53 protein-coding genes, 7 pseudogenes and 1 riboswitch are annotated in these 55,978 nt (G+C 70.6%); of the genes and pseudogenes, 21 read left to right on the top strand and 39 right to left on the bottom strand.

Translation table 11 applies throughout. From position 1 onward, the window contains the following. Window positions 1-308 (top strand): integrase core domain-containing protein (locus ACFP3V_RS01155; protein WP_380578653.1); only part of this gene is annotated, 308 nt, incomplete at its 5' end. 86 nt (window positions 309-394) lie between these two features. On the opposite strand, the gene ACFP3V_RS01160 is transcribed toward ACFP3V_RS01155, so the two are convergent. Further along, window positions 395-2,740 (bottom strand): ATP-binding protein, encoded by a 2,346-nt coding sequence (locus ACFP3V_RS01160; protein WP_380578655.1) that lies wholly within the window; start codon window positions 2,738-2,740, stop codon window positions 395-397. Window positions 2,741-3,560: 820 nt separating this feature from the next. On the opposite strand from ACFP3V_RS01160, the gene ACFP3V_RS01165 reads away from it, so the two are divergent. The 6 genes from ACFP3V_RS01165 to ACFP3V_RS01190 all read left to right on the top strand — a co-directional run bounded on the left by ACFP3V_RS01165 (window position 3,561) and on the right by ACFP3V_RS01190 (window position 8,390). Beyond that, complete coding sequence (locus tag ACFP3V_RS01165) at window positions 3,561-4,043, top strand: hypothetical protein (protein ID WP_380578657.1); 483 nt, start codon at window positions 3,561-3,563, stop codon at window positions 4,041-4,043. Window positions 4,044-4,129: 86 nt separating this feature from the next. Next, window positions 4,130-5,452, top strand: a complete 1,323-nt coding sequence (locus ACFP3V_RS01170) for a ligand-binding sensor domain-containing protein (protein WP_380578659.1) — start codon at window positions 4,130-4,132, stop codon at window positions 5,450-5,452. A gap of 380 nt (window positions 5,453-5,832) precedes the next feature. Beyond that, complete coding sequence (locus tag ACFP3V_RS01175) at window positions 5,833-6,180, top strand: hypothetical protein (protein ID WP_380578661.1); 348 nt, start codon at window positions 5,833-5,835, stop codon at window positions 6,178-6,180. Between the two features lie 56 nt (window positions 6,181-6,236). Beyond that, complete coding sequence (locus ACFP3V_RS01180) at window positions 6,237-6,683, top strand: hypothetical protein (protein ID WP_380578663.1); 447 nt, start codon at window positions 6,237-6,239, stop codon at window positions 6,681-6,683. A gap of 537 nt (window positions 6,684-7,220) precedes the next feature. Beyond that, a complete protein-coding gene (locus ACFP3V_RS01185; RefSeq protein WP_380578665.1) occupies window positions 7,221-7,910 on the top strand; it encodes a GPR1/FUN34/YaaH family transporter in 690 nt (229 codons plus the stop codon). An 81-nt stretch (window positions 7,911-7,991) separates the two neighbouring features. After that, window positions 7,992-8,390: a hypothetical protein gene (locus tag ACFP3V_RS01190; RefSeq protein WP_380578667.1), complete on the top strand. Its 399-nt coding sequence runs from the start codon at window positions 7,992-7,994 to the stop codon at window positions 8,388-8,390. 9 nt (window positions 8,391-8,399) lie between these two features. Here ACFP3V_RS01190 and ACFP3V_RS01195 read toward each other — a convergent pair. Continuing rightward, a protein-coding gene (locus ACFP3V_RS01195) for an IS5 family transposase (protein WP_380578669.1) occupies window positions 8,400-9,274 on the bottom strand; the annotation gives its coding sequence in 2 pieces (ribosomal slippage) (window positions 8,400-8,893 and window positions 8,893-9,274; 876 coding nt in all). A gap of 187 nt (window positions 9,275-9,461) precedes the next feature. Here ACFP3V_RS01195 and ACFP3V_RS01200 point away from each other — a divergent pair. Next, a pseudogene (locus tag ACFP3V_RS01200) lies at window positions 9,462-10,926 on the top strand (NF041680 family putative transposase). 102 nt (window positions 10,927-11,028) lie between these two features. On the opposite strand, the gene ACFP3V_RS01205 reads toward ACFP3V_RS01200, so the two are convergent. The 5 genes and pseudogenes from ACFP3V_RS01205 to ACFP3V_RS01225 all read right to left on the bottom strand — a co-directional run bounded on the left by ACFP3V_RS01205 (window position 11,029) and on the right by ACFP3V_RS01225 (window position 15,154). Then, entirely contained in the window at window positions 11,029-11,916 is an 888-nt protein-coding gene (locus ACFP3V_RS01205) for a heavy metal-binding domain-containing protein (RefSeq protein ID WP_380578671.1), read from the bottom strand. 492 nt (window positions 11,917-12,408) lie between these two features. Further along, a pseudogene (locus tag ACFP3V_RS01210) lies at window positions 12,409-13,032 on the bottom strand (transposase); the annotation flags it as partial. An 83-nt stretch (window positions 13,033-13,115) separates the two neighbouring features. Continuing rightward, window positions 13,116-14,653, bottom strand: a pseudogene (locus ACFP3V_RS01215) (ISL3 family transposase). 29 nt (window positions 14,654-14,682) lie between these two features. Then, window positions 14,683-14,814 (bottom strand): hypothetical protein, encoded by a 132-nt coding sequence (locus ACFP3V_RS01220; protein ID WP_380578673.1) that lies wholly within the window; start codon window positions 14,812-14,814, stop codon window positions 14,683-14,685. 124 nt (window positions 14,815-14,938) lie between these two features. After that, the gene (locus ACFP3V_RS01225) at window positions 14,939-15,154 is read right to left on the bottom strand and encodes a hypothetical protein (protein ID WP_380578675.1); all 216 of its coding nucleotides are present in this window, start codon (window positions 15,152-15,154) and stop codon (window positions 14,939-14,941) included. Window positions 15,155-15,268: 114 nt separating this feature from the next. Here ACFP3V_RS01225 and ACFP3V_RS01230 point away from each other — a divergent pair. Continuing rightward, a pseudogene (locus ACFP3V_RS01230) lies at window positions 15,269-15,997 on the top strand (GlxA family transcriptional regulator); the annotation flags it as partial. Window positions 15,998-16,108: 111 nt separating this feature from the next. On the opposite strand, the gene ACFP3V_RS01235 reads toward ACFP3V_RS01230, so the two are convergent. The 5 genes from ACFP3V_RS01235 to ACFP3V_RS01255 form a co-directional block, all read right to left on the bottom strand. Further along, complete coding sequence (locus tag ACFP3V_RS01235; RefSeq protein WP_380578677.1) at window positions 16,109-16,744, bottom strand: DUF2867 domain-containing protein; 636 nt, start codon at window positions 16,742-16,744, stop codon at window positions 16,109-16,111. Between the two features lie 111 nt (window positions 16,745-16,855). After that, window positions 16,856-17,509 carry a response regulator transcription factor gene (locus ACFP3V_RS01240; protein WP_380578679.1) on the bottom strand — a complete coding sequence of 218 codons (654 nt, stop codon included), beginning with the start codon at window positions 17,507-17,509 and terminating at the stop codon, window positions 16,856-16,858. Beyond that, window positions 17,506-18,756, bottom strand: coding sequence for a sensor histidine kinase (locus ACFP3V_RS01245; RefSeq protein WP_380578681.1), 1,251 nt, complete (start codon window positions 18,754-18,756; stop codon window positions 17,506-17,508). The genes ACFP3V_RS01240 and ACFP3V_RS01245 overlap by 4 nt, the downstream gene beginning before the upstream one ends. After that, complete coding sequence (locus ACFP3V_RS01250) at window positions 18,753-19,772, bottom strand: hypothetical protein (protein ID WP_380578683.1); 1,020 nt, start codon at window positions 19,770-19,772, stop codon at window positions 18,753-18,755. The genes ACFP3V_RS01245 and ACFP3V_RS01250 overlap by 4 nt, the downstream gene beginning before the upstream one ends. Window positions 19,773-19,867: 95 nt before the next feature. After that, entirely contained in the window at window positions 19,868-20,287 is a 420-nt protein-coding gene (locus ACFP3V_RS01255; protein ID WP_380578685.1) for a PaaI family thioesterase, read from the bottom strand. 136 nt (window positions 20,288-20,423) lie between these two features. On the opposite strand from ACFP3V_RS01255, the gene ACFP3V_RS01260 reads away from it, so the two are divergent. Further along, window positions 20,424-21,005: a TetR/AcrR family transcriptional regulator gene (locus ACFP3V_RS01260; RefSeq protein ID WP_380578687.1), complete on the top strand. Its 582-nt coding sequence runs from the start codon at window positions 20,424-20,426 to the stop codon at window positions 21,003-21,005. On the opposite strand, the gene ACFP3V_RS01265 is transcribed toward ACFP3V_RS01260, so the two are convergent. From ACFP3V_RS01265 to ACFP3V_RS01315, 11 genes and pseudogenes are all read right to left on the bottom strand, one after another. Then, the gene (locus ACFP3V_RS01265) at window positions 21,002-21,529 is read right to left on the bottom strand and encodes an SRPBCC family protein (RefSeq protein ID WP_380578689.1); all 528 of its coding nucleotides are present in this window, start codon (window positions 21,527-21,529) and stop codon (window positions 21,002-21,004) included. The genes ACFP3V_RS01260 and ACFP3V_RS01265 overlap by 4 nt on opposite strands. Continuing rightward, complete coding sequence (locus tag ACFP3V_RS01270) at window positions 21,517-22,539, bottom strand: hypothetical protein (RefSeq protein WP_380578691.1); 1,023 nt, start codon at window positions 22,537-22,539, stop codon at window positions 21,517-21,519. Before ACFP3V_RS01270 ends, ACFP3V_RS01265 begins: the two co-directional genes overlap by 13 nt. A gap of 119 nt (window positions 22,540-22,658) precedes the next feature. Then, the gene (locus tag ACFP3V_RS01275; RefSeq protein ID WP_380578693.1) at window positions 22,659-23,351 is read right to left on the bottom strand and encodes a ubiquinone/menaquinone biosynthesis methyltransferase; all 693 of its coding nucleotides are present in this window, start codon (window positions 23,349-23,351) and stop codon (window positions 22,659-22,661) included. Between the two features lie 137 nt (window positions 23,352-23,488). After that, window positions 23,489-24,232: a class I SAM-dependent methyltransferase gene (locus ACFP3V_RS01280; protein WP_380578695.1), complete on the bottom strand. Its 744-nt coding sequence runs from the start codon at window positions 24,230-24,232 to the stop codon at window positions 23,489-23,491. Between the two features lie 92 nt (window positions 24,233-24,324). Then, window positions 24,325-24,966, bottom strand: a complete 642-nt coding sequence (gene ribB / locus ACFP3V_RS01285) for a 3,4-dihydroxy-2-butanone-4-phosphate synthase (protein ID WP_380578697.1) — start codon at window positions 24,964-24,966, stop codon at window positions 24,325-24,327. A 255-nt stretch (window positions 24,967-25,221) separates the two neighbouring features. After that, window positions 25,222-25,352, bottom strand: a riboswitch (FMN riboswitch). Between the two features lie 154 nt (window positions 25,353-25,506). Then, window positions 25,507-26,016, bottom strand: coding sequence for a hypothetical protein (locus tag ACFP3V_RS01290; RefSeq protein WP_380578699.1), 510 nt, complete (start codon window positions 26,014-26,016; stop codon window positions 25,507-25,509). A gap of 409 nt (window positions 26,017-26,425) precedes the next feature. Next, window positions 26,426-26,569 (bottom strand): hypothetical protein, encoded by a 144-nt coding sequence (locus tag ACFP3V_RS01295; RefSeq protein ID WP_380578701.1) that lies wholly within the window; start codon window positions 26,567-26,569, stop codon window positions 26,426-26,428. Then, window positions 26,506-26,727 carry a putative quinol monooxygenase gene (locus ACFP3V_RS01300; protein ID WP_380578771.1) on the bottom strand — a complete coding sequence of 74 codons (222 nt, stop codon included), beginning with the start codon at window positions 26,725-26,727 and terminating at the stop codon, window positions 26,506-26,508. Before ACFP3V_RS01300 ends, ACFP3V_RS01295 begins: the two co-directional genes overlap by 64 nt. Window positions 26,728-26,963: 236 nt before the next feature. Beyond that, window positions 26,964-27,131 (bottom strand): zinc-binding dehydrogenase, encoded by a 168-nt coding sequence (locus tag ACFP3V_RS01305; RefSeq protein ID WP_380578703.1) that lies wholly within the window; start codon window positions 27,129-27,131, stop codon window positions 26,964-26,966. A 349-nt stretch (window positions 27,132-27,480) separates the two neighbouring features. Continuing rightward, window positions 27,481-27,816, bottom strand: a pseudogene (locus ACFP3V_RS01310) (alcohol dehydrogenase catalytic domain-containing protein); the annotation flags it as partial. Between the two features lie 40 nt (window positions 27,817-27,856). Further along, on the bottom strand, window positions 27,857-28,495 hold the full coding sequence (locus ACFP3V_RS01315) for a Crp/Fnr family transcriptional regulator (protein ID WP_380578705.1): 639 nt from the start codon (window positions 28,493-28,495) through the stop codon (window positions 27,857-27,859). Between the two features lie 155 nt (window positions 28,496-28,650). Here ACFP3V_RS01315 and ACFP3V_RS01320 point away from each other — a divergent pair. Both ACFP3V_RS01320 and ACFP3V_RS01325 read left to right on the top strand, forming a co-directional pair. Next, window positions 28,651-28,815: pseudogene (locus tag ACFP3V_RS01320) on the top strand (putative PEP-binding protein); the annotation flags it as partial. Between the two features lie 287 nt (window positions 28,816-29,102). Continuing rightward, entirely contained in the window at window positions 29,103-30,410 is a 1,308-nt protein-coding gene (locus ACFP3V_RS01325; protein WP_380578707.1) for a DUF1254 domain-containing protein, read from the top strand. 773 nt (window positions 30,411-31,183) lie between these two features. Here the strand turns inward: ACFP3V_RS01325 and ACFP3V_RS01330 are convergent. The 5 genes from ACFP3V_RS01330 to ACFP3V_RS01350 form a co-directional block, all read right to left on the bottom strand. After that, window positions 31,184-31,348: a DUF6126 family protein gene (locus tag ACFP3V_RS01330; protein WP_380578709.1), complete on the bottom strand. Its 165-nt coding sequence runs from the start codon at window positions 31,346-31,348 to the stop codon at window positions 31,184-31,186. 83 nt (window positions 31,349-31,431) lie between these two features. After that, entirely contained in the window at window positions 31,432-33,081 is a 1,650-nt protein-coding gene (locus ACFP3V_RS01335; protein ID WP_380578711.1) for a SulP family inorganic anion transporter, read from the bottom strand. An 86-nt stretch (window positions 33,082-33,167) separates the two neighbouring features. Then, a complete protein-coding gene (locus tag ACFP3V_RS01340; protein ID WP_380578713.1) occupies window positions 33,168-33,518 on the bottom strand; it encodes an ArsR/SmtB family transcription factor in 351 nt (116 codons plus the stop codon). Between the two features lie 5 nt (window positions 33,519-33,523). Continuing rightward, window positions 33,524-33,727 carry a hypothetical protein gene (locus tag ACFP3V_RS01345; protein ID WP_380578715.1) on the bottom strand — a complete coding sequence of 68 codons (204 nt, stop codon included), beginning with the start codon at window positions 33,725-33,727 and terminating at the stop codon, window positions 33,524-33,526. Between the two features lie 223 nt (window positions 33,728-33,950). Next, complete coding sequence (locus ACFP3V_RS01350) at window positions 33,951-34,616, bottom strand: CBS domain-containing protein (protein ID WP_380578717.1); 666 nt, start codon at window positions 34,614-34,616, stop codon at window positions 33,951-33,953. A gap of 242 nt (window positions 34,617-34,858) precedes the next feature. On the opposite strand from ACFP3V_RS01350, the gene ACFP3V_RS01355 reads away from it, so the two are divergent. The 3 genes from ACFP3V_RS01355 (at window position 34,859) to ACFP3V_RS01365 (ending at window position 36,616) form a co-directional block, all read left to right on the top strand. Beyond that, the gene (locus ACFP3V_RS01355; protein WP_380578719.1) at window positions 34,859-35,209 is read left to right on the top strand and encodes a hypothetical protein; all 351 of its coding nucleotides are present in this window, start codon (window positions 34,859-34,861) and stop codon (window positions 35,207-35,209) included. 217 nt (window positions 35,210-35,426) lie between these two features. Further along, entirely contained in the window at window positions 35,427-35,879 is a 453-nt protein-coding gene (locus tag ACFP3V_RS01360; protein WP_380578721.1) for a universal stress protein, read from the top strand. Between the two features lie 53 nt (window positions 35,880-35,932). Then, window positions 35,933-36,616 carry a CBS domain-containing protein gene (locus ACFP3V_RS01365; protein ID WP_380578773.1) on the top strand — a complete coding sequence of 228 codons (684 nt, stop codon included), beginning with the start codon at window positions 35,933-35,935 and terminating at the stop codon, window positions 36,614-36,616. 107 nt (window positions 36,617-36,723) lie between these two features. On the opposite strand, the pseudogene ACFP3V_RS01370 reads toward ACFP3V_RS01365, so the two are convergent. From ACFP3V_RS01370 to argF, 9 genes and pseudogenes are all read right to left on the bottom strand, one after another. Next, window positions 36,724-37,260: pseudogene (locus ACFP3V_RS01370) on the bottom strand (LuxR C-terminal-related transcriptional regulator); the annotation flags it as partial. After that, window positions 37,146-37,598 (bottom strand): response regulator, encoded by a 453-nt coding sequence (locus tag ACFP3V_RS01375; RefSeq protein WP_380578723.1) that lies wholly within the window; start codon window positions 37,596-37,598, stop codon window positions 37,146-37,148. The pseudogene ACFP3V_RS01370 and the gene ACFP3V_RS01375, both read right to left, overlap by 115 nt. A gap of 124 nt (window positions 37,599-37,722) precedes the next feature. Next, complete coding sequence (locus tag ACFP3V_RS01380; RefSeq protein ID WP_380578725.1) at window positions 37,723-38,544, bottom strand: ABC transporter permease subunit; 822 nt, start codon at window positions 38,542-38,544, stop codon at window positions 37,723-37,725. Then, on the bottom strand, window positions 38,541-39,509 hold the full coding sequence (locus tag ACFP3V_RS01385; RefSeq protein WP_380578727.1) for an ABC transporter ATP-binding protein: 969 nt from the start codon (window positions 39,507-39,509) through the stop codon (window positions 38,541-38,543). The genes ACFP3V_RS01380 and ACFP3V_RS01385 overlap by 4 nt, the downstream gene beginning before the upstream one ends. Beyond that, complete coding sequence (locus ACFP3V_RS01390) at window positions 39,509-40,423, bottom strand: universal stress protein (protein WP_380578729.1); 915 nt, start codon at window positions 40,421-40,423, stop codon at window positions 39,509-39,511. The genes ACFP3V_RS01385 and ACFP3V_RS01390 overlap by 1 nt, the downstream gene beginning before the upstream one ends. A gap of 102 nt (window positions 40,424-40,525) precedes the next feature. Continuing rightward, a complete protein-coding gene (locus ACFP3V_RS01395; RefSeq protein WP_380578731.1) occupies window positions 40,526-40,915 on the bottom strand; it encodes a pyridoxamine 5'-phosphate oxidase family protein in 390 nt (129 codons plus the stop codon). A gap of 385 nt (window positions 40,916-41,300) precedes the next feature. After that, window positions 41,301-43,265, bottom strand: coding sequence for an NHL repeat-containing protein (locus ACFP3V_RS01400; RefSeq protein WP_380578733.1), 1,965 nt, complete (start codon window positions 43,263-43,265; stop codon window positions 41,301-41,303). 281 nt (window positions 43,266-43,546) lie between these two features. Next, on the bottom strand, window positions 43,547-44,530 hold the full coding sequence (locus ACFP3V_RS01405; RefSeq protein WP_380578735.1) for a carbamate kinase: 984 nt from the start codon (window positions 44,528-44,530) through the stop codon (window positions 43,547-43,549). Window positions 44,531-44,541: 11 nt separating this feature from the next. Beyond that, window positions 44,542-45,543 carry an ornithine carbamoyltransferase gene (argF, locus tag ACFP3V_RS01410; RefSeq protein ID WP_380578737.1) on the bottom strand — a complete coding sequence of 334 codons (1,002 nt, stop codon included), beginning with the start codon at window positions 45,541-45,543 and terminating at the stop codon, window positions 44,542-44,544. A gap of 336 nt (window positions 45,544-45,879) precedes the next feature. Between argF and ACFP3V_RS01415 the strand changes: the two genes are divergently transcribed. The 3 genes from ACFP3V_RS01415 (at window position 45,880) to ACFP3V_RS01425 (ending at window position 50,359) form a co-directional block, all read left to right on the top strand. Then, window positions 45,880-47,238: an amino acid permease gene (locus ACFP3V_RS01415; RefSeq protein WP_380578739.1), complete on the top strand. Its 1,359-nt coding sequence runs from the start codon at window positions 45,880-45,882 to the stop codon at window positions 47,236-47,238. 29 nt (window positions 47,239-47,267) lie between these two features. Then, the gene (locus ACFP3V_RS01420; RefSeq protein ID WP_380578741.1) at window positions 47,268-48,485 is read left to right on the top strand and encodes an arginine deiminase; all 1,218 of its coding nucleotides are present in this window, start codon (window positions 47,268-47,270) and stop codon (window positions 48,483-48,485) included. Window positions 48,486-48,616: 131 nt separating this feature from the next. Next, window positions 48,617-50,359: a sensor histidine kinase gene (locus ACFP3V_RS01425; RefSeq protein ID WP_380578743.1), complete on the top strand. Its 1,743-nt coding sequence runs from the start codon at window positions 48,617-48,619 to the stop codon at window positions 50,357-50,359. Between the two features lie 104 nt (window positions 50,360-50,463). Here the strand turns inward: ACFP3V_RS01425 and ACFP3V_RS01430 are convergent, their stop codons facing one another. Further along, window positions 50,464-50,940, bottom strand: coding sequence for a pyridoxamine 5'-phosphate oxidase family protein (locus tag ACFP3V_RS01430; RefSeq protein WP_380578775.1), 477 nt, complete (start codon window positions 50,938-50,940; stop codon window positions 50,464-50,466). A gap of 341 nt (window positions 50,941-51,281) precedes the next feature. On the opposite strand from ACFP3V_RS01430, the gene ACFP3V_RS01435 reads away from it, so the two are divergent. Beyond that, a complete protein-coding gene (locus tag ACFP3V_RS01435; protein ID WP_380578745.1) occupies window positions 51,282-52,490 on the top strand; it encodes a globin domain-containing protein in 1,209 nt (402 codons plus the stop codon). A 970-nt stretch (window positions 52,491-53,460) separates the two neighbouring features. Here the strand turns inward: ACFP3V_RS01435 and adhP are convergent. After that, on the bottom strand, window positions 53,461-54,474 hold the full coding sequence (gene adhP / locus ACFP3V_RS01440) for an alcohol dehydrogenase AdhP (protein ID WP_380578747.1): 1,014 nt from the start codon (window positions 54,472-54,474) through the stop codon (window positions 53,461-53,463). Between the two features lie 208 nt (window positions 54,475-54,682). On the opposite strand from adhP, the gene ACFP3V_RS01445 reads away from it, so the two are divergent. Together ACFP3V_RS01445 and ACFP3V_RS01450 are read left to right on the top strand one after the other, a co-directional pair. Beyond that, window positions 54,683-54,970, top strand: coding sequence for a DUF5808 domain-containing protein (locus tag ACFP3V_RS01445; protein ID WP_380578749.1), 288 nt, complete (start codon window positions 54,683-54,685; stop codon window positions 54,968-54,970). 88 nt (window positions 54,971-55,058) lie between these two features. Continuing rightward, window positions 55,059-55,499, top strand: a complete 441-nt coding sequence (locus ACFP3V_RS01450; protein WP_380578751.1) for a hypothetical protein — start codon at window positions 55,059-55,061, stop codon at window positions 55,497-55,499. Window positions 55,500-55,978: the final 479 nt, after the last annotated feature.

The raw sequence follows: 55,978 nt of genomic DNA on the forward strand, positions 1-55,978 counted from the left end.
GATCAGGGGTGTTGCAACGACTCCTTGAACCCAAGCAGTACACGAGCCGTGAATTCGCTGATCTGGCAAGGCAGTTCAGTGTCTGCTTGTCGGTCGGCCGGACCGGGCAGTGCTGGGACAACGCGCTCGCCGAGTCGTTCTTCGCCACCCTCAAGCGCGAGCTGATCGGCGAACGGCCGTGGCCCAGCCGCGCGGCCGCCCGATCGGCAATCTTCGAGTGGATCGAGGGCTGGTACAACATACGCAGGCTGCACAGCAGTCTCGGCTACCGCAGCCCGGCCGCCTACGAGGCCGCGCTCGCCGCTTGACCAACACACCAACGGTGTCCGTCAAAGCGGAGCAAGCTCGGCCTCACCGGAACCGGGCTCGCCCTGACGACACCACGCCCATAAATTCAGTAGATCCCTGGAGTTCGACAACTCGCCGAGAGGCGTTGCCGTGCCTCGCTGCTGCGAGGGTCGCCGAGCTGTTCGTAGAGGGTGGCTGACTCGGCCCAGAACTTTCGCGCCGCAGGGGTGTCCCCGAGGCAGGACTGGATATCGCCGGTGGCGAGCAGGCTTTCGGCTTCCTGCATGGTGTACCCATACGCACGCGCCAGGGCGAGTCGGCGCGACTCGTAGCTCAGGGCTTTGTCGTACGTCCCTGTGAGGCGGTAAACCTCAGCGATGTTGCCTATCAGCATGGTGATCCCATAGCTGTCAAAATCGAGGGCGTCGAGGATCTCCAGGGAGCGGAGGTAGCTGGCGAGGGCCAGGTCGTAGTCGTTTCGCACGAAGTGGAGGGTGCCGATATTGCAGTGCGAAGTGCCGATGGCTTTGAGATCTCGTCTCTCTTGGGAGATCGCCAACGCCTCCTCGTAGCAGTGGAGCGCCTCGGCGTGCTGATTGCGGTAGCCGAGGATCCTGGCCAGTCCGTTCAGCGCTTGTACCTTGCCATGCACGTCGCCCGCTCCATCGCATAGGTCGACTGCCTGACGCGCGTGGGTCTCGGCCTCGCCCAGATTGGGATTGGGCCGGCGGCGCTCCAGTTCCCCGTAAGCCCATGCCAGATCGAACAGCGCCCTTCCCTCGGCAAGCCGGTTCCCTGCTTTCCTGGCCGCTTCCACGGTCACCTGGCTGACCTTGGCGCTGTCGGCGATTCTGCCGCGCTCGGAGTAGATGCGTCTTAGGGTGCGCCCCAGTTGCCACGTTGTGTTGTGCTGTCCGGCTTCGGCGGCAGCCTGGAGAACGTGCTCCAGGTTGGTCTCCTCGGCCGTGAGCCATGCCAGCGCCGCGTCATGGGATGCGAATGTCGCCGGATTGCTTTCGCTCGGCACTGCAGGGGGTTCCACGACTTTTTGAAGCGTAGTCATGGCGTTGAAGACGCTGTGTGCGTACCACACTATGACTCGCACCAGCGCCGTAGCCACTTCCTCCTGTGCGGCGAGTTCGATGGCGTGGGCGCGGAGCAAGTCATGGAGTTCGTAGCGCCCCGGAAGCCGCTGCTGCAGCATGTTCTCGTCGACAAGCAGTTCCAGCGTTTCACGCGCCTGGGTGACCGTGCGGCCAGTCAAAGCAGCGGCTGCTTCGGCACTGAGATCCGGGCCCGGGTGGACCCCCAAGAGTCGGAACATGTGCTGCACCGGGTCAGGGAGCGCGCGGTAGGAGAGGTCAAGGACGGGCCGGATCGCTCGCCCGCCCGCGCGGATCGCGTCCAGCCGGCCCGCCTCCAGCTGGTCGGCCAGTGCAACGAGGGACCAGGCGGGGCGCGAGCGCAGCCGTGCGGCCGTGAGTGCCACTGCGAGCGGGAGGTGGTCGCAGCACTCGACGATGCGGGCCGCCGCCTCGCGTTCGGCTGCCACGCGATCGCGGCCCGTGATCCGTATGAGCAGGTCCAGCGACTCGGTTTCCGAGAAAGTATCGAGGAGATACGGGGTGGCCCCGTCCAATCCGGCCAGGCTACGCCGACTGGTGATCAGGACCAGACAGTCCGGACCGGCCGGAATCAGGTCGCGGACCTGGTCCTCACTGGCGGCGTTGTCCAGCAGGACGATAGCGCTGCGGCCCCGGAGGCGGTCGCGGTACATCGCCGCCCGCTCCTCCTGGTTCTCGGGGATCTGCTGCGCTGCTACCCCCAGCTGTCGCAGGAACGCCCCCAACACCGCGGACGGGTCTGCTGGCGGGTGTTCGGGGTCGAAGCCACGCAGGTTCACGTTCAGCTGGGTGTCGGTGAAGCGGCCAGCGCGGAGGAGTTCGTGCGCGGCGTGGATCGCGAGCTGGGTCTTGCCGACCCCGGCCATGCCCTCGATCGCGGAGATCACGACCGTGTTCGCATGGTCACCTTTGGGATGCCTCGTAGCGTCCGCGATCAGACCCGCGAGTTCCTTACGGCGTCCGGTGAACGTTGCCAGATCCGAGGGCAGTTGACCGAAAACCCCGACCGGGCCGCCGCTCTTGGCCAGTCTGTGCACCTTCAGGAACGCCTCGCGCCAGCGAGCAGTGGCGGGCTCGTCCATTCCGCATGCCCGGACGATCGCCACCACCAAGTCGAGATCCAGGCGCCGCCGGCCCGGCCTGAAGGCGTCCACGAGGGTGGACGGCGATACCGTCCTCGGCGGCCGCATCAGGGGACCCACCCGTTTGGCCAGGACCCGGTAAGACGGCATCCCCGCCCAGGCACGCAGCTCAGCAAGAAGGCGGACATAGTCCGCCAGATCCACAGCCTGAGCCGGTTCGGGCGCGGCTCCATACAGCTCGCTCACTGTTCCCCCCAGCGAAGTCGTGGCCCTGACAGGGAGTTTAGGGGCTGGGTGTGCGGATTCGTGCGGGATACACGACGCCACCAAGGCTCGCACAGCAGCCTGTTCCTGCCGCTTCGGACCACACCAGATCCAAGCCGGAGGCGGCGCCGTAACACCGGCCCATGAAAGGAGCCCTGTGCGAGTCAACGCGTTCCCGCGGCTTTGAGCGCCCTGGCAAGAGCTGCCCTGACGGCGGCACTCGCTTTCCCCGTCGTCCTGGCCGCCCCGGCCCTCGGCTTGGCATCCAACCCCGCGCGCTCCACTGCCTTCGGGCAGGTGCTCGCCTCGTCCCATGCCGTCACTGTCACCAGGGGTATGGCCGCAGTCCAAGGGGCTGCACCTCCTGTCCGAGCACCTCACCGATTGGGCGCGGCGAAAGCGCCGTTGCGGACGGACAACCGGTCGCGGCACCGCAGCACCGCGCCCCACCGCTACCCCTAGCCCCTGAAAGGGACCACGCGTCATGCCCACCCTTCGCCGACGCACGCTCGTCAGCGCCGCAGCTCCTGTCCTCGCGGCAGCCTGTGTCGCCACCGCGCACTGGGCGCTCGCGCTGACGGCGAGTGGCACAAGCCCCGGACCAGCGGCGTATGCCACCTCACACTCCAGCTCATCTACGCCGTCCGCGCCCGCAGCAGGCCCGGCAGCAGCTGGCGATCGCCCTGCCAATCCAGCCGCTCCGCCCGCCCAGCCGGCCCGTTCCCTCCCGCCAGGGGCCTCTCTCGCGGCGCGCGAGCTGCCCAACAACGCCAAGGCGTCCTGGAAGTCGCTCGGCGCCCCGATGTCGCGCCCCGTCGGCCACCGCAGCGGCCTCAACGAGTGCGCCGACATCACCGGCGCCACCGGATGGGTGCAGCAAGGATGGGCCAGCGCCGCGAACACCCCCGCGATCCAGGACACCTTCACCTTCCCCAGCCCTGCCGACGCGGCCCGCGCCCTGGCCCAGGCCGACGCCGGCATGCAGTCCTGCCAGGCCCCACTGCGCGCCCTGCAAATCCAGCATGGTCTGCCTGCCGACGCGACGGTCGCCCGCACCGCCACCACCACCGGCGCCAGCGCCTGGCAGTACCAGTGGAACGCGGTCTCAGGGATGTCTGCGCCCGGTCCGCAGTCCCACCACGTCTACCTCGTCCAGCACGCCAACCAGTTGACGGTCCTGCAGTACGCCGACCTCGCGACCGCAGGCCAGACCGACTCGGCCACCCTGGCCGGCGACCAACAAGTCCTGACCGCCCTGGCTACCCGCCTGCACGCCCTCCAGTGACCCGGGACCGGCCCCACTTCTTCGGCGCCGTCCCACACCTGACCACCAACCACCCACCACACCCGACTTCCTTCAAGGAGAAGCCCATGGCCGCAACCACGCGCAAGGCACTCGCCTGCCTCGCCGCCTTCACCGCCCTGACCGCCGCCACGTCCGTGGCCAGCCTCGCCGCCGGGACCACCGCCCACGCCGCCAGCTCCATCGGCGGCTCGATCACCCCCACCGAGATGATGACCCGGGCCCAGTCCTGGGTGGACAACCACGTCCCCTACAACCAGAACGCCTACGCCCCGGACCCGCAGGGCACCACCTACCGCGAGGACTGCTCCGGCTTCGTGTCCATGGCCTGGCACCTGGGCACGAGCCTCGTCGTCACCGACGGGGGCCCGTCCTTCACCAACACCGACGGCACCCCCAACACCACCTACGACACCGGCGTCGGCGCCTTCACCAACCTGCAGACCGGCGACGCGATGGCCTACCCCCACCAGCACATATTTCTGTTCGACAGCTGGACCAACAAGGCCAACGGCGATTTCACCTACTACGCGAACAGCAAGCCGACCGACCCCACCCACGGCCCCACGGCCGCCAACATCAACAACTCTACCCTGGAGGGCTGGCCGACCAGCGGCTACGTCGCCCTGCGGTACAAGAACGTCGCGAACACCACCGCGTCCCAGGGCCTGAGCAACTCCGGCGGCCTGGCCGCGCTCGGGAACTCCGGATACGAGAAGAGCTTCCGCGCCAGCGACGGCACCCTGTGGCTGGCCACCGGCGGCGGCGCCTCGATCTCCGCTGCCGCGAACCCGCTTGCGCTGGGCGTCTCCGCCGGGACCAAGCCCTCCACAGCCACGCTCGCAGACGGAAGTTCAGTCACAGCCTTCCGGGGCAACGACGGCTACCTGTGGATCGCGACCGGCAACGGAGCGACGATCAGCGCAGCGGCCAGGCCCGGCCTGCTGGGTGTGGCCGCCGGCACGAGCCCCTCGATCATCGCCCTGCCCAACGACGGCTGGGAGGTGGCCTTCACCGCCAACGACGGGACCTTGTGGCTGGCGACCGGTAGCGGAGACTCCGTCACCTCGGCCACCAACCCCATGAGGCTCGGCGTCAACAGCGGCTCCAGCCCGTCCCTCGCCGCGCTTCCCAACGGCAACTTCGAAGTGGCCTTCAAGGCGAACGACGGCTACCTGTGGCTGGCCACCGGCAGCGGCACCACCATCACCGCAGACGGCAACCCGATGAGGCTCGGCGTCGCCAGCGGCGCGAGCCCTGAAATCGTGACCCTTGCCAACGGCAACTTCGAGACCGCGTTCAAAGCCAACGACGGCACCCTGTGGCTCGCCACCGGCAACGGCACCACCATCACCGCCGACGCCAACCCCCTCGCGCTCGGCGTCGCCTGACCTGAGATCACCGCAAGCCCACTGTTCCGCGACCCGCCCTGCGGGTCGCGGAACAGCCGGCCACAGGGTGGCTCGGACCCGAGCACCGCCGACGACTACCCGTCGCACTACGCAGAGCCGCTCGGGGTCGCTAGCAGCCGCGCCGCCTCCGTGTCACCTCATGCCCAACTCATCCACGTCGAACTGACGATGGAGCCCCAATGTCCTGCTGCGCTCGGCGCCCGCTTGCGCGTCACCACGGTGCTCCCGGTGAGCAACGCAGGCGGCACCAGCCCCACAGCCTGAAGATCGCCAGCGGCACGGCGGCCAGTCACGGTCGGCCTGCCGATGCACCGCCCCGACTCCGGAAGGACACACCCGTGCTGTCCCACCGCAAAACCATGATTGAAGGCCTCGCCGCAACCGGCATCGGCGCCGTCCTCGCCCTGTCCTCACCCGTTCCCGCGTCAGCCGCCAACGAGGGCGACCACTGGATCACGACGGCGAACTGCACCGCTGACCAGAAAATCGAACTACACCTCGTCAACGGCGCCTGGCACGACGAACAAGAACTCAACCCCACGGTTGCCTCCCCCGGATGCGAGTTCGTCCTGACAGACAACGGCAGGCGGATCTCCGACACCTGGGGAGCCGGCTCCGGCTGGTGGCCTGACAGCCCCGGCCACACCATCTGCGCCACCGTCTACGACTACAACTCCCAGTCCGCCGTCTCCGGCGTCTGCAACTGAGCCGACCGGCCACGAACACCGCTCGTTCCGAACAAGCCCAAGAGGAGACATAGACCTTGAAAGCGAACCTGAAGAAGAGGCTCACCGGGACCACCATCGCAGCCGCCTTGGTCCTCGCCGGTCTGATCGGCACCGCCTCACCCGCAGCGGCAGGCGTGACGCTCGACGGCAACGGGTGCCGCTACGCCCCCGTCCAGGCGGATGGACTGTCCGTCCTGCCCTGCCTCGTCATCACCGGGCCATTCAGCCTGGCCGGCAAGGTCACCATCTCCGGCAGCAACCGGACATACGTCACCTTGTGCGAGCAGCTGCTGGGAGTCAACCCGGACGGCTCCACGTTCATCCACTCCGGCGTGCAATGTAAGACCGCCTGGGGCCCCGGGGACACGCTCTACATCGATTGGGGCCCCGGGCAGTGGGATACCTACGTTCTCCACGCCTGGTTCACCAGCCCCACCTACTGGGACGGTGGCGAGTCGGCGCGCGCGTACATCTACAGCTGAGCAGGGGGGAACATGAAGAGGAAATTCGGGCAGCCTCAAGTGATCCACGGGGCTCGCACGTCCACGCCGGTTCGCCCGGCCGGCCACGGGTAGCCGCTGCGCATCCACGTCGGCGCAGTCATGCCGCACACAGCCGTGACGCAAGGAGAACACCGTGGGAACACCCCCCAGAACTCGGAGCTGCGCCGCAGCGAGAAGGGCTCGACCGTCCAGGAGGCCGCGGAGGGCAAAGCGCGTGAAGGCGGAGCCGGTCGCGCGGGGCGGCCGCACGGTACGGACAAGGGTGACCAGGGCGGTGGCCGCGGCGGGGGTGTTCCTCCCGACCAGAAACCCGAGCACCCCTGACGCGTCCGAGAACTACCGTTCGTCGAGGTCAGCCGGTACCCGGCGGCACGGCTGCCGACCGGCTGCCTCCGTTCCGCAGCGCGCAGGCCGCCTGGCACGCCTTGGTCGGGACGGCCGGCAGCGCCCCGATGTTTCGCCGCGACAGCCGCGGACAGCCGCCGTGGAACCTGAAGTCCGCCAAGGAGTCACGGAATGACCACGGATCCGGCGCCCTCCGGCGCCTCTGCGCCCCAACCGCGGACCTTCCTGCGGCCGCTCGCCACCCCGCTACCCCTCGGATTCCTCGGCCTGGCTGTGGCCACCTTCGTCCTGTCCGGCCTGCAACTGGGCTGGGTACCGGCCGGCCAGGCGCACCAAGTGGCTCTCGTCATGCTCGCCTTCGCCTTCCCCGCCCAGCTGATCGCAGCCGTGTACGGATTCCCGTGCCGCGACGCCGCAGCCGCGACCGGGATGGGCGTACTGGCGGGGACATGGCTGACCCTCGGACTGATCACGCTCAGCAGCCCGCCGGGGTCGACGAGCGACACCGCCGGCCTCCTGCTGCTCGCGGTGGGCCTGGTTCTACTCGTCCCCGCCGTGGTCGCAGTGAACTCCAAAGGAGTCCCGGGTGCCGTCCTGCTCACCGCCGCCCTGCGGTTCCTGGTCACGGGCGCTTACCAGTACACCAGTGACAGCGGCTGGAAGACTGCTGCCGGGGTGATTGGGGTGGTCCTCGCGGCGATCGCCCTGTACGCGGCGCTCGCCCTCGAACTGGAGGGGCAACGCCACCGCACGGTGCTGCCCGTCCTTCGTTGGGGTGGGAACACCATCGCCGCCCAGGGCAGCAGCGCCGGAAGAACCGACCTGCTCAGCCGGGAGCCGGGCGTCCGCCGGGAGCTGTGACGGGCCCAGTGGGTTAGGGCCTGTTTCGAAAGTGATCTTTGCGGACCCCAAATCAAGGGCGTGTGCGGGAGGATGGGGGCCGTGGAGGGGAAGTACAGGCTGCAGCGCCAGACAAGTCGGTGGGCACGGTTTGCCCAGGTCACCGTGCACGGAGCCGTGGCCAGCGAGCCAGACGTCAGGATGGGCGTCGACGTGTTCGGGTGGCGCCGTCGGTCCTACGGCACCGCGGTGTGCGCCAGCCGCGCCGGTGATGAACGGATCCAGGCAGAGGCACGGGAAGGCGCTTGGTACGCGCTCATGCGCCTTCCCGAAGAGGCCCGTGGAGTGCTTGTTTCTGTCGTCGAGATCGTTACGGCGCCAGCTGACACGGGCCCCGGCGACGTGAAGTTCGCTGCGGCACACGCGGTCTGGCAGGCCGTCGGCCGGGAGCCGGACCGGCATCCGTGGATCGGCGAGGACGGGAATCCCGTCTTCCCGTAGCGACTTGGGTCACAGCCACTCGTTGATGGCCGCGACCAGCACGGTCGCCTCGTAGCGGACGGCAAGCTTGTCGTACCTGGTGGCCACCGCGCGGTGACGCTTGAGGCGGTTGATCCCGCACTCCACCGCGTGGCGCTCCTTGTAGTCGTCCTTGTCGAACTTCGGGGGCCGGCCGCCGTGGGAGCCGCGCTTGTGACGGTTGGCGATCTGGTCGCGCTTCTCCGGGATCGTGCACTGGATGCCACGTCGCCGCAGGTAGGCGCGGTTCGCGCGGGAGCCGTAGGCCTTGTCCGCGCGGACCTTGTCCGGCCTGGTGCGCGGCCGTCCCGACCCGAGCCGGGGCACCCGGATGCGGCCCAGGACGACCTGGAACTGCGGAGAGTCCCCGCGCTGCCCGGCGGTGATGACCAGGGACAGCGGCCTCTGGGCCTGCTCGACCGCCAGATGGATCTTGGTGGTCAGTCCACCGCGCGAACGCCCGAGGCCGTGGTCGTCGGGCTCGGTGAACACGCCCCCGGGCGGCTCGACCTGGGCATCCCCCTTTTGCGGGCGCCGGCCGCGTGCTGGTGGGCACGGGCGACCGTCGAGTCCACCGAGACATCCCAGGTGATCAGGCCCTTCGCGTGGGTCCGGGTCTGGAGCTGCTCGAAGATTCGGTGCCAGGAGCCGTTGCGCTGCCAGCGCCGGAAGAACCCGTACACCGTCTCCCACGGCCCGTAGCGTTCCGGCAGGTCACGCCACGGTATGCCGGTACGCGTGCGGAACCGTATGCCGTTGATCAACTGCCGCTTGCCGTGTACCGCCGGCCGACCAGGCTTGACGCCCACCGGCAACAACGGTTCCAGCACCGCCCACTGAGCGTCTGTCAGATCTCCCCGAGCCACAGAAGTTGATCATTGCACGACCTTGATCCACTTTCGAAACAGGCCCTAGCTTGATCTTTAAGCGTCGGTTCGAACAGTGGGTCGGCTGGTTTCGCTCGTTCGGGTAAGTGGCCGACGTGGACGCGGCCTTCGCTCGATCCTGTGGTCCGACCAAGGAACACACACGATCGCTGCGAAGGCCGCGGGGGTGAGTCTGCTGCACAGTGATGCCGAACCGGACGCATTTGCCGAACTGTCATGCTTTCGAGGCGAGTTCTACGCGTGCCTGACCCGGCGTGGGGACGCGTTGTTCGAGTTGGCGGACGCGGTGCTGTGTGCCGACGGGCCGGTGCGATCGCTGGTGGAGCTGTCGCTGGTGGGCGAGCATCGCCGCGGCCACGGCGGTCTCTACGACGCCTTGGCGAGCGGCCGCGTGGACGTCGAACGGCTGCGGCGCGCCGCTGGTCTCGGTGCCGCTGCCCCGCGCCCTCGACGGCCGGCTGGTACTCGCCGTGGACATCACCTGCTGGCTACGGCCGGACGCCCACACCTCGCCCGAGCGGATCCTGTGCCACACCTACGGGCGCGGCAAGGACCAGCACATTCCCGTTCCCGGCTGGCCCTACTCGATCATCACCGCCCTCGAGCCCGGCAGGAGCTCGTGGACGGCGCCGCTGGACGCCCGACGGCTCGCCCCCGGCGACGACGCCGCACAGACGACGGCTTGCCAACTGCGAGAACTGGTCACCCGGTTGATAGCTGCGGGCCAGTGGCACCCTGGGGACCTCGACATCCTGGTGATCGCCGACGCGGGGTACGACGGCCCGAGGCCGGCGTTCCTGCTCGCGGACCTGCCGGTCCAGGTGATCGTGCGCATGCGCTCGGACCGCGTACTGCGCCGGTCGGCTCCGCCCCGTATGCAGGGGGTCCGGGGACGACCACCGCGCCATGGAGGCGAGTTCGTCCTCGGTGACCCGGCCACCTGGGGCGTTCCGGACACCATGACCACCCCGGACACCCGCCTCTACGGCGCCACGACCGCACGCGCCTGGAACAGGCTGCACCCGCGGCTGACCCACCGCTCCTCCTGGGCCGTCCAGGACGGCACCCTGCCCGTCATCGAGGGCACGGTGATCCTCCTCGAGGTCGACCACCTGCCCAGCGGCGCGACCCCGAAGCCGGTGTGGCTGTGGTGCTCGGGCGGCGCCGCCGCCGAGGCGGACGTCGACCGACTCTGGCAGGCCTTCCTACGGCGCTTCGACATCGAGCACACGTTCCGGCTGTTCAAGCAGACGCTGGGCTGGACCTGCCCGAAGATCCGCACCCCGGAGGCGGCCGACCGCTGGACCTGGCTCATCCTGGCCGCCTACACCCAACTCCGCCTGGCCCGGCCCCTGGCAGCCGACCTACGGCGCCCCTGGGAGAACCCGGCCCCCGCCGCACGCCTGACCCCGGCCCGGGTCCGCCGCTCATTTCGGCACCTCCGCCCAATGGCCGCCTGCCCAGCCGGGGCACCGAAATCGACCCACCCCGGCCCGGGCCGGCCACCCGGACGCAAGAACACCACCCCAACCCCGCGCTACGACGTCCACACCGTCCGCAAACCCGGCACAGGGGCCGCGAAAGGCAAGAAGGCCCAGGTCACAACCCCACGGCCCCGCCGCAAGGGTTAAAGATCAAGCTAGAGCGCCGACGAGGATCGAAAGTGCTCATCTGTCTCGTCCCCCTGAGAATGCTGATGTCCGGTCGGCTCGCGTCGGGTCCGGTCGGTCTGGTCAGTGCGCCTGACGGCCGGCCACGGCCTGCGCCAGTCGATGGCGCAGCCGCTCGGCTTCGCCGTCACTGTCGTCCCTTTTCAGTGACAGCACGGAGAGCGTGCCGGCTGCGGACGGTGTGGCTGCGAAGCGGGCGATCGCCGTGCCGATCATGAGGCAGTCCGTGATGTGGTCGACCTGTTCCTCCTCCCCTCGTACACGCGGGCAGGGCTGCTCCCAGTGGCGCAATGCGGCGTCGGCCAGGATCACGCCGTCCGCGCCGTATCCGGCGACCTGGAGCGAGAGCTGCGTCCGGGCGTCGGCGCGGACCCGGCGGATCAACTCGGACCAGCCGTGCATCTCCCGGTTGACCCGCGAACGCTTCTGCTGCAGGGTCTGATAGTCGTCGTGGCGTACCCCGACGGACATGCCGACCAGCAGCTGCACCGGAACCCAGCCGGCCGTGACGAGCTTGGCGAAACCCAACCCGTCCAGGTGCGAGGTGAACGGCCACCGGGGCCTGATGGGGCCGGCGGCCCGTACCGCGGTCCCAATCACCTTGAACTCTAGGCAGTTCGGCGCTGACGGGAACGGAACCATCGTCAGCTGCGCCGCCACCACGCCGTCGCCGCCCAGAGCGGCGCACTCGGTGGCCATCCGGCCGATAGCGGTGCGCCGCGCCGTGTCCAGCACCTGCACCAGAGCGGCCGACGGGGCGCCGGTGCCTGAGAGTGCTACCGCGGACGGGTAGTACCCGCGGCCGTAACGCCCGGCATCGGCATACCGGCAGTCGAAGCAATCCCCGTACGGCCCGTAGTAGGCGACGTGGTACACGGCCGACCCCATGACCAGCCCGACCGGCTCGAAGCCGACAGATCTGAGCGCCGCGAACTCGCCGGTCGACAACACCGAGGACCAGCTACCCCGATACCGAGCCTCCGCGACCCGCGCTGCGGCCACCGGCGGCAGCCCAGCACCGTTCCATGTCCCCGTCATGCGTCCCCCGCTCCCCGCCCCCCGCACGCCACGCCCAACTCCGCTGCGGCATCTGCTTCTCGGCCTACCCAACCCCACAAGAACCCTACGCGCAGCCGGCCGGCTTCAACAATGTCCCGGGGCTTCACTCTGGCCAGAGGACGAGGCACCGGTTCGTGTGGGTTCTGGCTCATGGCCTGGTAGAGGTCGCCGACCAGGACGTGCCGCCTGACATAGGCTGTGCGGGCGGCTGATGCCGATCAAGATGGTCAGGCGCTTCATAGCGGCAACCATGGACGGGCGCGCCGGGCCCGCTCGCTCAACGTCCAGTAATCCCAGGCGACTTACACGAAGTCGCTGGGCTCTGTCGCTGATTCGGTGGTTGCCGAGGGTGGTGTCAGCCCAGGAGGATCGGTGTCGTAGGAGCGCAAAGCCGTCGCGGCACACGTTTTCCACGCCAGGGTGGTCGCGCACCAGGCTTCGAGGGTGTCGGCCTGGCTGTCTCGCGGGTCTCGGCGTCGATCAGGATCGTCGCGTAGCTGCGGCTCTTGTGCAGGGCGAAGTCGTCCACCCCGAGCACGCGCGGCGTCCGCGTTTCGCCAGGGGCACCTGCAGCAGCACGCGCAAGGCCGTATGCCGCGACACGCGCACTCCCAGGGCCGATAACGCCCGCACGCCGGCCCGCCCGGCCAGCTCGCGCACCACCGCACTGACCTGGGAGGACAGCCGAGGCGTGCGGCGCTGGTAGCGCTCGAGGACGCAGGGGAGCTGTTCGCGGAACGTCTGGCGGCAGCCCCGTGTCGGGCGGACCAGGCGTCGGACTTGGACCACCACGACGACCCGGCGTGCGTCGGCGGCGACGTCCGCGACGGTCGGCCGGTGGTAACTGTGCACTCACTCGCTCTCGGCACCGCAGGTCGGGCAGGCGACCGGGCCACCCGGCGTCCGAGCGCGGACTCGGATCAGCTCGTCCTCGCCCGAAACGCTGTCCACGACCAGCGGAGAGAGTCCCGAAAAGACCGTGTTCACAAGCTCATTGGCATCAAGCACGACGCATCGTCACACGATGATGCTCTCCGTCACCACCGAATCAGCGGCTCTGTCCCGTAATCGGTGGTGACGCTGTGTAGTGATCATTGGAGGAGGATGCGGTGGCGGAGGAGGGGGAATCCGGCTCTGCCGTGCATCTGTCTCATGATCCGTTTGGTGCGCGTGTTGACGCCTTCGGTGCGGCCGTTGCTGTAGGGGAGGGTGAGTCCGGCGTTGACGGCGGCGCGGTCGAGTTCGAGACCGTTCGCGAAGGAGTGCAGCTGGGGAAGGTCGGCGGCGCGGACCGTGGTGATCCAGTCGGTGAGCTTGGCGTCGTTCCCGTCGGCCGGGGTCAGTAGGCGGGCGAACGCGCGGGTGAGGAGGGCGAGTTCGGCCATCTCGGGGCAGGTCTGGGTGAGTTCCTGCAGGAGTGCGGTGTCCTTGTCGCGCAGGTTCTCGGGATTGGAGAGCAGGAGGCGGGCGAAGTGTTTCGGGGCGGTGACCGGTTTGTCGCCTTCCGCGCGGCCCTGGGTGATGTAGCGGTAGAGCAGGTTGAGGCTCCCGGTATAGCCCAAGTCCTTGATTCCCGGAAGAGTTGGAGGACAGGGACGGCGGGTTCCTCCGCCCGGCGGGCGCGCAGGTGGTCGCGGTAGGGGTCGACGAGCGTGGGCTTGTAGCGGGGCGCGCGGCGGTCGCCGGTGGGCTCGTTCATGCGGGCGTACCGCTTGACGGTGTTCAGCGCGACGTCGAGGCGGCGGGCGCATTCGCGCAGGCCGACGCCCTGGTCGAGCAGGTCGTGCACTCGTTTCCAGCGTTCGCGGGTGGTCTGCTCGCGCACGCCCCCGGGCCGGACAGGGTTCACGGCCGTGGCCCAGCGGGCGGCGTGGGAGCGGACCTCGGCCAGGACCTTGTCGCACAGGTTGGACCACAGGTGCCAGCGGTCGCTGACCTGGACCGCTTCGGGCAGGGCCTGGCGGATGGCCTCTCCGTAGGAGCCGGAGCCGTCCCGGCAGACGTACTCGACCCCGGGGTGCTCGCGCAGCCACGCTGCCACGGCGGGGGCGGTGCGGCCGGGTAGGACGTCGATCCGCTCGCCGGTTTCGGCGTCGATGATCACGGTCGCGTAGCGGTGCCGGCGCTTGAGGGCGAAGTCGTCGACGCCGACCACGCGCGGCACCCGCAGCGGCGGCAGTGTCTGGCGCATGAGCAGGCGCAGGGCACTCGAGCGGGAGATCGCGCACGTCAGCGCGCGGGAGAGGCGGGCGCCCGCCCGGCCCGCTAACTCCTTTACCACCGCGCCGAGTTGGTCGGCCAGGCGCCGGGTGCGGCGCTGGTAGCGCTCCACCACGCCGGGAACCTGCTCGCGGAACGTCTGCCGTGGGCAGCCGAGCACTGGGCAGACCAGGCGCCGGACCCGCACCGACGCCACGACCCGCCGCCCGTCCACCGGGACATCCGCGACCACCCGGCCGTGGAAACCGTGCACCCGCCCCGTCGGCCGCCCGCACACCGGGCACGGCACCGGATCGTCCCGCGTCCGCGCCGACACCCGGATGACCTCGCCCTCGTCTGTCACCCCCTCGATGACCAGGGCCGACAGCCCCGAAAACACCACGCTCACAAGCTCGTTGACATCGCGCACATCATGCCAACGACCGCCGTCACACTTCGTCACCACCGATTACGGGACAGAGCCGAATCAGCGACAGGCCGATACAGGCCCAGCGGCGTCGATTCGACGAACGGCAGCTCACGCAACCACTGGAACAGCCCCGACGCGTCCTGGTCGGCGAGTACCGCCACGAGCAACTCCTCGGTCGTCGAGTGAGCCTGCGCTGCTACCTCAAGGGCTCGGCGGTGTGCCGGTGAGACCTCCCCGACCAGCCCGGCCACCAACGTGCGGAGCACTTCCGCTGACGGGGTCCGCTCACTGCCCACCCCGCCCGGCGGAGTCGGCTGCGGCCGCCAGGGTCAGCGCCAGCGGGTTGCCTCCGGCAAGACGCAGCACCGCGTCCCGCCGCTCCGGCCGCACCGATGCTGCCTCCAGCAACGCTTCGGCCTCGCCACCGCTGAGCGGCCACAACTCGCGCACGTGCAGCAGACCTGCCCACGCCGGGTCGGCGGTCCCCTGCGGCTGGGGCAAGCCGCCCAGCCAGCACCACCAGTGCCCCCGGGGCTGCCTGGGGCAGGAACCGCTGCCACAATCGGCTCTCCAGCCACTGGCAGTGCTCGAACGAGTCGATGAACAGCACCGTACCGGAACGTTCACGAACGCGTGTGCCGCGTCGCGGCCAAAGACCTGGCAGCCCGGGCTGGCCGGGTCGCGTCGGTCTGCTCCGGCGCCTTCGTCCTCGCCGCCACCGGCCTGCTGGACGGCAGACGGGCGACCACCCACTGGAAGATCGCGAGCGAACTCGCCGCCCGGCACCCGCGGACCCACGTCGAGGCGGACGCCATCTACGTGCGCGACGGCACGCTCTACACCTCGGCCGGTGTCACCGCGGGGATCGATCTCGCGCTGGCTCTGGTCGAGGAGGACCTCGGCCCGGAGGTCAGCCGGGAGGTGGCCCGCTCGCTGGTCGTCTACCTCCAACGCGCGGGCGGGCAGTCGCAGTTCTCCGCGCCGCTGCAGGGACCCCCACCGCGCTCGCCCGCGCTGCGGCAGGTCGCCGAACTGGTCACGGCCGATCCGGCGGGCACCCACTCGCTCACAGAGCTGGCCGGGCGGCTCCATGTCAGCACCCGGCACCTCACCAGACTGTTCCGGGAGGAGCTGGGCACCACGCCGGCCCGCTACGTCGAGTCGATCCGCTTCGACATCGCCAAGTCGCTCCTCGACCAGGGCTACACCTCGACCAAGGCCGCCTCCCTGGCCGGCTTCCCGAGCTACGAGAGCCTGCGCTGGGTGTTCACGCGGGAGCTGTCCCTCACGCCTGCGGCCTTCCAGCGCCGCTTCGCCGCCGCCCGGCGCGAGCGCGCGGAGTAGCCGACCAGGGCCCAGGCAGGCGGCCCCACCCCCATCACCACGCGGGACGCATTGACGACGTCTCACCCGGGATTTTGATCAAGCGATCCAGGGTCACGCATCAGAGTCAGTTCATCCAGCCTTTCCCGTGCGCCGGGACCAAGTAGTCGGCGCAGGGCCGGACTTCACGCGGTCGCGCCAGGCCTGCTCCCAGCGCCGGGTCAGGGCGGGGTAGATGAGCAGATGCCGGAAGGGCGCGATCAGGGCCATGTACAACCGCCCGAAACGACCGTTGGCCTTGACGAGGACCGTCATCCACAGCTCGTGGTCGTCCGCGTCGCCCCGGACCCAGCCGAGGTGCATCACTGTGTGCACGGTCCTGTTCGCCAGTTCCCGAGCCGATTCGTCGTGGAGCTCGTAGACGGCCTTGAGCGGCATCGCGTCGTCGTCCCAGCCTCGGGGGGCGTCGCGCAGGTCCTCAGGCAGACGGTCGCGCAGCGACATCACCCGGGAGCCGACGCCCTCAGCGGGATCGTCCCAGCCCAGGAGGGCGCCCAGCTTCCAGCGCACGGCGAACAGCAGCCTCCCCAGGGCAGGTTGGTTGTTGATCCCCCCGGCGGCTCTGATGGCGTTGACCATCGCCTGGAAGTCGTCAGACCCGGCTCCTGGCGCACGGAAGGCCCACACGTCTTCAACCGCGAAGTCCCCAGCGATCTCGTGGATGCGCCAGGGCTGCTGGGTGAAGGCGGCAGGGGTGAGTCGTGCCATGGATTGCTCCTTCGTCCTGTGGTCGCGTGGATTGTGCGGAAGATCGCCGGGACTACCTCGCCCGACGTGGGCGGGGCACGAACCGCCCGACCGGACTGCGCAGCGTCGCCCTCAACGGTGGCCTGCGGTGACGAAGCCGCTCTCGTAGGCGGCGATGACGGCCTGCGTGCGGTCTCGCACCTCGAGCTTTCCAAGGATCCGGGTCACATGGGTCTTGACGGTCTCTGCACCGACTTGGGCGCGGTCTGCGATCTGGGCATTGGTCAGCCCTGCGGTCATCAGTCGGAGTACGTCGCGCTCCCGTGCGGTCAGCCGGTCGATCCGTGAACGGTCGGGGGCGATCGGTGCGTGCCGGAGGGCGAGTTCCCGGACTGCGGTGGGAAACAGAAGTGAGTCCCCGCGGGCCACCAGGCGCACCGCGTGCACGAGTGTGTCGGCGCGGGAGCGCTTGAGCAGGAAGCCCTGGGCGCCTGCTCGCAGTGCCGCGTAGACGTACTCGTCGTTTTCGAAGGTCGTGACGACCAGGATGTGGGGGGCGTTGGGCATGGTACGTACCAGGTGGGCTGTTGCGTCGATGCCCGACAGGCGCGGCAGGCGGACGTCCATCATCACCACGTCGGGGTGCAACTGCGTGGCTAGTTCGGTTGCCTCGAGGCCGTCGGCCGCCTCGCCGACGACCTGGAGATCAGGCTCCGCGTGGAGAATCGCGCGGTAGGCGGAGCGGATCAGATGCTCGTCGTCGACGATGAGGACGCGGGTCTTCACCGGTTGCTCCCCAGCGGCAGGCAGGCGGTGAGCCGCCACTGGCCCGAGTCGTCGGGGCCGGCATAGAGGGTGCCGCGCAGCAGCCGTACCCGCTCGCGCATGCCGGTCAGGCCGTTGCCGCCGCCAGCCCGGCTAGGGGCGGCGCCCGAGCGCTCGCGCGGCCTCAGTGGGTTCGCCACGGTGATCTCCAAAGAGTCTTCCCTGCTGGTCAGCCGGATCTGGATAGGGGCGCCCTGTGCGTGCTTCAGGGCGTTGCCAAGGCCTTCCTGAACGATGCGGTAGGCCTCCTGGGACAAGGGTCCCGACGGCATTGCGGAGCCGGTCCGGTCGTCGTCGCAGTCCACGGAGGCTCCGGCGGCACGGGTTCGGTCCAGCAGCGCGGGCAGGTCGTCCAGCGTGGGCGGTGGCGTCCGGTGCTTTCCGTCCCGCAGCAGCCCGAGCACGCGGTCGAGCTCGGCGACCGCGTCGTGGGCAGTCTGCTCGATGGCGCTCAGAGCGGCGGTCGCGAAGGCCGGGTCGGCGCGCAACAGTCGTCCGGCGGCGGCTGCCTGGAGGCTGACGACGCTCAGCGCGTGACCGACGGAGTCGTGCAATTCACGGGCCACACGGTTGCATTGTGCCATCGCATTGGCTCGCTGCTGGGCGTCGGCGAGCCGGTCGGCCAAGGTCGGGCCGAGGAGACGCGGAGCGAGACGGGTGAGCCACCCGCCCGCGGCGTGGCTGACCAACACAGGCAGGGCGAGCAGGCACAACCCCAGGGTCGGCGCCGCCCATAGGTGTGGCACGAGCCGATGTGCCCAGGCCGGCTCCCGGCCGGAGCGCTCGACCAAGGGCAGCAGGAGCAGCAGTGCACCGGCGGGCGGCATGGCCAGGGTCACCGCGCCGGTGAGCCCGCCGAGCAGCGTGTGCAGCGTGAACCAGGCGGATGTGCGGCGCCGGGCGGACCAGGTGTGCGCGGGCGAGGCCAGGACTTCGCCGGTGGCGCCGCACAGGGTGCGGGCCATGGCCCCTTCAAGGGAGCGGGTGACTGGCAGCAGGCCGACCGCGGCGACGAGTGGCAGGTCAAGGGCGAGGGCGAGCAGCTGGGGCTCGAGGGCAAACCGACTGGAGGAGGCGAGGCCGCTGGCGTCGACCGTGGTGGTCGTGAGCAGCTGAAACGGCATCAACAGTCCGGCCCCGAGGAGCAGGTGCATCCAGCGCAGCCCCGCACGACCGGAGAGGAGAGCACGCACGCCGCGGCGGTTCATGGGTTGTCCGCCGGGTCCAGGGAGCCGGTGGCGGCCGCGGCGGCCAGGCCCCGCCAACCGACCGCGAGCGCGATGAGCCCTGCGGCTGTCTCCACGACGTATTGGGCGACCATGTAGGCCGAGACAGGGTGCCGGGCGTCGAGGGCGAACGCGCCGAGGTCGCCCGTGCCCCCGCCCCAGCCGAACGCGGCCGCACTGCCCACCCATGCCACCGCGAGCGGCCACCATGCCGGGACCCTGGAGCGACCGCGGACGAGGGTCGTCATGCCGATGGCCGCGGCCAGCGCGAGGACGGCCTGGACGCCATCGGTGATGCGGGCGGAGCTGTCCATCGCGGCGATGCGCTCGGCGGTCAGCCCGAAGTCCGCGCCGAACGACCAGGCGAGCCGCACCAAGCCAGTCGCGGCCATCAGCCCGGCTGCTGCCAGCGCCGATCTGCGCGGGCCACCCGGAAGTCGGGGGGCGAGCGCGGCAACTGGCTCGTCCACGACCCGTGCGTGGCGGTCTCGGACGTACATCGCGAAGGCGCCCGACAGAACGACCCCTTCGACGATGAAGCCTCCGTAGACGACGGCGTAGACCCACGGTTGGAGGAAACCGACCTCCCGGAAGGGGCTGGGCGTGCCGAACGGCACGCCTGCCAACCCGAGCGGCACGGAGATCGTGATGACGGACAGCAGCCCGGAGGCCACCCACATCGGCAGGGCGATGAGCCAGGTGCGCACCCGGGAGTCGCCGGGCTTGGTGAGCCGGTAAGCGACCAGGGCGGCGACGGCGTCCATCGCGAAGGTTGCCAGGTTGACGGCGACCCACAGTCCGTGGCTGAGCCGGTGCCGGTCGACCACGCCGACGTCGACGCCGAGCACCCAGAGCAACTTGAGGGTCAGGTACGGAAGGCAGGCGACGATCGCGGCGCGGCCGAGGCGACGGCGCAGGTCCCCGCGGCGCGCGTCCGGATGGGCGGGCGGGGCAGGTGCAGTGGCGGCGGAGGCCGGTTCGAGAGGCGTGTGGTTCATGGCTTGAGCCTGATCGGCTGCTTGGAGCGGGACGTCCATCCGGCCGCCGATCCATACCCCCCATGCGGACGCCGTTGCTCTGCTCCTCATGTGCCTCACCCCGTGGTGAGCACCGAACCCTGCGCCACCGCGCAGAGTGTCCGCGCCCCGTCGTCGCCGACGGCGAGGAGGTCGCAGCGGCAGACCGCCTGGCGCCGCCCGCCGGAGACCACAGTCGCGTCGGCTTCCAGCGTGGCGCCTAGTGCAGGGCGCACATAGCTGATCGTCATGCCGCTGGTGAGCACTGCGGGTCCCAACACGGTGCCGGCCGCGAAGGTGATCGCGTTGTCTGCGGCGTAGGCCAGCACACCTCCGTGGACGAAGCCGTTCTGCTGCGTGAGCCCTTGGTGGATGTCGAGGGCCAGGACGGCGCGTCCGGGCTCGAACACTTCCAGGCGCGCGCCGACCAGTGCGCTGAACGGCTGGTCAGCGAGGACTTTTCGGGCGAGGTGAACATCGGGCAGGAGTGCTGTCATCGGGTGGACGGACCTCTTTGTTGGATGTTGTCGAATGCCGAACTGGCTTGGCCGTACGGGCATTCGGGGTCGGATGACCCCATGGGTCGTTTTGGACTGATGGCTCCAAAACGTTATGGAGGGTACTCTCTATTTCATGGCACGACCACCCCGTTACGACGAGACGCTTCTGCTGGACACTGCCGTGCAGCTCGCGGCGGCTTCGGGTCCGGCAGCCGTGACCATGTCCGCGATTGCCAGAAGCAGCGGCGTCCCCAACGGTTCGATCTACCACCGCTTTCCGCAGCGTGTGATCCTTCTCGCCGAGTTGTGGCTGCGCACCGTCGAGCGCTTCCAGGACGGCTTCCTCAGTGCTCTGGACGGCGATCCGGATCCGCGCCGGGCGGGGGCCGCGGGCGCGCGACACGTGGTCGCGTGGAGCCGGAGCAACCCGCAGGAGGCTGCAGTGTTGCTGCACGGACCGCAGTCCTTCGGCCGAGACGAGTGGCCGATGGAGTTCACGCAACGTGCCGACCGCGGCAACCAGCGGGCGAAGGCAGCGGTGGCGCGGCTCGCCGCACGCGTGGGGGCGGCCACTGAACTGGGAACCGACAAGGTCGTGCTGGCCGTCATCGAACTGCCCCTGGCGGTCGTGCGCAGATACCTGCGTGCGGGGAGCCCTCTGCCTCCGCACGCAGAGGACCTCGCCGAGCGCTGCGCGTTGGATCTGCTCGCCTAGCGCCAGCCCTGGCCGATCACGCCACCGTTGCGACCCGCTCCCCTAACAGCAAGGCGGCGCAGCAGGCGCACGTAGGGCGTCCGTTTCGTGCGGCGGCCGTTCGCCGGTTCCAGGGCAAGCGCCGCCCGGTCCAGGCATTCTTCGAGCAGGGCGTCGTGCAACCAGCGGAAGGCCAGCGGCCACGACAGCCGGGCGAAGCCGTGCAGCCGCATCGCGAGGACGTGACGAAGCACGGTGCCGCCCGACCCTTCGGGTAGGACGGTGAACTCGTGGAACCCGTCGAAGCCGCGCGGGGCGACGAAGCCGAACCGCACCCACTGACCAGGTACGTACGACGCTACGGTGTAGCCGATGGGGCCGTGGCCGCCCCGCGAGCCGACGCACAGGCCCGCGTCCAGTCGCATCCTGGGCCATTCCGGGTACGGCCACAGCGGGTCGCCTTCGCCCGCCAGGGCGTCGAGCAAGGCGCCGACCTGTTCCGGCGTTGCCGGGATGCGGCGTTCGTGGATGTTCAGCACTGGCACGGAGCCTCCTTCGGCGCGCTGCCGCTCCCCGTCCGCTGCGTCTCGGTCTGGGCCACAACCAGCGCCAGCACGGTGGCCAGGACTGCCCCGGCGAGCATCATCATGCAGCCGACGGCGATGAGCGGACGCATGTCGTGGTCACCTGCGAGGGTGCTCTGGACCAGGCCGGACGCCACCCACCAAAGGCCCCATGAGAACGACGAGGCGGTTCCGATCCAGGCGGCAACCAGCGGCCGACGCGCCGGTCCGCTGTCACGGTGCCGGGTCAGGATCAGCATCCCGGCTACGCCGACCAGCGGTAGCAGGGCGAACACCCCGTGCATCACCAGGCGTGTGGCGGCGTTCCCGTCGTCGTAGAGACCGCCGTGGCCGCCGGCCGCCCAGTAGAGATTCACCAGGGAGGGGATGAGGGTGAAGGCGCCGACCCCCGCCGCCATGGTGCGCTGCACGCCCGCGAGCGGGCCGATCGGAAGCTCCCGAAGCCGCCACCGCAGTATGTGCCCCCAGCGCCCGCGTGCGTGCAGGACGAAACCCGCGGCCAGGCCCAACCCCTGCAGGATGAAGCCGGTGTAGACCATGGCGAAAACCCACGGTGCGATGTCGTCGGGCGCGTGGGCCCCTCGGGCCTGGCCCGTGGTGCCGCTGTCGAACACGGCGCCTGCGAGTGAGGCGGTCGGGGCCCCGATGACGATCGGGGCGAGGAAGCCGGTGGCGACCCACATCGGAAAGATCAGCAGCCAGGCCGGCACTCGTCGGCCCCAGGGCCGCACCAGCCCCACCGAGACGGTCGCCGCGATCACGTCCATGCCGATGGTGGCCAGGTTGACGCCGGTCATCGTGCCGCCCCGCATGACCGAGCCATGCACTCCGACGTCGAGGCCACAGACCCACAGAACCTTCAACAGCAGATAGGGGATCGTGAACACGAGTACGGCCCAGCAGATCGCCATCCGCGCCCGGCCCGGCCGATCGCAATCAGCCACCCCGTGGGTGGAGTCCAGTTGTGTCATGCGAAGAGCATCGTCAAGGCAGCAGACCCGCAGCCTCCTTCGCGCAGTCGAATCGGGTCCCCCGCGCGGGGGAGCCGATCCCGGTGACGCGAGCGTGGCTGGGGCGCGCCCGTCCGACGTCAGGGCGCTTTGGCGGCCCACATGATGACGTTCGTGCCGAAGAACTTCTTGTGCCAGCCGATGTCCTGGAATCCGGTCCGGCGCAGGACCTCGGCAAGGCTCTGCGGTGAGTGGAAGTGGCGTGTGCTCGACTCGAGGTAGGCGTAGGACGAGCGATCGCACGCCACGAGCTGCCCCACGGCGGGTACGAGGACGCGGATGCCCCAGGCCATCAACGGCTTCACTGGACCGCTCGGCGGGCACGTCTCGAGGATCACCAGGCGACCGCCGGGCTTGAGGACCCGATGCTGTTCGCGCAGCACCCGATCCAGGTCCTCGACGTTCCTGAGGAGATACCCCTCGGTGATCGCGTCGAAGGACGCGTCGGCGAACGGCAGGCAGGTCGCGTTCGCGTGCTGCCAGCGCACCGCGTCCGCCCCGGGCTTGGATCGGGCCCGGCGCAGCATCTCCTGGGAGAAGTCGAGCCCCGTCACCGAGACGGCGGGGTACCTGCGGGCCGCCTCCAGCGCGATCACGCCTGTCCCGGTCGCCAGGTCCAGAAGCTTCCCACCCCTGGGCGGCGCGACGCGGTCGGCAACCTCCCGGCACCATCTCCCGTGGCGGCCGAGGGTCATCAGGAAGTTCATCCGGTCGTAGTAGCCGGCGATCTTCTCGAAGATCCCGTGCACCTGGGACGTACTGGCTCTCGCCACGTTGCGGCCCCTCTCCATGGCTCACCTGCCGCTCGATCGGCCGCGGGACTCCGTCGGACACGGAGCCGGCCTGCGCGAAACGATGCCTGATCGCGCCGCGCGCCCTCCTCCAACACCGGGACAATCCCCCTCCCCCGTCAGGGGGAGCAGGGCTTGCGGGCGGCCACCAGCAACAAGGGCGGGCGGATCAGGTGTGCGGCAAGGTCGGGGCGGCGTACCAGTGCATCGGGGCCGGGTTGGGGCTCGTCCAGGGCACGCAGGATGAGCCCGGCGGAACACAGCGCCCCGACATGGGTGGACAGCTTGTAGTGGTACTTGGTCACGTCGGTGTCGAACCAGCGCTGGGTGCGGGCCGATTCGTCTCCGTAGGCCGTGACGGGCCACACCTTTCCCTCCGGGCGCTCCAGCCAGCCGTTCATGGGCTGCTGTGCGGTGCACACCGGGTGTTCCACCGAGTACACCAGATGCCCGCCGGGCCTCAGCCACTGCGCGATCCGCGCCAGCAGTGCGGGCAGGTCGGGCACGTAGTGCAGCGCCAGACTGCTGACCACAAGGTCCAGCGAGGCCTGAGGCAGTGTCAACTCCTCGGCGGTGGCCTGCAGGTACCGCAGGCACGGATGTGCACGGCCCCGGGCGAGAGCCAGCATCCGGGTGGAGGGGTCCACGCCCAGGACGGAGCGAGCGCCGGCGCTCGCCAGCCACTCGGCCTGCCCGCCGTCGCCGCAGCCCAGGTCCAGCACGTCGAGGCCGGTGACCTGTGGGAGCAGGGCCCTCAGGGCGGGCTGTTCCAGTTCTTCGTTGAGACCGTCGCCATCAGCGCGCATCCGCTGGTAGGCGGTGAAGAAGTCCGGGGTATCGTAAAGAGGCAGTTCAGTACTCAAGTCCGCGCTCCTACAAGGGTGGTCAGGCATGGGGTGGGCGGGCCGCGCGCCGGGCGCCACGGGTAGGGCCCGGCGCGCAGCCCCCCGAAGGGTCAGGACTCGATCGCGCGGCGGTAGGCAGCCAGCTCGCCCACCGAGAGCAGGGGCAGTCCCTCGCGGTCAGCGAACTCGCGCAGGTCGTCCAGGCGGGCCATGCCCCAGTCCGGGCGCACCACCTCGCACATGGTGGTCACGCCGGACAACCCGGCCATGCGCGAGAGGTCGACGGCGGCCTCGGTGTGCCCGTCGCGCTCGAGCACTCCGCCGACCGCCGCCCTGACCGGGAAGATGTGGCCCGGGCGACCGAAGTCCGCCGGCTGGGCAAGCGGATCGGCCAGTGCCTGCAACGTGCGGGCGCGCTCGTCCGCCGGAATTCCAGTGGTGCCCTGGGCGATCAGGTCCACCGACACGGTGAAGGCCGTGCCGTGCAGCCCCGAATTGTCCTCGGCCATCTGCGGCAGGTGCAGTTCCGCGCAACGCTCATAGGGCAGCGCCGCGCAGACCACCCCCGAGGTGTGATCCAGCATGCACCGGATGGCCCTCTCGTCGGTGAACTCGGCGGCCACCATGAGGTCGCCTTCGTTCTCCCTGGACTCGTCGTCGAAGACGATCACGAAGCCACCGCTGCGGAAGGCCTCGATCGCCCGCTCCACGCTCTCCAGGCGCTCGGTGCGGGTGGGTTGTGCTGTGGTCATCTGCTCTCTCCTGCGATCCAGGCCCGCCCCGCGGTCATTGACCGCCGGGTGGGCCGCACTGGTCTGCGAGAGAACGCGGCCACGGGACAGGGAAGCCGCGCACAGGGGCGCGGCCCTGCCCCGATGGACGGCAAACCGCGCGCAGGGGAAAAGAGGATGCCCCACCCCTTGCGCGTGGACGCCGTTCCGGGGGAAGAGCGAACACCGGCCCGCCCCAAGGCGTCGGTAACCCAACGCCGGTCGTCCGGCGAATCGCCGCGCACTGCCTTCCATCCGGACTATCACCGTCGGTCCTGGAGTTCCACCAGGTCAGCCAGCCGATGGCTTCGGCCGGGTCGCGGACTTTCACCGCCGGCTCGGACTTTCACCGACCCCGGAGCGCGCGAACACTCGATTCGGATCATGGCACAACGGCCTTGTGGTTCCTATGTGTTCCGTCTCACCTGGGCGCCGGCGGCGATCTGGCCGAGGGCGTCGGTCGGCGGCGCCGCTCCCGATGGCGCGTCTCCCGTCCCCGGACGCTCCCGGCGAAGCCAGCGCTCAACGGCGGCGTCGGTAGTAGGAGACGGTCACCGCGGCAAGCAAAGGGCCCCACAAGACGAGAGGTTGGTAGCAGGCGCCCACGATGTCGCGCCAGGGGCCAGATATCGCCGGGTGGTGCTCGTCGCTCCACCAGAAAACGAAGCCGCTCCAAAGATAGGTCAGTGCCACCGCACCCAGGCCGGCCGGCACCACGGCCGCGAGCGGATGCACACGGCGACCGCCGATGAGCGGAATCCAGCGGGGCAACACCTCTCCCCATGGTCTGACCAGACCAAAGGTCAGCAGGGCCAACGCCTCGGTGACCAGGCTGAGCCCGACCAGGCTCACCACGCCCCGACCGGGAATGCCGAAGTCGTGTCTGAGCACCTCATCGGGGTAACCCACCGGAAGGCCGAGAGCCAGCGCGATTCGCCACACTCCTGACGGGACCGTGGTGAGGGCTGCGGCGTACGCGGACCACACCGCCCAACGGGGAGGCGGCGCGCAAGATTTCGGAACCTCGATCATGACGCGATGATCACCGTAGAACAGTCGCGCGCGCCTCCTCCCTACGGATCCCGGCCGTCCCCCACCCGGGGGATGGACTGTCGGCATCCTGATCCGAGGATGACGTCAGGAGGAAAGGTCGTCGCCCGAAAGACATCCCAGGAGCGTAGATGTCGTCGCCTCCTCGGCTTGCCCGTCCGGGCCGCACGAGGCAGGTGGAATGGCAGGATGGGTCTCGCGCTCGATGCGGCCAACCCGGCGTGGAGGGTGAAGTTGTATCGGTCCTTAGCAGGTCCGGCGGGCTGCGGGCGAGCCGCGAGCAGGGCGGGGACCGTGTGGGCCTGGATGTAGGCGGCGGGCTGGAGCAGAGCTAGAACCGTCGTGCAGGACGGGCGAGGAACTGGTCGACCTTGGCGGCGGGACGCGCTGGTCAAGCCACCGGTGCGGGCACGAGCTGGATCACCTGGGCTGGGGCCGCCCTGAATGCGCTGTTGGCTGCGTCGGCACGGATCATGTGCTCGGTGGCGTCGTGCGCGGCGAGGTGATCACGCGACGTCCATTTCTCGATGAGCACGAAGCGGTCGGACCGTCACGGACTTGGTGCAGGTCGTACTGCAGACAGCCCTCTTCTGCTCGCACGACCGGTGCCAGTTGCTCGAAGGCGGCGACCTGTTCGGCACCGTGTCCCGGAAGGGTGGTGATCACGACGAGGAGCTGTACCTGTTCGGACATGTGCCGCAGCCTAGCTACACCCTTGGCCCCGGGACGCCCGCATTTCCATGCGAGGGGTCCTGGTGGTCCGGCGTGCGGACCTTGCTGGCCCCTGCAGTACTTCGGGAACGAGCGCGTCCGAGGTTGCGGGATGCGGCACAGTGGTTCAGGCAGTAGCCGCCCTTGCAGATCCAGAATGATGATCTTCCTGCCTGACGGGCTGGCGCTGGCGCTTGCGCTTGAAGGTGCCTGCGCGCTCATGGGATGAGGACGAGCTTGCCACGCAGACCGCCTTGGACGAGACGGCGGTGGGCTTCCGGCGCGGCCGTCATGGGCAGGCGCTGCGCGACGCGGGTGCGCAGTTCGCCCTTCTGCGCAAGGAGGGCCAGTTCTGTCAGCTGACGGCCGTCGGGTTCGACGACCACGAGAGCGGGCTCGATTCCTCTGGCAGGGCTGAACTGGCCTCCGGGTACCCAGAAGTGCGGGACCACCGGTGGCGTACCGGCCGCGGTCCTTCACGGCGGTGAACGCCGCCTTCGCGGCCGATCCGCCCACGACGTCCAAGGCTGCGTCGACCGGCCCTTCGGACCGCAGTTCGACGCCGGCACGGGCGGCGAGCTGAACGGCGAACCCGCCGACCGCGCCGTGCGCTCCGTTGACCAGCAGGCTCTGCCCTGCCGTCAGGTTCAGGACCGTCAGGGCTTGGAGGGCGGTCAGGCCGGCCAGGGGAAGGCTTGCCGCGTGAGCGGGGTCAAGTCCCGCCGGAGCGGGAGCCAGGAAGTGGGCAGGGAGGCTGACGAATTGGGCGTAACTGCCGGTCTGGGTGCGGGAGTGGGCGGTGACTGCTATCACGGCGGTGCCGGCCGGCCAGCCCGGGGCGTCGACCTCCACGGTGCCGGCCAGGTCGTAGCCGGGGACGAGAGGGAAGCGCACGGGCTCACGCCAGCGGTAGCGGCCATCGCGCATGCCGATGTCCGCGGGGTTCACGGCAGCGGCGGTGACTCTGATCAGAACCTCACCTGGGCCTGGCTGGGGCATCGCAAGGGTGGTCGGCTTCAGGTTCTCGGGGGGCCCGAACTGCTGGATGGCCATGGCGCGCATCGATGTCATGGCGGCCAGGCTAGGAAGGCTACGGGACGGTGTCGTTAACCTAGATCAATCGCGAGCGCAGCCTGCTCAGTGCCACGGGCGTGATGCCGATGTAGGAAGCGATCTGACGCTGCGTCAAACGTCGCGCGATCGCGGGATGCCCGGTGAGGAAGTTCCGGTAGCGGGTGGCCGCGTCCTCCATGAGCAGTTCGCGTTGGCGGTCCAGTTGTCTGCGATAGGACGCCTCGGTCAGGCGGGTGCTCAACCCCCGCCAGACGGTGCTGCGATCGCACAGATCCCAAAATGCCCGGCAGGAGGCCACCAGCAGTTGGCATGCCTCCAGTGCCTGGGCGGACATGGCGGCGGGAACAGCATCCCGTACGGCGCTGTGCGCGCAGACGAAATGGTCCTCGTGCCGGAAGTCGTAGGTCCACTCCTGGCCGTCCGCTCCCGTGAAGTACAGCCGCACCAGGCCGCGGACGATGAATGCCACATGCTGAGGCGGCTCACCGGCCCGCGCGAGCAACGCGCCCTTGGGCAGCGACATGGGGCGGAACAGTGCCGATGCCGCCCTCGCCTGGTCTGCGGGCATCTTCCCCCACCGGCCCAGGAACCGGAGCAGATGCTCGTGCGCGCCGATCGCCTGCAGCGGCGTCCCCAGGCGAGTGAAGGCGGCGGCGTGGCCGTCGGGGGGCGGCACGAGGTCGCAGGCTGCGGAGAACTCCGAAGTTTCTTAGCACATGTTCCTGGGCGAACGCCGCCTGCTCGTGCAGGACGTCGATCTGGTCCAGGACACAGCGGAGCGCCGCGCGGCGCTCAACCGGCTGCTCCCCGTGCAGCGGTCCGACTTCGCAGGAGGTCAGGCAGACCCGGCCCTGGCTGCAGACGGGGGTCTGCGGGGAGCACGGCGGAGATCCGGAGTCCGTCCGTTCGACAGCTTCGGGCTGGACCACGTCTCCTGCTCGCCCCTGGCGTGTCCCGGTCGCCCGTCCGGAGGCGGGCCGCACAGCCGTCGCCTGACGCCCTCTGGGCCGTGAGCAGCTGGACATCCACTGCAAAAGTGCGCAGCTGCGGCCAGCTACGCACATCGGGGTCCTCACACGGCGGCACGACGGCGTGCGGCACAGTCGCGTGGTGGATGGCGCTGCGCCACCGACCCGAGATGGGTCAGCCGGGGTCCCTTTCGAGTGCAGCCGCAAAGCAGCGGGCGGCGGTTGGCTCGCGCGTCGCTCGGCCATTGTGGATCACCACACGGCAGACTGGACGTGGCTCCTGATGGACACATCGTCACGCCATGGAGGTGCGGCATGAGCATGCTGTCGGCTGATCCGCGGACCTTGGCCCGCGAGGCGTACACCTACCTCTACCCGTTGGTGATGATGGACGTCACCCGCCGGCAGTGCAGCTCACCTTTGGCGGCAGAGAAGCCGGGCTATGGCCTGCCGAACCAGTTCCACCACCTGCGCGAGTTCCCGTCAGCAGAGTTCCGGGCCGTGGTGCGGCCGAACTTCGACACGCTGTACTCCAACGCCTGGCTGGACCTGACCGGCGGCCCCGTAGAACTGCACGTAAGCGACACCGGCGACAGGTACTACATGCTCCCGCTGATGGACATGTGGACCGACGTGTTCGCCACCATCGGCCAGCGCACCACCGGCACCGGCGACCAGGACTACCTGATCGTAGGACCCGACCACGACGACACTGCCCCCGCCGGGGTGACGCTGCTGCGAGCACCCACGCCCTACGTCTGGATCATCGGGCGGACACAGACCAACGGCCTGGCCGACTACGAAGCCGTCTGGGAAGTCCAGGACGGCTACACCCTGAACGCCGTGCCCCCGCGCGGATACGAACTTGACGACCAGATCGACGTCACGGCGGATGCGCTCGCCCTGGTGAACAAGTTCGGAGCGGTCGAGTTCTTCACCTGGGCCTCCCAGGCGCTGGCGGCCAACCCGCCGCACGCGGCGGACTTCTCCATGCTGGCCCGGATCGCGAACCTGGGCATCGTGCGGGGCCGGAAGTTCGACCCCGGCCGCTTCACCGAGGCCGACCTCGCCGAGATCGAGGCCGGCGCGCAGGAGGCCCTCGCCGACATCCTCGGGTCGATGGCCGGCTTCGGCACAGCGGCCAACGGGTGGCGAACCTCTCTCGACACCATGGGCGTCTACGGCAACAGCTACTTCAAGCGCGCCGTCGTCGCTGCTGGTGGCCTCGGCGCCAACCCGCCGGAGGACGCCGTCTACCCGGTCCTGGCCGTCGACGCCGACGGTGATCCCGTCAACGGCGGCCACGACTACCTCTTGCGGTTCGAGGCCGATGCGATGCCGCCCGCCGGCGCCTTCTGGTCGGTGACCATGTACGACGGTGAGGGTTACCAGGTCGCGAACGAGATCAACCGCTTCGCCCTCGGTGACCGTGACGACCTGGCCTACGACGAACAGGACGGCTCGCTCACCCTCTACATCTCGCAGTACAACCCCGGCCCGGACCGGGAATCCAACTGGCTGCCTGCCCCTGCCGGCCCGCTGGGCATCACGATGCGCCTGTACGCACCCCGCCCCGAAGTCCTCGACGGGACCTGGAACCCACCCTCAGTCGCCAAGGCGTGACTTGATCGTTCCCCAGTGGACTCGGGCGGGCGCACTGCTGGATGCACCGAACGAGCCAGGCGACCGCTGTCTCGCTGAGACGCTGCGGCGCAACCGGCTGCATGCCCTGCCCGCGGGGGACCACGACCGCCATGTGATGGGCCTGGTGACTGCGTCCGACCTGCTGGCACGACTCGGCGTCCAAGCACTGCCTGCCCCTGCCCCGCTGCTGGAGCAGCGGGCACTGCGCCCCATCCGCGCCCACCGAGCGGCGTCCCCGCCGTCGAGTTGATGACGGCGCCGGTGCGCTCGGTGCCGGCCGGCGCAGATGCCTGCTGCTGACGCTGCCCTCGTCGCCGTGCGCAACCGCGTGGACGACCTGCCCGTGGTCGACGCCAGGAGGCGGCTGGTTGGCATGGCTTCCTGTGCGACCTGGCCCGGTTGCTACAACGAACTCGCCCAGGAGGCACGGCTCGTGACCCTGACCGGAGACCTCGCGTCGACGCCGCCACTTTGCGGGTCGGCTTCGCCGACGGTCGCCTCCACGTCGAGGCCCGGGTCCGGTGCCGCAGCCAAGCCCTGGATCTGAGGGAACGCATGCACCGCCTCGAGGGCGCCCTCGAGGCGACCTGTGCGCTGCGCTGGGACGTTGACGACACCGCCCCGCACCGCCGCTACCCAGACGACCCGGCGCACGGCGGCTGACGGCGGCGGGTCAGCCGAGCAGGCAGGGCGTAGGGCGCTTGGACGGCTGCTCTTCGCCCAGTGTGCCGTGGCACGCCGGCGCAGTGGGCTCAGTGGTGGTGCTGGCCGATGAAGAACAGGAGCATGATGAAGCCACCGAAGACGTGAAGGCCGATGACGTAGATGAAGGCGCGGACCCAGACACCCTTGCTGATGGCGCGTCGGTTGTGGGCGTCCTCATCGGCGGCGCGGGGCGCGGCGGGGGTGTCGCTCATGGATGGGGCTTCCTTCCGTTCACCTTGTCGCAGGGAAGATCGCGCGTCGCGACCCGAGCCACGCGAGGCGGGCCGGGCGGTGCTCATCGCTCGGCTCCGACGCGCTCTGCGGCCTGCGGCCCGGGGATGAGGCCGTTGCTGTGGAGATGCGTGCGAGCGTAGGTGATGGCGTCCGGGGTGGTGTTGAACACCTGGCCGGCGTCATGGAGCTGGTCAAGTGCACCGAGGGCGTCGAGGCGATTGAGGTGGTCCTCACGGACCCCGGAGACCAGTACCAGCGTCCCTCGCCGGGAAAGCTTTTCGATCGCGTCGCCGAGCACCTTGGCTCCGGAGGCGTCCAAAGCCGACACCCGTGACATGCGCAGGATCACCACGCGCACGTCCGCAGCCTCCGAGAGCTCCAGCAGGAAGCGGTGGGCGGCGGCAAAGAACAGCGGTCCGTCGATGCGATAGGCCACGATGTGCTCACCGAGCAGCGCCTGCTCCTCCTCGTGATGATCGGCGGGAGGGAGGTCAGCATGGAGCGGGACCTGCTCCAGCCGCGTCGCGCGGGCGATCTGACGCAGCGCCAGCACTCCTGCCACAACCATGCCGGCAATGACGGCGTTGACGAGCGTGGAGGCCAGGGTCACCACGGCAGTAAGGACCAGAATCAGCGCTTCGCCGCGACCCGAGCGGGCCAGCGCCTTGAGCGAGCCGACTTCGACCATGCGGACCGCAGTGGCGATGAGTACGCCCGCAAGCGCGGCGAGGGGGATGCCGGAGACCAGCGGCGCGGCGGCGAACACGATGACGGCCAGGACGCCGGCGTGGACCAGGGAGGAGAGCCGGGAGGCGGCGCCGGTGCGGACGTTGACGGCGGTGCGCGCGATGGCGCCGGTGGCGGCGACCCCCCCGAAGAGCGGGGCTGCCAGGTTGGCCAGGCCCTGGCCGAACAACTCCCGGTTGGAGTCGTGTCGTTCGGAAACGCTCATCGCGTCCGCGGCCGAGGCCGACATCAGCGACTCCAGTGCCGCCAGGGCTGCGACCGCGAGCGCGGAGGGCAGCAGGGCGGGGACGTGTCCGGCCTCGAAGAAGCCCAGGGACGGAGCGCGGAGCCCGGACGGCAGGTGACCGATCGTCTTGGTGTCCAGGGGCGCGGCTGCCGTGGCGACGGTCGCCGCGACTACGGCGAGGAGTGAGAAGGGGATCCCGGGCCGCAGCCTGGCCCCGACCAGCATCAGCACCACGACACCGAGAGCGAGCGCGATCGCTGTCCCGTGGGGGTGTGTGGCCCAGGCCGAGATGGCCTTCGCTGCGACAATGGCCGGGTTGTCCCCCGAAGGCTTCGGCACGCCCAGGGCGCTTGGCACCTGCTGCAGGCCGATGACGGCGGCGATGCCGAGAGTGAAGCCCTCGACGACGGAGATGGGGACATAGGCCATCCACCGTCCCGCGCGAAGCAGCGCGAGGACGGTGAGCAGCACGCCGGCGAGCAGACCCACCGTCAGCACGCCGTCGAAGCCGTACTGGTGGATGATCGGGACCAGCACCACGGTCATCGCGCCGGTCGGTCCGGACACCTGGAAGTTCGAGCCGCCGAACAGCGCGGCCAGCGCTCCGGCCACCACGGCGGTGACCAGGCCGGCCTCCGCGCCAGCGCCTGAGGAGATCCCGAAGCCCAGCGCCAGTGGCAGTGCCACGATGGCGACCGTCAGGCCCGCGAGCAGATCCCGGCGGGGGGAGCGTCGCATGGTCCCCAGGGTCTGACGGGTCGGCAGGACGTCGCGCACACGCGCACCGAGCGAAGCAAACGTCGAGGCACTGCGGGTGGTGCTGGTCACGATGCCTTGACCTCGCCGGTCTCCGCTTCACGGAGTTCGTTGAGCAGGTCCTGTTGCTGGGCAATCAGGTCGGTCAGGATGCGGCGGGCCGCACGCATCAGGTCCGCGACGTCCGTTCCGGCCAAGGAATAGACGACGGTTTCAGCCTCGCGGCTGGCGGTGACGATCCCTGAGCGGCGCAGCACCGCCAATTGCTGGGACAGGTTCGAGCGCTCGACGTCGATCTGCGCGAGCAGGTCGCGCACGGGCATCGGCCCGTCCTGAAGCAGCTCCAGCACCCGGATGCGGACCGGATGCCCGAGCATGCGGAAGAACTCTGCCTTCGCCTGGTACAGCGGAACCGGCACGTCTGTCAACTCCCCTGCGGCTTGGGCGCGTCCGAAGTGGGACGTGCGGGGGGAATCGCGCCTCCGCGGTTGCGGGCAGCCAGCAGCGCGGCCCCGAGTTCGTCCAGTGCCGCGGCCATGGCGCCACGGTCGACGCCCTGGCTGGCGTTCTCGAGTGCCTCGCGCGCAGCCCGCAGGCGGGTGCTCGGCGACGCGGCGAACTCGTCCAACCGATTCTCCTGACGTGACTCATCCGAGGGGCCCGCACAGACTCCCGCCTCCTGCAAAGAGCAGGCGCAGCGATCCCGCCAACACCCACCGAATGACACCATCCCATGAATTGAAGAAATCTTCAATTCACTGATATGTGGCTACCTCGGTCAGGGGGCTCGGACGTGGCCGCGGGTTCTCCCCCACGTCGTGGATGCAAGCCCGTCAGCCGCCCGGCTGGGCTCAATCTGCCAGCAGCGTCTGCCCCGTGAGCGCCCAGCGGATGTCCACCACCCCTTCGACGGCGCGGACCAGCCGTGCGGCGATGGGCACCTGAGCGGTGTCGGCAAGGCGTCCGGACAGCGTCACCACGCCTTCCTCGACACTGACCGCAAGCAAGGCGGCGTCCCGGCCGAAGAGCCGATCCAGGACCTCGTGGCGGACCTCCTGCGCAATCGCCTCGTCGGGCCGCAGGAAGACCTTCAACAGGTCGCCCCGGCTGACCACGCCCACCAGAACACCTTCCGCATCCACGACGGGAAGCCGCTTCACTCGCCGCACCGCCATCACCCGGGCGGCTTCGGCCAGCGTGGCATCCGCGTGAACCGTCACGGCCGGGGCCGTCATCAAGTCCCCTGCGGTCACCGCACCGGCTTTGGCCAGATCCTGCAGTCTGCGCAGCTGTTCGATCCGCGGGGGATCCGCGTCGCGGAACTCCTCCTTCGGCAGTAGGTCCGCCTCCGAGACCACGCCAACCACCCGGCCGTCCCCGGCGACCACGGGCACCGCACTCACCTTCCACTGGGACATCAGCACGACGACGTCCCGGAAGCCGGTCTCCTGCCCGACCGAGACGACGGCACGAGTCATCACATCGCTGACCAGGTGCGGCCTTCCGATGCTGTCCATGACGCGCTCCCCGCTTCTCCCCGCTTTCCGGTTGCTGGCCCCAGTCTCCGACGCTCCCGCGTTCACCTGCAGGGGCCGGTCGGCCCAAGAAGCAGGACCGACCGGCTGGATCCTCATCGGCGGACGGCCGGCGACGCGACGCATGTCGCGACGCATGTCGCGACGCATGCCCTGAGAAGGCCGATCCCGCCGCTGCCGAAGGGGATCGAAGCCACGGACCTCCAGGGAGCTGGGTGGCCGGGATGAGTCGGGGCCGTTGGGCCCTCGCCGCGGGCTGCGACCGGACGGAGTATGGCTGCGCGGGGGCCGCACGACTGCCGAGGAGGCAGCTGGCCGTCCTGGTCAGCCCCGGCGACCGGCCCGCGGACTGGCTGCGCGCCGGCCAGGCAATGGAGCGCGTACTGCTGCTGGCGACGGCCACCGGGGTGCGCTCATCCCTACTGCACCAGGCCGTCAAGTGGCCGGACCTGCGCTGGATGCTCCGCGACCCGCGCACCGGCCCCGGCTACGTGCAGATGCTGATCCGCCTCGGCTACGGCCCCGAGGGCGCGGCGTCCCCACGGGCTGACGCCTCGGCGGTGCTGGAGAGCTGACGTGACGTCAGCTCCGCATCGATGATCGCCTGCTGGGCTGGCCAGGGCAGCGTGTCCCCGCGACCTGGATGCCTGTCCTGTGTCCCGGGCCCGCGTGGACTGGGCAGGCAGGTCTGATGGTCCCGGTCCCTGGGGTCCTGACGGCCCTGCCGCGCCGAATCGGCGGCGGGGCAGGCTGGTGCCGCACCAGGAAGCCCACAGTTGAAGGGACATGGAGATGGCCAAGCCGGCGAAGCAGCAGACCTCGCGAATCGTGGTGGGGGTGGACGGCTCGGCGTCCGCGCAGGACGCGCTGCGGTGGGCCCTCGCACAGGCGCGTCTGAGCGGTGCGACGGTGGACGCGGTGGCGAGCTGGGAGCAGCCGATCGCCTATGGGGTCGGCTACTACGTGCCTCTTCCCGAAGGGGAACTCGCCGCCGTCACGGCGAAGATGCTGGCCGAACGGGTGCAGCAGGCACAGGACGATGCGCTGCCCGTGGAGGTGCACCAGCAGGTGGTCGAGGGGCACCCGGCCCGTGTGCTGATCGAGGCCGCGCGCGGCGCGGACCTGCTGGTGCTCGGCAGCCGCGGGCACGGCGGCTTCGCCGGGGCGCTGCTCGGGTCGGTCGGCCAGCACTGCGCCCAGCACGCACCGTGCCCCGTCGTGATCGTGCGCCACGAGGAGAAGTGACCCTTGCTCCTTCCTCTCGGGAAGAAGCCGACCAGAAAGGACCTTTGATGACGCTGCGTCACCGTCTTGTCGGAGAGCTGATGACCACCGCAGTGGTCAGTGCCCGACCGGACACGCCGTTCAAGGAGATCGCCCGCCTGCTGGCCCGCAACGACGTCACCGCGGTGCCGGTGCTGGACGAGCAGGATCGGCCGCTCGGGATCGTGTCGGAGGCCGACCTGATGCGGCACCAGGCCGCTGGGGAGGATCCGGCCGGGCTGCTGCCGCCGGCGGACCTGGACCCGCAGGATCGGGCCCGCAGTAACGGCACCACGGCCGCAGAGCTGATGACCAGCCCGGCTGTGTGCGCCCGGCCTGAGTGGATCGTCGTGGAGGCGGCCCGGGTGATGGACGGCAAGCAGTTGAAGCGACTGCCGGTCGTGGACGAGGCCGGCCGCCTGATCGGCATCATCAGCCGCAGCGACCTGCTGCGGGTGTTCCTGCGCAGCGACCGGGCCATCGGCGAGGAGATCAGGCAGGACCTCATGGTCCGCACCCTGCGCCTGCCGTCCCAAGCCGTCCGTGTGGACGTCCGAGACGGGCAGGTCACGCTCAGCGGGACCCTGGAGCTGCGCAGTGAGCAGGCGGCCCTGGTGCGGCTGTCCCGCGCGGTGGACGGGGTGGTCGCCGTCACCGACCAGCTCAGCCACCGCACGGACGACACTCCTGCGCATGAGCTCGCAGTCGGCGGCCGGTAACAGGCTCACGGCACAGGGCTGGACGTGACGTTCGAGGCGCTGACGCCCCTTCACCAGGGGCGTCAACGCCTCGAACGTCACGTCCAGCCCTGTGCTGCTGCGCGCGCTCAGTGCTCCTGGGTCGGGTGCAGCCTGGTGGCCAGCACCGCTGCCTGCACCCGGCGTTCCACGCCGAGCTTGGCCAGCAGCCGGGAGATGTGGTTCTTGACCGTCTTCTCCGCCAGGTAGAGCTCCTGGCCGATCTGCCGGTTGGTCTTCCCTTCGCCGATCAGCGCCAGGATGTCCCGTTCCCGCGGCGTCAGTGCCTCCAGGGCGGCATCCTCCGGATTCTGCGCAGGCCGCTGGTCCTGGTGGCGCAGGCTGGCCATCAGCCGGGCGGTGGTGGCCGGGTCCAGCATCGACTGCCCGCCGGCCACCGTGCGGACCGCCGAGACGAGGTCGGTGCCGCGGATCTGCTTGAGCACGTACCCGGCCGCACCGGCCAGGATCGCGTCCAGCAGCGCCTCCTCGTCGTCGAAGGAGGTGAGCATCAGGCAGGCCAGCTCCGGGAGTTGGTCCCGCAGCTCCCGGCACACACTGATCCCGTTGCCGTCAGGCAGCCGCACGTCCAGCACGGCGACGTCCGGGCGCAGCGCCNCGCACCGGCCAGGATCGCGTCCAGCAGCGCCTCCTCGTCGTCGAAGGAGGTGAGCATCAGGCAGGCCAGCTCCGGGAGTTGGTCCCGCAGCTCCCGGCACACACTGATCCCGTTGCCGTCAGGCAGCCGCACGTCCAGCACGGCGACGTCCGGGCGCAGCGCCGGGACGCGGGCCAGGGCCTGGGCGGCGGTTGAGGCTTCGCCGACCACCTCGATGCCGTCTTCCGCCTCCAGCAGGTCGTGGACCCCGCGGCGGACCACCTCGTGGTCGTCGAGCAGGAACACCCGGACGGGGCGCAGGGCGGCAGTGGACGTGGCGGGGCCGGCATGGGGCTGATCAGTCATGGGGTCAGCATGGCCCGTGGATCGTCGTCCGTGCCAGGGCCGATGGGCCCTATCTGTGGGAATGGCGACCGCCCTCCCGTCGAGCGGAAGGGCGGTCGGTGCGGCGTGTGAGCTCTGGGTCGGGTCAGGGGGCGAGATCGCGCCGGGCGAGCAGGGGGAAGGCCGCGGCCAGTCCTGCGCCGCCGACGCCCAGCAGGATCGCGACCGGTCCCCACGGCAGGTGGGCGTGGGCGAGGGCGTCACCGGGTGTGTAGTAGTGGAACGGGCTCAGGAAGCGCAGGGGCGCGGCGGGGCTCCACGCCATGGCCACGAAGTTGACGGCGAACCCGACCGCGCCGAACGCGATGGTGGCGCCGATCACTTGGGCACGGCGGCGGCCGGCCGCGGAGATGGCGAGGGCGGGCCCGAGCAGGCACCAGGTGAAGCAGCACCCGAGGACGCCGGCGAGGAGGACTCCGCGCAGCGGCACGGCCTGGTGCAGGCTCGGGGACAGCCACACGCCCGCGGCGACGGCGGCGGTCGCCGCCGCGTTGAGCAGCAGGACGGTCAGGACGACCGCGGCCGCGCGCTCGGCGATCAGTCGGGCCCGGCTGATCGGACGGACCATCAGCAGTTCGATGGTCCCCGCCTCGACATCGGCGGCCACCGCCGCGGCGGCCAGGGAGCCGATGGCAGTCAACTGCAGGGCGATCCAGAAGGGGTGGACCAGTCCGGCGCCGAGCAGGCCCGGGTAACTGGCCAGGGAGACGTCGCCGGTGGACCCCGAGAATGCCTTGAAGGCACTGGGCGTCTTGCCGATGGTCCCGGTGAACAGCTGAGCGGGCGGCACCGTGCGGGCGACGACCACGATGAGGGCTTCGAAGAGCACCATGCCCGCAGCGAGCATGGCCAGCATGCGGCGTCGGCGGTGCAGTGCCAGCCAGAGCAGGGGGAAGTGTCGTCTCACCGCTGTACCTCCGCAGGCTGGCCGTGGCCGGCGTCCCCGGCTCGGTAGAGGTCGAGGAACGCCTCGTCCAGTCCGGCCTCCTCGACGCACAGGTCGGCGACCGGCAACGCGGCCAGCAACTCCCTCAGTGCGCCCACCAGTTGATCGGGCGGGACGAGCAGGGTCACCTCGTCGCCCCGCCAACTGGGTGACCACTGGTCGGCGGCGCCCAACGGGCGGGCGCCGCCACGGTCGGCCAGGACCAGGCGTACCCGACGAGCGCGGGCCTCGCGCAGCGCGGCCACCGCCTGGACGGTGACCAGCCGGCCCGCGCCGATGATCGCCACGCGACGGCAGGCACGCTGCACCTCGGGCAGGACATGGCTGGAGAGCAGCACCGTCCGCCCGGCCCTGGCGGTCTCATCCAGCAGGGCGAAGAAGGTCTCCTGGACCAGGGGGTCCAGCCCCTCGGTGGGCTCGTCGAGGATCACCAGTTCCGGCTCGTGCTGGAACGCCTGGACCAGGCCGATCTTCTGCTTCATGCCGCGCGAGTACTCGCGCACCGGCCTGGCCAGATCACTCGCGGACAGGGACAGGCGCTCGCACAGCTCGGCCCGGCGCGGGGTCGGCGCGCCCTGCAGGTCGCCGAGCAGCCGCAGCGTCTCGGTGCCGGTGAGCTCCGGGTACAGGCGCAGTTCGCCCGGCAGGTAGCCGATCCGGGGTGCGAGCGCGCGGTGCTGGGAGACGGGGTCCAGGCCCAGCACCCGCAGGCGGCCGCCGGTCGGGCGCAGCAGGCCGACCAGGCAGCGCAACGTGGTGGTCTTGCCGGCCCCGTTGGGGCCGAGGAATCCGAAGACCTCGCCGCGCTCGATCCGGACGGTGAGCCCGGTGACGCCGACGTTGCGCCCGTAGGTCTTGTCCAGTTCCTCGACGTCAACGGCCGCGGTCTCTTCGGTCGGGGCCTGGTGGACGACCTGAGTGGTCATCAGGCTCTCCCGTCGGCGAGCGGGACCACGGCGACGGGGCAGGAAGCGCGGTGCAGGACCGCGTGCGCGACGCGCCCGAGACCGCCGTGGCGTCGGCGGACGCCGAGGACCAGCAGATCCGCGTCCGCACCGGCGCGGACGAGTGCCTCGGCGGCCGGGCCGGGCACGGCCTGCCCCTGCACTTTGACCCCGGGAGCCGTCTGCTCCAGGTCAAGCCCGCAGGTCACCGCGGCGACCAGAACCTCTGCGCGGTGCTGCGCGCTGGAGGAGTCGCCCACTGCCGAGAGTCCGACCACCTCCCAGTCCGGTTCCCATGCGTGGACCACATCCAACTCCGCCCCCCGCAGGGCGGCCTCCGCGGCGGCGAACTCGCCCGCGGCGCCTGGCGGCTGGTGGGCGCCCAGGCCCAGCACCACGCGCCCGACAGCGGAGCCGGAAGCGCCTTCGGGGACGATGACGACGGGGAACAGTGCGTGTGCGGCCACGCGCTGACTGATCGAGCCGAGCATCAGGCCTTTCATCGCGCCGAGCCCGCGGATGCCCATCACCAGAAGCGCGGCTTCGCGTCCGGCCTCCAGCAGAGCCGGCACCGTCTCCTGGGCCAGGGTCTCGGTGGTCACGTGCAGGCCAGGGTGGGCTGCGCGGGCCGCGTCGGCCTGGTCGGTGAGCATCTGCCGTGCGGCGTCGCGTGCCCGGACGGACGAATCGTTCGCGTCGTGCTCGGTGCCCGCCTCATAGCGTTCCCACAGTGAGGCGTGCACCAGGCGCAGGGCCGCCCCGCGCAACACAGCTTCGTTCGCCGCCCAGGTCACTGCCTGTTCGGCGGCTCGTGAGCCGTCCACCGCCACCACAACCTGAGTCATCACGTCGCCTTCCACGCGCGTTGGCCGAGCCTTGTCTTCTCGCAGGGCCACTTCACCGCTTCTGCCGCCGTGGTGACAGGGCCGATAGGCCCTGGTTGGCGGCCCGTCCGGGCCGGATGGACGCGGGGCGGGCCGCCTCGCTCCGCCTGGCTCTCAGGGGGATGCCAAGAGGGAAGGCAGGATGCGGTGACCGGTGACGCACTCGGCTCGCAGGCGGAGATCCGCGCCCGGTTGCGCCGGTTCTCTGGCTGATGGGGACATAGGTTCGACGACGGCCTGGCCGAGGACGGTGACCGTCCAGCCGCTACCGTCCGACGCGTCGATCTCCCCCGCCTCGAAGGCAACGATGGTCCCGTCGACGGCGTGGGCGACATCCTCTGGGCCGGGAAGCAGCAGGAGGAACCCGCCGGGGCGGTCGAAGGAGAAACGCATGGGCAGGACGGCCGGCAGGGCCGCGGCCGTGTAGACCAGCCGGCCGACACGGGCGCCGGCCAGCAGTTGCAGGCATTCGCGCTCGGTGAGCGGCTCTCGGGTGCTGGTCATGGCTCGAGTCTCGCCTGCACGGCTGGCTGCCTGCATGAGCCGGAAGACCCGAGCCGCGGCCGAACGGCCCCTACCGCGGAAGGGCTTTCGGGGTGATTTGAGCCGCTTGCGGACGCGGCTACGCCAGGAGTCGGTCGGGGGCCGCCGGTTCGCTGGGTCACGCGGACGACGGCGATCGCCATGAACGTGGGTGAGCGAGCTCGCGGTGGACCGCCGGCGTCGGCAGCAGGCGTTGGGGCTGTTCGGTGGCCGGACGATGCGAGGCGCAACCGCCACCGCGTCCACCCCTCCGCGGCTCCTCCGCCGCGTCCCGCTGCGCGCACACGTCGCCGGGCGCTTTTGCCGCATGGCCCGGGCAGGTGCCCCCGTCGCGGGCAGTTCCCGGTCAGGGCCGCTGCGGAGGTCCGGCGAGTGGCGTGCGCACCGGCGCGGCGACGCCGACGAAGACGACGAGCTGGTGGCCGCCGGGGTTGGTCTGGATCGGGACGGTCTTCCAGTTGTTGGCCAGCCACACGTTGCCCGAGGGATCGATCTGCACGCCCGTGTTCCGGACCAGTCCATCGCTGCCGTAGCCCGTCGCGGGCGGGGAGATGGGCTGCCCGGTCCGGTAGCCCGGTGGGCACGAGGAAACGCGCGCGCCGCACAGCTCCGCGAGCCGCTGGCCACCGAAGTTCGCCACCCACACGTGGTCGTCCCCGTCGATTGCCACACCCCACGGCAGGACCAACCCGCCGTTGGTGAACGGCGCGGGCGCTGGTGTCCCGTTGGGCCGGATCATGACGACGCCGGGACGTCGGCCGCCGCCGGGGGACTTGTGCAGCGCCGCCGCCAGGTCAGCCGTTGTATTGCCCTCACAGGGCACCGGCAGGACCTGGTTGTCCGCGACCCACAGGTTCCCCTCGGTGTCCGAGGCGATTCCCAGCGGCCGGTGCAGCCCCGGTGGGGTGACCGTGCGCAGCGGCCGGCCGTTCGGCGCGAGCTCGACCACGTTGTCGCTGCCGTTGCCGGTCACCCAGGCCCGGCCCTGCGCGTCGATGGCGATGTCGAAGGGCTTGACCAGGCCGGTGCCGGCGAGTGGGAGGTTACGCGCGGCCGCCGGGTGCCCGTCGGGGATGCGGGTGACACTGCGGTTGCCGCAGTTCGCGATCCAGATGTTGCCCGCCCGGTCGGCCACGGTGCCCTGCGGCTGACTGATGTCACCGAACCGCCAGCCGGTCGCAGGTGACAGCGCGCGCCCGTCGGCGGCGAATGCCGAGAAGGAGTGATCGTGCTGGCTCGGATCCACCGGGCATCCCTTGCCCTGGAAGCCGAAGTTGGAGACCCAGGCGCGTCCTGAGCGGTCGACCGCGATGCCGAACCCGGGCCCGTAGAGTCCGCCGCCCGGATACGGCGCGCCCGGAAGATCCGCACCGGTGGGCGAGAGGGCGAGGACGGAACGTCCGCCGCAGACCGTGTGCAGGGGGTTGAGCGCGTACCGATAGTTGTTGCTGACCCAGGCGTTGCCGGCAGCGTCGAAAGCGATGTTGCCGGGGCCGTTGACCTCGTGACCGTTGCCGTCGTACCGCAGAGCCAGCGTCCACGCGTCGGGGGCGGCGCGAAGGACCGGCCGGTACACCACCTCGGTCCGGGCCAGCGCGAACAATGCCGCCACATGGTTGCCCGGAGCGCGGGCGATGTCGGCGACGGCTTGGAAACTGTCCGCGGGCCGCGGCCCGCCGGGCGGCTGGGCCAGGCGCAGCAGGGCGTCGCAGCCACGGCCACGCGCACAGACCGCGAGCAGGTCGGCCAGGGTGTTGAACGCGGCCAGCGTCGAGGTCTGCGCCCCGTTCGGCGGCGCGCCCAGGAGCGGCGCCACGCTGCCGGTGCGGACGTCGGCCATGTTGTGGGAGATCGCGGCGGCGTTCGGCACGCCAGGGCTTTCGCCGGCAACCTCCCCACCACGCATGAACTGTGCGAACGAGTACCCGGCGGCCACCGTCGTGCGCTCGTTGACCACGATGTCCCCCGCGGCGGTGACGCCCAGTGCGGCGGCGAGCCGCAGGCCCGCTCCGCCATCAGCGGTCAGATACAAGGTCGCCCCGGGCTCGGTAGGCCGGCGGTACCTCAGGTGGAACCTCCCGTCCACGCCCGTGCAGCCGCGGGCCAGGACCCGCGGGTGCCCGCCCGAACGGGTGCCCGCCTCCAGCAGGGCGACCTGCATGCTCGGCAGGGGCGTCGTGCCGCTGCGCACGACGCCGTCCTGGGTGAGCAGGGTGGGGTGTCGCTCCGATCCGCCGGCGTTCGGGATCCCTCCCGCGGCCATGCAGGTGAGGACGGTCGCGACCAGGAGCAGCTGATGACGTCGACGCATGAAGGAACTGTCACCCACCTGCAGCTCACCCGCTGAACGGACTCGTTGTACCGAGCGAAGATCACCTCAATGGTTCAGCCGACGTTCTCCCTCGTCTGAATGTGGGGCCCCCTGGCGTGGCCGGATCCTGGGGGCACGGCCGCCTCCACTGACACACCGTCAACTGACGCGTGAGGCGACGGCACCCAGGAACGTCGGCAGTGCACACCCCACCGGCCCCCGTCAGGCCGGAGGCGGCACACACAGCCGAAGGCGTCGGACGTCACCTGCGGGAGCGCCACTCACGTGGCTCGTGCACGTGTCGCGGGCACGCGGACGGCTGCGGCTCGCGCGTGTTCCGCTCGAGGAGTTGGCACGGTGTCCGGGTGAACGCGGGTGCCGGTGGTACCCAGGAGGATCCCGGTGACGTCATCGAGAGCGCCGATTGCCGCGGCCGCTCCGGTGCGCTCGACGAATCGGGCCGCGGCCTCGGCCTTCGGCCCCATGGATCCGGCGGGGAAGTGGCCGGCGCGAAGACGGGACGGGGTCGTGGCCCGGATGGGGCGGGCATGCGCGGTTCCGTGGTCGAGCTGGATGCAGGGCACGTCGGTGAGGATCAGCAGGAGGTCGGCCTTCACCTGTTCGGCAAGCAGTGCGGCCGTCAGGTCCTTGTCGACGACGGCCTCGACGCCGTGCAAGGTGCCGTCGGGCTGTTGGACGACGGGGATGCCGCCGCCTCCCGCGCACACGATGATCGTGCCGGCGTCCAGGAGGGTGGTGATGAGGTCGGCCTCCACGATGCCGTGGGGCTCGGGTGAGGGGACCAACCGGCGCCACCGGTCGCCGTCGGGGGCGATGGCCCAGCCGCGGTCGGTGGCGAGGTGCTGGGCCTGGTCCCGGGTGTAGACGGGGCCGACGAACTTGGTGGGGTGGCCGAAGGCCGGATCCCGGGGGTCGATGAGGGTCTGGTTGAGCAGGCAGCCGATCGGACGGCCGGGCCGGGTGTTGTGCAGGGCCTGGGTAAGCCAGTAGCCGATCATGCCCTGGGTTTCGGCGCCGAGGACGTCGAAGGGATAGGGCCGCGTCAGTGCGGGGTCGGCTGCGCTCTCCATCGCCAGAAGCCCGACCTGCGGGCCGTTGCCGTGGGTGATGACGAGTTCGTGTTCGCGGGCGAGCGGGGCGAGCGCTGCCGCTGCGTGCTGGACCTGGAGGGCGTGTGGGGCGGCGTCGGGGCTGCTGCCGCGGGGCAGCAGCGCGTTGCCCCCGAGGGCGACGACGATGCGCATGGTGAGGGTCCTTACCGTCCGAGGGTGGCGACGAGGACGGCCTTGATGGTGTGGAGCCGGTTCTCGGCCTGGTCGAAGACGAGGGAGTGGTCGGATTCGAAGACCTCGTCGGTGACCTCCAGGGCATCCAGGCCCGTGAGTGCGTGGATCTTCTGGCCGAGGTCGGTGGCGCGGTCGTGCAAGGCGGGCAGGCAGTGCAGGAACTTGACCCGCGGGTTCCCGGTCGCCTTCAGCACGGCCTCATTGACCTGGAACGGGCGCAACTGCTCGACGCGTTCGGCCCACAGCTGCTCGGGCTCGCCCATGGACAGCCACACGTCCGTGTAGAGGAAGTCGACGCCGGCCACGCCTTCTTCGACGTCCTCGGTATGGGCGATCCGGGCGCCTGAGCGGTCGGCCAGGAGGCGGGCTGTGGCCGTCGTCTCGTCGTCGTTCCACAGGGATTGGGGGGCGACCATGCGCACGTCCATGCCCAGCAGCGCCGCGGTGACAAGGAGGGAATTGGCGGTGTTGTTGCGGGCGTCCCCCAGATAGGCGAAGGAGACCTGGTGCAGCGGCTTGTCGCTGTGCTCGCGCATGGTGAGCATGTCGGCGAGCATCTGGGTGGGGTGCCACTGGTCGGTCAGGCCGTTGTACACGGGCACGCCGGAGTAGGTCGCCAGGTCTTCGACGCGGTCCTGTGCGGTGCCGCGGTACTCGATGGCATCGAACATCCGGCCCAGGACGCGGGCGGTGTCACGCAGCGACTCCTTGTGGCCGAACTGGCTTCCGGCCGGGTCCAGGTAGGTGGTGTGCGCGCCCTGCTGGTGCGCCGCCGTCTCGAAGGCGCAGCGGGTGCGGGTGGAGATCTTCTCGAAGATCAGCGCGATGTTCCGGCCGGTCAGCCGCTGCTGCTCGGTGCCGGCGTACCGGGCCGCCTTCAGTTGGGCGGCCAGGTCCAGGAGGAAGGTGAACTCCTGGGCGGTGAAGTCGAGTTCCTTCAGGAAGCTGCGGCCCAGCATGTTGAACGCCATCGGGACTCCAAGGCAGACGAGGGTCAGGTCCGGCGGCGGCTCAGTCGTTTGCCCGGACCGCGGGAGGGGGTCAACAGCACTGTGCCTGCCTCGCGGTGCGGGGACTGGGCCGCGAACGTCCCGTGCAGGGGGGACCTTCGGCCCTGACCGCCGAGCCGTGCGTCCTGACCCTCGGTGGCCGGGACCGTCCGGCCCCCGGAAGGGGACTTTCGGCCCCCGCCCGGCTGCGCGGCGGCGCACCAGGATCAGTGCGTCCGTCTCCGTGCACCACCACTCTCAGGAGCTCCCGTGTTCCGCGCTCGCCCGCCTCAGGATCAACGTCCGGCCGGTGCCTCGATGTTCGGCCTGCCTACCGCCACCGCGCTCATCGTGGGCAGCATCATCGGCACCGGGGTGTTCGCGCTTCCCTCGGTGCTCGCGCCGTACGGCCCGATCTCGCTTGTCGCGTTCGTCGCCGTCACCGTGGGCGCGCTGGCGCTGGCGCTGACCTTCGGAAGGCTGTCGCAGCGCGTGCGCGGCAGCGGCGGGCCGTACGTCTACGCGCGGGAGGCCTTCGGCGAGTTCGCCGGTTTCCTCAACGCCTGGTCGTACTGGATCACGGCGTGGGCCGGCAACGCCGCCATCGCCGTTGCCTGGGTCGGCTACGTCGAGGTCTTCGTCAACACCGGCCACCACAAGTGGATCTCCGCTGCGATCGCGCTGGCGGGGCTGTGGATTCCGGCGGTGGTGAACCTGGCCGGCCTCAAGTCCATGGGCGCCTTCCAGATCGCCACCACAGTCCTGAAGTTCGTGCCGTTGATCCTCATGGCCACCCTCGGCCTGCTCTTCCTGCACCCGCACAACTTCGGGCCGTTCAACGCCTCCGGCACTTCCCCCCTCGGCGCCGTCTCGGCCGCCGCGGCCATCGCCCTGTTCAGCTACATCGGCCTGGAGACCGCCTCGGTGGCCGCCGGACGCGTCCGCAATCCCGAGCGCAACGTTCCCCGTGCCACCGTCTACGGCACCCTGGCCTGCGCCGCCGTCTACCTCCTGGGCACCCTCGCCGTCTTCGGCGCCGTTCCCCACGCCCAACTCCTCACCTCCACTGCGCCGTTCACCGACGCCGCCAACGCCATGGCCGGCGGGACCTGGGCCGGCAACCTGGTCGCCGTCGCCGCGATCGTCTCCGGCATCGGCGCGCTCGGCGGCTGGACCATGATCTGCGCGGAGATGCCGGACGCCGCCGCCCGCGACGGCCTGTTCCCGCAGGCCTTCGCCCGCAGGCACCGCGACGTCCCCGTGTTCGGCATCCTCTCCTCCACCGTCCTGGCCTCGGCGATCACCATCGCCGCCTACAGCAACTTCACCCACGTGTTCACCGCGATCGTCCTGCTCAGCGTGCTCACCGCCGCCATCCCTTACCTGTTCTCCGCCGCCGCGCAGCTGTACTGGCTGCTCACCCACCGGCGCGAGCTCGCCCCGGGCCGACTCGCCCGCGACCTGGTCGTCGCCGGCCTCGCCCTCGCGTTCTCCTACTGGTCGATCCAGGGCAGCGGCTACCAGACCGTCTACTACGGCCTGTTCGCGGTCCTGCTCGGCGTGCCCGTCTACATCTGGCTCAAGCAGCACCGTGGCGAATACGGGGAGAACGCCCTGCCCGGGCCGGTGCCGCTGCGCCCTGCGGGCAGCGACCTGCCCGAACAGCCCGCCGCCTGAGCCACCGTCACCTCCCAGGAGTACCAGCCATGTCCACCCTCCGCGTCGACTCCGAGGTCGGCACCCTGCGTCAGGTCGTCCTGCACCGCCCGGGCCTGGAACTGTCCCGGCTGACCCCGCGCAACGTCGACTCCCTCCTGTTCGACGACATCCTGTGGGCCGAACGCGCCCGCCGCGAGCACGACGCCTTCGCCCAGGTGCTGCGCGACCACGGCGTCCGTGTCCACTACTTCGTCGACCTGCTCGCGCAGACGCTGGACATCCCCGAGGCCCGCCAGTGGGTCCTCGACCGGATCGTCACCCCGCAGACCGTCGGCCCGGCCCTGGTGCGGCCTCTGCGCGAGCGCTGCGCGATCGCCGAGAGCACCACCTTGGCCACCTACCTGATCGGCGGCGTCCTCAAGCACGACCTGCACCCCAAGAGCGCCCACAGCCTGGTCTGGAACACCCTCACCGACGAGGACTTCGCGCTCACCCCGCTGCCCAACCACCTCTTCCAGCGTGACAACTCCTGCTGGATCGGGAACCGGGTCTCGATCAACCCCATGGCCAAGGCGGCCCGGCGCCGGGAGACCGTGCACAGCGCGGCCATCCACCGCTTCCACCCCCTGTACGCCGGCACTCGCCCCCCGCTGCTCGACGGGACCACGATGACCGGCCCCGCCACCGTCGAAGGCGGCGACGTCCACGTCCTTGGCCCCGACGCGGTGATGATCGGCATGGGGGAACGCACCAGCCCCCAGGCCGTGGAACTGCTCGCCCAGCGCCTGTTCGACGCTGGGAACATCCGCCGCGTCCTGGCGGTGCAGCTCCCGGCCAGCCGCGCGTTCATGCACCTGGACACGGTGCTGACCATGGTCGACCGCGAGGCGTTCGCCCGCTACCCCGGCCTGCCGCCGCTTCGGTCGTGGACGCTGACCCCCGCCTCCGACCGCCCGGCCGGGTTCGACGTCCGCGAGAACGACAGCCTCGAGACCGCCCTCGCCGACGCCCTGGGCGCCGACAGCGTCCGCATGCTCAGTGCGCCGCTGGACCCCCGCGCCGCCGAGCGCGAGCAGTGGGACGACGGCAACAACTTCCTCGCCCTCGCCCCGGGCCTGGTCGTCGGCTACGAACGCAACACCACCACCAACACCTACCTCAACGACCAGGGCATCAAGGTCATCCCGATCGCCGGCGGGGAGCTGGGCCGCGGCCGCGGCGGGCCGCGCTGCATGACGTGCCCCATCCAGCGCGACGCGACCTGACGAGCCGTCAGTACCCGCTCGGCGGGCCGCGCCCTCGGCGTCGCCTGCCGGGCACCCCGCTCTGCCGCGCACCCCTCCCGATCAGGCATACTCCTCGGTAAGAGGCAGGTGGATCACAGGGAAGGGCGTGCATGGGCGGCAGCGAGGGCACCTCTGTCCCTGGCGGTGAGCGCACCGGCGGGGTCCCGCAGTTGCGCCTGGACGCGCTGCTCGACGAGTTGCACGCGCAGGTGCAGCGGGTGCGCGACACCCGCGACCGGGTGCAGACCCTGCTGGAGGCGGTGCTGGCCATCGGCTCCGAGCTGGACCTGGAGACCGTGCTGCGGCGGATCGTCCAGTCTGCGGTCGACCTGGTCGACGCACGGTACGGCGCATTGGGCGTTCTCGGCGAGGAAGGCACCATCCGCCAGTTCATCACCGTCGGCATGGACGAGGAGACCATCGCCCGCATCGGCCACTACCCGCGCGGCGAAGGCATCCTGGGCCTGCTGATCCGCGAACCCCGACCGCTGCGGCTGACCAACCTGGGCGAGCACCCCGCCTCCTCCGGGTTCCCGCCCGGCCACCCGCCGATGCGCACCTTCCTCGGCGCCCCGGTCCGCATCCGGGACCAGGTCTTCGGCAACCTCTACCTCACCGACAAGCACGGCGGCGCCGACTTCGACGCGGACGACGAGACGGTGCTGCGCACCCTCGCCGCGGCTGCCGGTGTCGCCATCGACAACGCCCGCCTGTACGAGGACGCGCGGCGCCGCCAGCAGTGGCTGGCCGCGAGCGTGGACCTCACCCGCTCCCTGCTCTCCGGCACCGACACCCCGCAGGTGCTGCACACCCTGGTCGAGACCGTCCGGACCATCGCGGACGCCGACCTGGCCACCCTCGCGGTCCCGGTGCGCGGCACGGAGGACCTGGTGGTCGAGGCCGCCGCCGGACCGCACGCCGCCGCCGTCCAGGGCCTGGCCCTGAGCGACGGCACACTGGCGGCCAAGGTCTTCCGCAGCGGGGAGCCCATCACCAGCGACCGGCTGTCCAGCGACCCCCGCGCCGAGGGCGGCAGCGCCTCCGTGGTCGAGCTGGGCCCGGGCTTCTTCGTCCCCCTGGGCACCGGCGGCGCCGTCCGCGGCGTGCTCCACGTAGCACGCCACCCCGAGGGACAGCCGTTCACCGACACCGTGCTGGAAATGATCGCCGGCTTCGCCGGGCAGGCCGCCCTGGCCCTGCAGCTCGCCGAACACCGGCGCGAAGCCGAGCAGTTGCTCGTCATGGACGACCGCGACCGGATCGCCCGCGACCTCCACGACCTCGCCATCCAGCGACTGTTCGCCTCCGGCCTGAGCCTGCAGGCCGTGCTCGGCCGCATCGCCGACCGCCCCGAGGCCGCCCAACGGGTCCAGCGCGTCGTGGACGACCTCGACGAGACCATCAAGACCATCCGCGGCACCATCTACTCCCTGCACCAGCGCGACCGCGAATCTGCCGCGACCACACTGCGGGCCCGGCTCCTGGCCGAGACCGACCAGGCCGCCGAGGGCCTCGGCTGCACCCCCGCACTGCGGATGACCGGGCTCCTCGACACCCTCGTCCCCGACGACCTGGCCGACGACCTCCTGGCAGTGCTGCGCGAAGCGCTGTCCAACGCCGCCCGCCACGCCCACGCCACGGCCGTCGACGTCACCGTGGACGTCACCGCCGACACGGTCCGTCTGCAGGTCACCGACAACGGCCGGGGGATCGATCCCGGCAGCACCCGACGCAGCGGGCTCGACAATCTGCGCACCCGCGCCGAGCAACGCGGCGGCACGTTCGCGACCCACCGCAACCACCCCAGCGGCACCCGTGTGGAGTGGGCCGCTCCCCTGCCCTCCACGGCATAGTCAGCGCCCGGCGGCGATCAGGCGCGGGACGACAGGACCGATGTCGGCGCCCCTTGCGGGACCGGTGCCGGCTGATCGGTCGGGAGGCGAGGGCACTCAGCCGATCACCCGAGGCGGTAGCCGGTGACCAGATCCGCACGGATGCGGACCACGTGCTCCATCTCGCCACCCATCCACGGCTGCAGCGCCTCCTGGTAGCGGCGTAGTTCCTCGGGGTCGGTCACCAGCGTGGCCACGCCGGTGACCACCACGCTCCACCCCGACCGCGCGACCGGATCCAGCGCGTCCGCCTCGTAGGCCACCACCGCCCTGTCCTGCGCCGGCCCCAGCAGCGCCGCCCCACGGTGCGTGCGAATCACGACGCATCCGTCGTCGACCAGGTGGTTCACCGGCCGGATCGCCGGCAACGCGCGATGGCTGAACACCACTCGGCCGTACGACACGCTGCCGAGCAACCGCCACGCCTCCTCCCGGGACAGCTCCCCCACACGCGAGGACGCACCAGCCGAAGCGGCACTCGGCTGCGCCGCGCTGCCCGCAGAGCTGTGTGCCGGACCGGTGGAAGGTGTCGTGATGTGCATGAGGCCCATGAACGCATGAGCGCCGGTCGGCTGCCTAGGGCCGATGGTCCCTATGTCACGACCGGCCCTGCCCTGCCGCCAAGCGCCCGGCTCCACGGCTTTTGTCCCCCGAGGCGTATCCGCCCAGCGGTCCCTGCCGACGAAGCCGGTCGGACCCACCTCAGGGGACGCCATGGGGCCACAGGTCCCCGCCTCGGGGGCCCTTGGACCCCGATCAGCCCCCGGAGGCTCCTCGCTGCTCCGAAAGGGTGTCCTCGCCTGCTAAACCAGTGACGGCCGAGCGCGCGCCAGCGCCACTTCGGTCCTCTCCCACTCAAACCCCTGTTCCCTTTGGAGCTGCCATGCTCTCCGCTGAATCGGCTGCCGTCATCCGCGCCACCCTGCCCGTCGTGGGCGCGCACCTCGATGAGATCACGAGCCGCTTCTACGCCACGATGTTCGCCGACCGACCCGAACTGCTCGACGGCATGTTCAACCGCGGCAACCAGGCCAGCGGAGCACAGCGCCAGGCCCTGGCCGGCTCCATCGCCGCCTACGCCGGCGCCCTGGTGCACGACCCCCTGGCCGCACCCGACGCGCTGCTGGCCCGCATCGCACACAAGCACGCCGCCGTCGGCGTCACCGAGGAGCAGTACACGATCGTCCACAAGTACCTCTTCTCCGCGATAGCCGAAGTGCTCGGCGAGGCGGTGACCCCCGAGGTCGCCGCGGCCTGGGACGAGGTGTACTGGCAGATGGCCGCCGCCCTCATCGCCCGCGAGGCGCGTCTGTACCAGGCCGCCGACGTCACTCCCGGCGACACCTGGCGCCCCTGGCAGGTCGTCGAGCGCCGCCAGGAGACCCCCAACACCATCTCCTTCCTGCTGCGCCCCGCAGACGGCCGCCCCGCCCCGCGCGCCCGCGCCGGACAGTACGTCAGTGTGCGGCTGCGCATGCCCGACGGCATCCACCAGTTGCGCCAGTACAGCCTCTCCAGCGACCCCGGCAGCGACACCGACCTGCGCCGCATCACGGTCAAGCGGGTCACCGGCGAGAGCGGCCCCGACGGAGAGGTGTCCCACCTGCTGCACACGGCCGTCCGCGACGGCGACACCCTCGTGTTGTCCGCGCCCTTCGGGGACGTCGTCCTGGACGAGACGGACCAGCCGCTCGTGCTTGCCTCGGCTGGAATCGGCTGCACCCCCATCGTCGGCATGCTGGACCACCTGGCCGCCACCGGTTCCACGCGCAGGGTGCTGACACTGCACGCGGACCGCTCCCCCGCCGACCACGCCCTGCGGGCCGAGACCCGCCAGCTGGTCACCCAACTGCCCAACGCGGCAGTCCAGTTCTGGTACGAGCACCCCGGCGCCGAGGAACCTGACGCCAAGGTCGGGCTGATGGACCTGAGCGAGCTGGCCCTGCCCGCGCGCGCCCAGGTCTACCTGTGCGGGCCGCTGCCGTTTCTGCGAGCCGTCCGCGCCCAGTTCCGACACGCAGGCGTTCCCGCCGAGCGGATCCACTACGAGGTCTTCGGCCCCGACCTGTGGCTGCCCGACGCGACCGCCTGACCAACAACCACCCCGTCCCCTCGGGGCCAAGCGCACCACCTGGCCGCCCCGCGCACCCGCCACAACAGTTGAGGCCGCGAACGCGGCCCCGGCTCTGCCCGCGGTCGGCGACTGGGCCTGAGCCGGCAGACGTGGCAGGGCCGGTCGCCGTGTCCCCGACCGGCTGTCTGCAGGCGGCAAAGGCAGCGGTGAGCCGCAGGTTCGGTTCGGCCGGTAGCGCGTGGGCGTGGGGTGCTCCCGCGGCGTCCGGGGGGATTCCGCGGGAGCCGACCTAAGGGTTTCATGAGCGCGTCACAGACGGGTGGCCTGCGGCGGTGGCGGAGATGCGCCTGACGCAACTGCGCCAACCCAGCTGTCACAAGGACGACTTGCCAGGCTTTCAGTGGCAGCCGTTGCGCGAATTGGCCCGCTGAGGCGGTCCTGGGTCCAGTGCAGCAGGCCGGGGACGAGCGCGGAGCCGGGGGCGACGAGACCGAGGTGGCCGCGTCCGGGCTAAGGGCGGTACTCGAGCCGCCGCCACGTGGCTCCAAACTCCGACGGGCAGCGGACAAGCACCAAAGGCGGGCAGATTCTGGACCTGGTCCAGCAGGCCCGCCGGGACGGCGTCACCTCCAGCGGCCAGTTCGCCTGGCTGGCCGCACGGCATGACACCCAGCCGGCCGCATGCCGGCCTCTTCGCCCACTTCTGGCGCCTGAGCCCATCGAGAGCGGCAGCTACGTACTGGTGGGCCTGCGGCTTCGGGGCCCTCGCCGTCGAGTGGATCCGCCGGCACGCCGGCTGACGCGGGCATCGCGGCCGCCGGCATCGCAGAAGCGGTTCGCGACTCGGGCCGCGTCGGGCCATCGGCCTGCCTGCGGCACCTCACCACCAACTGATCCCGCGCACGCCGAAACACTGCTTCCGGCGAGCATGGCACCGTGGCGGCGCCGAACGTCGGTCCCCCGGTGGCCTCGAACGCGCGGGCAGTTCTCAGCGCAGGTCGAAGACAAGGCGGGCCGACACCTTGCCGGCCAGCACCTCGTCGAAGCAGGCATTGACCTCCTCCAGTTGGCGGCTCTCCCGGATCACACGGGTACGTCCGAGCCGGTGCAGCCGGAACACCTCGGCGAGGTCCTGGCGGGTGCCGACGATCGAACCGATCACCTTGGTGCCGTTCAGCACCGTGTCGAAGACCGGCAGTTCCAGCCTGCCCTCGGCGGGCAGGGCGACCAGCACCAGCGTGCCGCCGCGCCGCAGCGCGCCGTAGGCGGCCTGGAAGGACGCGTTGCTCACGGCGAGCGAGATCGCTGCGTCCGCGCCACCGAGCTTGTGCGTCTCGGCGACCACATCCTGGGTGCGGGCGTCGATGACGTGGTCGGCGCCGAGCTCACGGGCCAGCGCCAGCTTCTCATCGGTGACATCCACGGCAACGGTCTCGGCGCCGGCGATCCGCGCATACTGCAGCGCCAGGTGACCGAGACCGCCGATGCCGGAGACCAGCACACGTGCGCCCGGGCGGGCACCGGAGACCTTGACCGCCTTGTAGGTGGTCACCCCCGCACAGGTGAGCGGAGCGGCATCCAAAGGATCGAGCGCGTCCGGGACGGGGACCACGTAGTCGCCGTGCGCGAGCGCGTACTCGGCATAGCCGCCGTCGACGGAGTATCCGCTGTTGTGCTGGCGCAGGCAGAGGGTCTCCCAGCCGGTGACGCAGTAATCGCAGCGGCCGCAGGCGTCCGCCAACCACGGGATCGCGACCCGCTCGCCCACCTGGACGTGCCGCACCTCGGGGCCAACGGCGTCGACGATTCCGACGCCCTCGTGACCCGGCACGAAGGGCGGGGTGGGCTTGACCGGCCAGTCGCCGCGGGCAGCGTGGATGTCGGTGTGGCACAGCCCGCATGCCTCGATCCGGACGCGCACCTGGTGCGCACCGGGCTCCGGCAGCGGGCGGTCCTCGATGGTCAGCGGGGCTGTGAAGTCACGGACGACGGCAGCCTTCATCGCAGCTCTCCTCGGTTCGTTCCGATGGTGGTTCGTCGTTCCCATCCCAACAACCCACGCGGCGCCCGGGCTTGGGCCGAGCGGCCCTGCTCCCCCGACCATGTGGCCCAAGGAACCGCACGCGGCGTGGGTCCGCTTCCACAGGCCCCCGCAGGGACAGGGCCATCCGGCCCTGTCCCACGTCGTGCCCAGTACGTAGCGTCGGGGTATGGCCTCACGTACTCACGGGAACGCACTGAACCGCGCCCTCCTGCTCACCGCCGTCGCGCTCGTGGGCGCGGCCGTGGCGAAGGAACTGGCGCGGCCGGCCGCTGAACGCACGTGGCACGGCCGGATCGTCGGCCTGCCCTACGACTTCCGTCCGCCGACCGCCGAGCGTCTGCGTGCCGAGTTCTGGGCACCGGACAACCCCGCGCTGTTCACCCCGCACGCTTTCGGCATCGGCTATGGGGTGAACCTGGCCCGCGTGGCGGGGCGGTTCTACCCACCGGACTGAGCTAAGAAGGCGTTCAGTTCCGGGCCGGCAGCGTCAGGAAGACGTCAAGGTTCGCCTGCGGCGGCCGGAACGCGGGTGGGATGGACGGGTGATCCGTATTCTCGCCCACCCGCGGCCGGTACTGCCCGCGTCGCTACAGCTCGGCGTGGCCTTCGCCACCGCCCTGTGCGCAGGCATCGCCCTCGCGTCTTTGCTGCACGGACGCGAGGGCGGCCTGTCGCTCGCGCTGCTGTGCATCGCGGCGGGCTACGCCGCCTGCTGGGCCCGGGACGTGGCCGCGGGGCTGGTGGTGGGGCCGGTGTTCTGGCTCTGCTACGACGGCTTCGTGGAGCACCGCTACGGGGTCCTCGGCTGGCACGGCGCCAGCGACCTGCCGGCCCTGGGCTTCCTGTGCGCCGCCGGCCTGCTGCCGGGTCTGGTGCGGGCAGTCGGTCTGGTGTGTACGGTGCGCCGACGCTTCCAGCGGGTCACCCTGAAGCCGTTCGAGCCGCAGCTGCCCGAGCCCGGTCACCCGTCTACCTGGAACTGACCGGAGCGGCCGGGAGAGCGCCCGGGAATTCCGCCTCCGACGGAACCGGCAGGCCCGGCCGGACCGGACGTGAGCCGGGCCGTCACCCGACGGCCCCCTCCGGCGGCCGCTCCGGTAGCCATCCGTCGTCCGCGGCCGCCGTCCAGGCGCAGCCGCAGCCGCAGCCGCAGGTCCACGATCTGGTATGCGCAGCCGTCCCGGCTGATCCAGTCGCCGCGCCGCAGCTCACGCACCGGGGTGGCCACGGCGCCAGCCGTCCAACGACCTTTCGGCGCTTCGAAGGCAGGCAGGGAACTGGAAGACACGCACACCTCACCACAGGACAGCGCACCCCCACCGGGCGGGATCCTCTCACTCACGGGCGCTCGGCCGCCAGCAAGACGCGCTGCCAACGCGCCGTCTGCGGGGCACAGTTGGCGCCGCGGCCGGGCCGGGACGTGCGCCCCCGCAGAGCTGCTCTCCTCCTCGGCCGAAGGGGG

The sequence above is a fragment of the Streptacidiphilus monticola genome, from assembly GCF_042658505.1.
Lineage (GTDB): Bacteria > Actinomycetota > Actinomycetes > Streptomycetales > Streptomycetaceae > Streptacidiphilus > Streptacidiphilus monticola.

Excerpts from the sequence above, each read along its gene's own strand:
- ACFP3V_RS01245 (WP_380578681.1), bottom strand. The coding sequence starts at position 18,756 with ATGAACCGCCGCGGCGTGCGTGCTCTCCTCTCCGGTCGTGCGGGGCTG.
- ACFP3V_RS01435 (WP_380578745.1), top strand. The coding sequence starts at position 51,282 with ATGCTCTCCGCTGAATCGGCTGCCGTCATCCGCGCCACCCTGCCCGTC.
- ACFP3V_RS01255 (WP_380578685.1), bottom strand. The coding sequence starts at position 20,287 with ATGACAGCACTCCTGCCCGATGTTCACCTCGCCCGAAAAGTCCTCGCT.
- ACFP3V_RS01175 (WP_380578661.1), top strand. The coding sequence starts at position 5,833 with ATGATTGAAGGCCTCGCCGCAACCGGCATCGGCGCCGTCCTCGCCCTG.
- ACFP3V_RS01250 (WP_380578683.1), bottom strand. The coding sequence starts at position 19,772 with ATGAACCACACGCCTCTCGAACCGGCCTCCGCCGCCACTGCACCTGCC.
- ACFP3V_RS01360 (WP_380578721.1), top strand. The coding sequence starts at position 35,427 with ATGGCCAAGCCGGCGAAGCAGCAGACCTCGCGAATCGTGGTGGGGGTG.
- ACFP3V_RS01335 (WP_380578711.1), bottom strand. The coding sequence starts at position 33,081 with ATGCGACGCTCCCCCCGCCGGGATCTGCTCGCGGGCCTGACGGTCGCC.
- ACFP3V_RS01325 (WP_380578707.1), top strand. The coding sequence starts at position 29,103 with ATGAGCATGCTGTCGGCTGATCCGCGGACCTTGGCCCGCGAGGCGTAC.
- ACFP3V_RS01415 (WP_380578739.1), top strand. The coding sequence starts at position 45,880 with ATGTTCGGCCTGCCTACCGCCACCGCGCTCATCGTGGGCAGCATCATC.
- ACFP3V_RS01165 (WP_380578657.1), top strand. The coding sequence starts at position 3,561 with ATGTCGCGCCCCGTCGGCCACCGCAGCGGCCTCAACGAGTGCGCCGAC.
- ACFP3V_RS01235 (WP_380578677.1), bottom strand. The coding sequence starts at position 16,744 with ATGGCACGACTCACCCCTGCCGCCTTCACCCAGCAGCCCTGGCGCATC.
- ACFP3V_RS01270 (WP_380578691.1), bottom strand. The coding sequence starts at position 22,539 with ATGACACAACTGGACTCCACCCACGGGGTGGCTGATTGCGATCGGCCG.
- ACFP3V_RS01385 (WP_380578727.1), bottom strand. The coding sequence starts at position 39,509 with ATGACCACTCAGGTCGTCCACCAGGCCCCGACCGAAGAGACCGCGGCC.
- argF (WP_380578737.1), bottom strand. The coding sequence starts at position 45,543 with ATGGCGTTCAACATGCTGGGCCGCAGCTTCCTGAAGGAACTCGACTTC.
- ribB (WP_380578697.1), bottom strand. The coding sequence starts at position 24,966 with ATGACCACAGCACAACCCACCCGCACCGAGCGCCTGGAGAGCGTGGAG.
- ACFP3V_RS01420 (WP_380578741.1), top strand. The coding sequence starts at position 47,268 with ATGTCCACCCTCCGCGTCGACTCCGAGGTCGGCACCCTGCGTCAGGTC.
- ACFP3V_RS01330 (WP_380578709.1), bottom strand. The coding sequence starts at position 31,348 with ATGAGCGACACCCCCGCCGCGCCCCGCGCCGCCGATGAGGACGCCCAC.
- ACFP3V_RS01260 (WP_380578687.1), top strand. The coding sequence starts at position 20,424 with ATGGCACGACCACCCCGTTACGACGAGACGCTTCTGCTGGACACTGCC.
- ACFP3V_RS01445 (WP_380578749.1), top strand. The coding sequence starts at position 54,683 with ATGGCCTCACGTACTCACGGGAACGCACTGAACCGCGCCCTCCTGCTC.
- ACFP3V_RS01430 (WP_380578775.1), bottom strand. The coding sequence starts at position 50,940 with ATGCACATCACGACACCTTCCACCGGTCCGGCACACAGCTCTGCGGGC.
- ACFP3V_RS01400 (WP_380578733.1), bottom strand. The coding sequence starts at position 43,265 with ATGCGTCGACGTCATCAGCTGCTCCTGGTCGCGACCGTCCTCACCTGC.
- ACFP3V_RS01395 (WP_380578731.1), bottom strand. The coding sequence starts at position 40,915 with ATGACCAGCACCCGAGAGCCGCTCACCGAGCGCGAATGCCTGCAACTG.
- ACFP3V_RS01185 (WP_380578665.1), top strand. The coding sequence starts at position 7,221 with ATGACCACGGATCCGGCGCCCTCCGGCGCCTCTGCGCCCCAACCGCGG.
- ACFP3V_RS01290 (WP_380578699.1), bottom strand. The coding sequence starts at position 26,016 with ATGATCGAGGTTCCGAAATCTTGCGCGCCGCCTCCCCGTTGGGCGGTG.
- ACFP3V_RS01170 (WP_380578659.1), top strand. The coding sequence starts at position 4,130 with ATGGCCGCAACCACGCGCAAGGCACTCGCCTGCCTCGCCGCCTTCACC.
- adhP (WP_380578747.1), bottom strand. The coding sequence starts at position 54,474 with ATGAAGGCTGCCGTCGTCCGTGACTTCACAGCCCCGCTGACCATCGAG.
- ACFP3V_RS01405 (WP_380578735.1), bottom strand. The coding sequence starts at position 44,530 with ATGCGCATCGTCGTCGCCCTCGGGGGCAACGCGCTGCTGCCCCGCGGC.
- ACFP3V_RS01425 (WP_380578743.1), top strand. The coding sequence starts at position 48,617 with ATGGGCGGCAGCGAGGGCACCTCTGTCCCTGGCGGTGAGCGCACCGGC.
- ACFP3V_RS01355 (WP_380578719.1), top strand. The coding sequence starts at position 34,859 with ATGAGTCGGGGCCGTTGGGCCCTCGCCGCGGGCTGCGACCGGACGGAG.
- ACFP3V_RS01300 (WP_380578771.1), bottom strand. The coding sequence starts at position 26,727 with ATGTCCGAACAGGTACAGCTCCTCGTCGTGATCACCACCCTTCCGGGA.
- ACFP3V_RS01350 (WP_380578717.1), bottom strand. The coding sequence starts at position 34,616 with ATGGACAGCATCGGAAGGCCGCACCTGGTCAGCGATGTGATGACTCGT.